We start from the raw sequence: 41,423 nt of genomic DNA, 5'->3' as shown, positions 1-41,423 counted from the left end.
TTTAGTGGCGGTCGGGCAGCCCGTCCAAGAAAAGGCTAGTGGAGATGGTCGCAGCGGGGGCGAGTTTACTCGTCTAGCCACGAATCTGTGAAGCTAGAATCCCCCGACATAATCTTTGATTTGTCGGTGGGAGTGTCAATAATGTTGAGTATTCAAACGAGCTTTATCTGAAAAGCTAATACTTTGAATTTTATTATTCATTAGGGGGGCAATGCCCACCCTAGAAAGTTTATTTGATGCCTTGGAAAAACATGGGAATAAATTTATCCACAAAGTCTTGGGGGTTTCTTTGCCATGCCCTTTGGGCTGCATCAATGCGGGTAAGTTGCAGTTTTGGATCGAATAATGTTTGGGGTAATTTTTCCATCAAATAGGTGGTTTGTTCCCACACTGGCATGGTTTTGCTAATCTCGAGGAGGTTATTGAGACGGCGCAATTCTGCCCCTGCTAAAATGTCCATGCCACATTCATAGGCGGCGTGTTCGATGGCGATATATTTACGTTTAGCTTGTTCTACTTTTGCTCTTTTTTCTGGGCTTTCGGAGGCAATTTTGGCTAACCAACGATTTCCCCATGTGACATGACCTGCTTCTTCAGGAAAAATCTTTTCAATGGTGGTTCTAATTTTGATGTTTTCCTCGGTTTGGGGGGCTTCTTTTAGGGCGTGGATATGGGCGGCAAAAAATTCACAACCTCTTTTTTCGGTGACGTTAATGGCTGCGATCGCATCTATGATACCATCTTCCATGTTGTGGGGTTCATCGATTAAACGTTCAAATTCGTTGATGTAAGACATCCCGGGGGGTGTATCAATATCTGCATCTAATTCTACTAATAAATCCGTTAACCAATAGGCATGACGGGCTTCATCTGCTACATGGTGGGATAAGTCTTGGACTAATGCTTTGGGTTTACCGTTGAGGGTTTCGATGAGGTTGGTTAAGTCTTTACAACTTCTCTGCTCGTTATAGCGGTAACGGTTTAGGGTAATGAGGTGAATTTGGCGATCGCCCACAACTCTTTTGAGAATGTCTCGGGCAGACATTTTATTGTGCAGTTTACGAGGATAAGCAACGGTCATATTTTTTTATAATTTCAGATTGAAGTATGTATATTCTTATTGTATCTTTACAATTTGAAAAATAGGCGGACATTAAGAAACCATTGCCTAACCTCGTGACTCCATTTTTCATCAACTTCTGGTTACTCAAATTGACTCTATGGCTTGTCTTTCTTGGGGGGTTAATTCCCTAGTTTGCCCCACATCTAAGTTATGGATGGTAAGGTTAATTTTCGGAGTAAGGGCGATCGCACTGCGCACTAATCTTAGGGTAGGATGGTTAATGGAGGCTGTCATTCTTCTTACTTGTCGGTTTCTGCCTTCGGTGAGGGTTAATTCTATCCAACCGGTGGGAATGTTTTTACGGTAACGAATGGGGGGATTTCTAGGGGGTAACTCTGGTTCTTTTTCGAGGTGATGGGCGATCGCCTTTTTGGTTTTTTTTCCTTTAATAATTACCCCATTTTCGAGCGTTTTTAAAGAGTCTAAAGACGGAATATTTTCTACCTGCACCCAATAGGTGCGAGGATGGGCAAAAGACGGGTCACACAGGCGATGTTTTACCCTCGGATTATCGGTTAATAATAACAATCCTTCACTATCTAAATCGAGTCTTCCCACGGAATAAATATCGGGTATATTAATGTATTTTTTTAAAGTTTCTCGCTCTTGGGCATGGGGGCTATCATCGGTGAATTGACACAAAACATTATAGGGTTTATAAAATAGAATATAGGTGTATTTTTTCATAATAAATAGCTTATAAAAACTGTTTGATAACCTCTAAAGTTTCTTTTCCTGTTTTATCCCAACTAAATTGTTTTACCCTTTCTAATCCTGCTTTGATAAGGTGCGATCGCACATTATCCTTGACCACTTCAGCCATCGCCCCTGCAATATCATCCACATCATGAGGATTAACCAACAAAGCCCCATCCCCTGCCACTTCAGGTAAAGAAGACACGTTAGAAGTAATTACGGGAGTACCACAAGCCATCGCCTCCAACACAGGGAAACCAAACCCTTCCCAAAGGGTAGGAAAAACCATTGCTTGAGCCTGATTTAATACTTTAACCAATTCTTGGTCATCAAGATAATTTAAAAACTTAACCTGTTCAAAAACTTCCAAATCACGGGCTAATTGTTTAAGTAAAGGAGTATAACGTTCATCTGCTCCTCCCACTAACCATAATTCATAATTTTGATTATTTTTAAACTTAGCAAAAGCAGAGATAATATTAGCTAAATTTTTATGGGGATCATGCCTTCCTAAGTATATAAAATAAGGTACTTTATTGACGCTTTTTAAATTACTAATTACTTTAAACTTAACTGAATTATAACCTAAATGAATAGGAGTGATTTTATTAGCAGAAATATCATAAAAATCTATTAAATCGTTAGCCGTATTTTCTGAATTACAAATAATATGGGTAGCTTGTTTACATACTTGAGGTACATAATGACGAAAATAAGCACTCAAAGCCGATTTTTTTTGAGGAAATCTCAGAGGAATTAAATCATGCACCATCACAACACTTCGACATTGTGAGCTAAATAAAGGTAATTCAGGCACAGGGGAAAATAATAAACGGCCTTCTAACTTTCCATATATTTTAGGTAATTTAAATTGAGTCCATAATAACCGCAAAAAATGTCCTTTACTGCCATAGTCTGGACTAAACCTCTTAGAGATATGAAAATTATTATTAGAGTTAGTTACTAAACTTTGATTAGCGATGGTTACATAGTTCAACTCTTTAAAATAGGGAAAAATATGATTAATATAGTTACTAATACCCGTTGGCTTTTCAATCAACATTGAAAAATTTAAAAGTAATTTTGATTCTTTATGTTTCACCAAATAAATAATATAAAAAATATAATTTGTCGGGCAATATGCCACCCACCATTAACACTATAAACAGTCGCAAAAATTACTGATTATCATATTGAAATAACAATTATCCATTATCCATTTTCAATTATCAATTATTTATTGTACTCCCACAGAACGACCACCAGAACCAAACACAAGGATATTATTTTGGGCAAAAGGCTCCCAACCCACCTGAAAACCATTATTAACAGCCTTTTCCCTCGCTGCTCGAAACGTAGAAAAACTATCTGGACGAACAATAAAAGCCACATATTGCTCGTTGGGATTAAGAGTTTGTAGAATCTGAGCAAATTGGGAATTTTCAGCCCTTAGTTGTTGATTATCCTCCCCTTGGGCGTTGAGGATTGGTTCGTATCGTAGTGAGCCATCGGCGGTAAAATTTACTCTATATTGACCATTATCTATGGAGAAGTTTTGAAGACGACGGGTAATATTTCTAGTGCAGTTATTGTAAAGATTTATTTCGTTGAGGTAGGTTTGATAGGCAAATTGACTACGGCTACGGGGTACTTCGGGAACGGTACAGGTAGGTAAGCTAGAATATATTTGCTCAATTTGTGTCTCAATTACTGGGTCACTAATATAAAATAATTGATTATTTCTTAACTCAAAAAAAACGCCTTCTTTATTGGTTTCTGCCCTTAGGGGTGTAGTAATTATTCTTTCGGCTTCTACGGTTAATAAACTGACAAATAAACCGATGAACATTAATACTCCGACAGTATTAGTTAATATGTCTAAAAAAGAGTCTAAATTTTGACCGGGATGATTTTTTTTACGTATGGCACGTTGTCTAGGCATAATACTTATTTAGGTTAATTTATTCTGCAAATCTTAGGGTTAAACCTTCGTCAATGGGTTCATAACCTATGTCAATATTTCGGGCTTCTATCAAGTCTCTAACTTCATAAAATGTTTCTAATCCTGTGGGTCTTAAAATTACGATAACATATTCATTATTACGGTTATTTTCCACCTCTGTGATGAGTCTTAGTAGGGGAGAATTACTACGACTAAGTTGATTTCTGGGTACAAATTCTCCGCTAGGGTGAAGGATGATGCCATCTTCTCTACATTCTATATAGCGAGGCGTTTTGGTGCTGTTTTGTCCTTCTTCGGTTTGCCCGATAACGGTGACTTCGGAACTACTTTCGATGCTTTCGGTACTAATTACAATAATTAATAATATTAGTGTTCCAATGGTACAGGCTAGGACTGATAAAAAGGGAAATAATTCCATTTCTATTTTACTCGCACGGGATCTTCTACGCATAGTAAATGATTGAATATTTATTGATCAATTTGTTCTATTAAGCGAACAACCCTTGGTTTGCTTAGGTCTTTCATGATGGGTTGCAAGAGACTAATTTGTTCTTTAATCATCGACAAGGAATCTTCCATTTTACTGGCGTTTTCTAGGGCATTTACTATGCCTTTAAAACTGTTTTCTAGGGTGGATAGTTTAGCAATATTTTCGCTAGATTCTTTTAAGGAATCAATTTTTTGATCTAATATTGAGGCTATATTTTCTAGTTTAAGGGCGATCGCACTTACTTGATCATCTAATCCATTTTGCCTAAACTGATTTTGTTCTTTAATCAGTTCAACCATCCCTTTTATATCATTAACTAAATTAGCATTAAAACCATGTTGCTCTTGATAGGATTGGACAATTTTTTCTCTATCAGTCACAATAATGCGATTAACTTCCTTGATAGCTTCTACTAACTCAGATTCTTGGGTTTGAATTTGATTAAATTGATGGAGGAATTCTTTTAGCAAATTTTGAGCCGCTTCCCTTGCATATACTTCTGCGGGTTGTATCAACTCCTCGGCGGTAGGTAAAGACTCCTTGATGGCTTGGTTAATAGTTTTACTAATATCGTTTTTATCTAAAGAAGCAGTAGAAGGCAATTCCTTTTCCGAAAATCGAGGTAAAAGTTTGTCATTGATAAATATATCTATGCGCAACAGTAATTGAGATTCTACCCTTTCCACCAATACCAGAGGAATCATTACCACCACACTTAACAATAACGCTAATAATGTGGTATCAAACGCCACCGCCAAACCCCCTGTCACAGTGCCTATACCTTCCCTTATTTGGTCAACTTCCGAGGCACTATCGAGGAAACCAGAAAATCCATTTACCGCCTGACTAATACCCAACACAGTACCCACAAAACCGAGTAAGGGAATAGCCCAAACCAAAATACGGGGAAAAGTGTAGGAAGACTCTGAAGCACTCAGATAAAAGGAGGAATCATCAAGGGCTAATTCTGCCGATGCCTTTCGGCTTCCTGAGTGAATATAGGCGCTCAAAACCCGTGATAGCCTGTTGTCCACTAAACCTCCTGACTCCGAAAAGTATTCGCACATTTGCCTAACTTTTACTGATTTATAGTTTTCCAGGGGAATATTAAGGGGAATGTCTAACTTTCTTAGGTTTTTTGACTCAGCTTTAATTTTGAAAAATTTATCGAGGGTGCTAGTGATTACGAAACAGGAAAGAAATACCACAATATATTGAGTTATACCTCTATCTATAAATAGTATTCCGAAGTAAGTGTTCCTAAAAGGTAGTAGTAAACTATATATAGCAATAGTCAAAAGACTAGAGAATAAAAGGACTAGGGGTAAATTAATATCTAATTCCTGACGATTGTTATTAATTAAGTTGGGCATTGGATGGGAGATTGATAGTTTGTCAAATTACAGTTTAGCTCATTAACTTTTAAAAGGTATCAGATATTAGATATTCGGTATTCAGAGCTTCAGTGTTACGGTAATTACAGTCGCACTTTTCATGTCGGTAAACCATACCGCTAATCCAGATTTATTCAATGGACTAGAAAATTAATAATGGTTAAAATCAGAAAATAACAAACAATATATATTGTAAATTTAAGTAACTATGTAAACTGAAACAGAAAAATAAACAGACTAATTAGGTGGACTTCAAAAGGGTTAATATGAATAAATTAGCAGACTAAATAAACCTTTAGACAAACGTATTTTTGATATAGAAAGAGAATTAAGTCATTTAAAAAATAAGAAAAGTAAAGAAACTAGCCAGGAGTTAAAAAATATACAAAATAATTTTATTAATTATGAACTTAATCAACCTATAAATCGTGATTCAGTAGAGGGTATAGGTCAAAAATTTTTACAAAGGTTAAACCGTGAAGGTATTATTCGGGTTTCGGATATTACTTATTATCGTGTTAAAAACGTTAAAGGAATAGGAGAAGTAAGGGCTTCTAATTTAGTAAGTTGGCGACAGCAAGTGGAAAAAAAAGCCAAAAATAATATGCCCAAAATTTTGCCAACATATCTTGAGGAAAAAATAGATACAAAATATTTAGATTTATACAATAGATTAAATGAAGAAAAGGTAAAATTAATAGAAAAAATTAGGACAAATCAAGCCAATATTAGTTGTAAATATAAACTAGATCAAGAGTCTATTTTAGAAAAAATAGCGAAAATAAAAGAAGAGGAAAAAAAATTAGAAAATAGTACATATATAGAGCAACAAAAAAATCAATTAACGATCATAGAAGAAGAATTAAATTATCTGACCGAACAATTAGAAGTTTATCATTTGTGGACTTTCTCTCGCTATCTTATTAGTTTTCTTTTATTTCGCTCTGAAATTAATATCAGAAACTGATGGATGGTTGATGAGTCTTGTCATAATTCTATCTAATTTCTATTTTTTTTATTCTGCCAAGGTAGAGTTAAGTAATTTTGACAACTCCTCGCCGTGAACGGCTAGGATTCTTCCTTCACAGAAAGATGCCGAGTAAAAGCAGTGCCTTTAGTTGGTCTTACTCTTTCTCCAGAAGCTGTAGCGATATGCCCTACCGCCAAAAGTCGTAAACCTTCATCTCTGATATTTTTCGCTGCATTTATATCCCTGTCATGTATCGTTCCACATTTAGGACATTGCCACAGCCTCATATCTAAATTTAAACTATCTACTTGATGTAAGCAGTGATTACAGGTTTTAGAACTAGGGAAAAATCTATTTACTTCAATGTAAGTTTTTCCCAGCCATTCTGCTTTATATTTTAACATTGTGCAGAATTGCCCCCAACCACAATCACTAATTGACTTAGCTAACTTGTGATTTCTTACCATGTTTTTCACTGCTAGATTCTCGACACAAATGACTTGGTTTTCGTCCACTAATTTACGACTTAGTTTGTGTAAGAAATCTTCTCTACATCTAGTTATCTTTTCATGTACCTTAGCAACAGCTTTTCTTGCTTTATTACGGTTGTTTGAGCCTTTTTGCTTCTTAGCTAAACGTTTTTGTTTCTTAGCTAATTTTTGTTCATACTTACGGTAATGTTTAGGATTGCCATACTTGCTACCATCACTGGTAATCGCAAAATCCTTGACTCCTAAATCAATGCCCATTGCTTTACCTTCTGATGATTGTTGAGGTAAATCAATACCATCATCATACAGACAAGAAGCAAAATATTTCCCTGATGGTGTCATGGATACCGTTACGGACTTCAATTTACCGAATGGTAAACGAGATACTTTACAGTAAACCTTTTTCAGCTTAGGTAAGGTTAAGTAATCACCGTCAAGTTTAATACCTTGAGGGAATCTCACAGATTGCTTATTTCCTTTCTTCTTGAATTTAGGGAATTTAGCCCGTTTCTCAAAGAAATGAAGAAAAGCACTACTCAAGTCCAATGCCACCTGTTGTAAAGCCTGAGATGGAACTTGTGTTAACCACTCAAATTCTTTCTTTAATTCAGGTAGTTTATTAATTATTTCATTACGACTTAAACCTTTTCCCGTAGCCTTGTAAGTTTCATTAGTTAAATTAAGAGCATAGTTGTAAAACCACCGACAGCAACCGAAAGACTTAGCTAGTAAGACTTTTTGCTCAGTTGTGGGATAGATTCTATATTTGTACGCTTTTAACATTTGACTAATATTGTGCTTATTTCTTTATCTTAACATACTTCTGATGCAATGGTAAAAACTTTGGAAATATAAAGCCGCCCTGAAGTGCGGGGTTTTAAACCCAAAGATTTTGATAAAAAACAATGATTATTGGCAGGAATCAACATGTAGATTATTTTTTATAGTCAATCAAACTTTCTATCTTCAACTATTGCCACTCTCTCTTTTTTCATGGTACGTGAGCTTTATGATGTACAACTTAATAAGTCAACTAATTGGCTAATCTTTAAATTACTATATTTTTTTAACTTTCTAGCTTTAGCAATATCTCGTAATTCCGTTAGAGTTAAATTATTAAGGATATTTTTATCCGTAGTATCCATAGGAATAGACTCAGGAGTAAGATAAAAAACCTGTGCCAATTCATTTAACTTTTTACCTCTATTACCAATACCACATCTTAAATTGCCAATAGGCTTCAAGTTTTTCCAATATTTTCTTATAGGTGAACTACTAATATTATCAATTAATTTTTGTTTATATCTACGAATACTTTTTAACTCAATATTTGGTAATGAAAATAAGTATTCAATGGCTTGACTAATTTCTTCTTTACTGGCCGTAGAAAGATTAATTTTTGGTATTTTTTCCCCCATTAAAATTTGACTAATTTCCGATGTTTCCTGACTCCCATCAGCGATAATACACCAAACTCTTTCTAAATTTGCTTCTTTGGCTACTTGATAAGCAAAAGAATTAGCAATTAATTCATATTGATCTTCTCCAGTTTCTTTAACTATTAAAGGAAGCCAATTTCTGGTTTGATTTTGATGTAATAGTTTCGCTGTTGCTGAAATTAGAAAAAAAGACTTTTCAGTTAAATGTTTAACTTTTATGTCATCTAAATAGAGATACATTAAGTTCCCAATATCATCTAATTTTGCCATTAAATAAAATACTCCTTAATTAATGTTTTGTAATTATCAACTGCTTTTTGATAACGATAAACGGCTGGGACATGATAATTTTCAGCTTTCTCGATAAAAGCACTGTGGGGTAAATGAAATACTTGACGATTTTTATTTAAAGAGTTGTGATGAGGGAAAAAGTAAGGAGTTAAATCAATATCTTTTTGCTTATAATGATTGATATTTATTTCTATTAAATCATAGATCATTTTGATTTGGTTATTTGTGGCATTTCCACCATTAAACATAATTGGCAGTGCGATCGCACCATGATCTTTTTCTACTTTTTTTCTATATTCTGCGACTTCGGGCAAATATTCAGTAATAGTAGTAATGGCATTTTTTATAGATTTTCTCGTATATTGGTTAGGAATTAAAACCACATTGGAGGCATAAATTGAAAGTTGTGATTGATCTCTCCAGTTTGGTGGTGTATCAATTAAAATATAATCATAAATTAGAGTTAATGGTTTTAGTAATTGTTTTAAACGAGTAATTTTGAACAATTGTCTGTTTAATGTTTCTGTATCTTGTACTAATTTTTTATCGGCAGGAATAACATCAAATCCATAAGTACCAAGTTTTTTTAAATCTTTTTTATAGGTAATTATCGCTTCATTTATATTCTTATCTCGACTTGTCAAACATTCATATAATGTAACAGAATTAGGTTTTAATCCTAATGTTGAAGTCAAGTCTTGCTGGTCATAGTCTAAGTCAATAATCAAAACTTTTTTTCTACATGCACTTAACATTCCCGCTAAATTAATTGTGGTGGTAGTTTTTCCTACTCCTCCTTTGTTGTTGTAAATTGCTACAGTTAAAGCTGTGGGGGGATTTTGAATTTGAGTTTTAAGTCTTATTATTTTTTCTTCAAACTCTTCTAAATTATTAGGATTTAATTCTTCTATTATTGAGGCGGGATAAATTACTTTACCATGCTTCCTAAAGAGTTGAATTTGCTTACCATTGCTAATTAATCCCCATTGTACTTTTTTAAATTTAGGGGCTAGTAAATCTTTTTTTAAGTTTGTAACTCTAGCTTGATATTGAGGATTATCATTATCAAACTCTAAATTAATATTCTCAATAGCTAGTAGCAAAAATGGTAAGTTTGTTTGCTGTTCATTGATTTGAAAATCTACTATTTCTTTACCATTACCTGTGGAGACTTTATGTTTAATTTGTTTTTCTCCAAAACCTAATACTCTTAATAGTAAAGGAGCAAAGTTAGTCACTAAATCAGCTTTACTAACTGAGGTAGATAATTTTTCAAGATATTGAGCTAAATCTTTAATCTCTATACTCTTATGGGTTAAATCTATTTCTTGATTGTTAGACATATTAACAGTTGATTTATTTTCTTTTTTAGTTATAGCTGAATTTTGTGTGTCTAATATTTCCGATTTTTCTGTGTCGCTAGAATTGTTTTTATCAATGGTTTTAAGCCCTCTTGCTTCAGAGATAGTGATGGTATTATTACTTTCATAAAAAGCTCGAAAACAATCTACCCATTTTTGGTGCTCAGGTTGTTCAGGTTTGGCTTTAAATACATTTGGGCTACCTACGACAATTCGCTTTACTCTCCCACGAGTAATGGCCACATTTAAACGATTAGGTTGAAAATAAAAATCCGCTTTTTGTGCTGCATGAAAAGGATCGCTAGTGGTTAATGATAATATAATAATATTCCTTTCCTGACCTTGCATGGATTCCACCGTATTGACTAAAATTGAAGTTAAATTAGGTAGATTAAATTCTAAGGCTATTTTTTGTAATTTTTGACGAATTAAACGAGCCTGAGAGCGATATGGCACAACGATCGCAATTTCACCTAAATTAACTCCACATTGGACTGTTTCTGCGACTATTTCGACGATTATCTCGGCTTCTTGAGGAGAATTTAAACCTTGCCCTTGATGATTGACTTCGACAAAAATCGATGATATTTCAGGATTGAGTACATCACCGTAAACTTGAGGTTGAATCGGCAACTCCAACTTTCTGGACATCGCTTCTGGGGAAGGTTGCAGTAATCCTTGATAAAAATATTGACTAGGAAATTGATTAATTTCTTCATTAAGACGATGGGTAATATCTAACATGGTACCGGGAGCATGGTTAAATAAAGTTTCAAAAATGGAATAAGTAACCCATGATTGTCGATGTACTCCTGCGACTACGGGAGACATTTGTTGATGATCTCCGATAAAAATATATTTGTAACCTTCTGTCATACCTTTAATTGCTACGGGTAAAGTTATTTGCCCAGCTTCATCAAAGATGATGGTATCAAATTTTATTCCTTTAAGGCGATTTCCGCCCACGGAGAAACAAGTTGCCCCGATAATTAAACCTTTAGTATCATTTTTGTAAGGACTATGTTTGAGATATTCATAGTTAGCAATTGAGTGATTTTCCCATGTTAGACCGATATTTTTATCTGCTTTTCCTATTTTGATGACTTTCTGATAACCAGTAACTTGAGCTATTTTTTTAAGAGCGTTATTAATGGCGGTATGGGTAAAAGCTGTAATTAAAACAGTTTGCCCCTGTTGGGCTAAAAGATAAGCGATATGGGCTAATAACCATGTTTTTCCTGTGCCGGGCGGCCCTTGAATGAGATAATAATTATTAATAGCTAAGGCATTTATTAATCCTTCTTTTTGTTTTAGGGTTAAGTTTAGTTTTTCAATATAATTTGTATCAAAACCTTTATTTTTTAGTTGCTCCAAGGTTGCTGAATTGACATCTAATTTTGGGGTGATATTTCCTTCAATAATACCAATAATTTTATTCTGTAAACTGTCATCTAATTCAATTTTATTTAAAGTATCTAATAGTAAATGTCGTAAGTCGAATAATTGTAAATCTAAAACCCATTTTCTGTTAAAGTCTTCTGGGGTTAGATCAATCTTTTGCTGGAGTTTTAAAACTAATAAATTATCTTTTTCTTCTTCTAAGGTACATTTATATTTATCCTCTTTATGGAAAGGATTACCAGTATTTAATAAAAGATCGTCTCCGGGGGCAAATTTTGATAAGTTCTCAGAAAATTTTGCTGTTATTTGTGTTCTTGATTGGTTAATAAGTTCTACAGGTGCGATCGCCCTTCCCTGTTCTAATCTTTCCTCAATAGGTGAAGCCCATGTTTCTTTTACATCTCTAACTTGAGTATCATGTTCAACATTAATGAAACTTTTAAGACTATAAATAAAATCTTTTCTTGAGTCAGGTAAATTATGATTGTAAGCAGTATTTAGATAAGAATTTCGATACCTTTCTTTTGCTAAAGATTCAGCCTCTAATTTCGTCCAATGATTAATATTAGGCAACTCAGAAACGTGATTAAATTGCTGTAGTAAAAAATAATTTTCCGTTAAATTAGCAATGACATCAGCTATATATTTACAGCACCTTTCAGGATAACAAACTAATTGTTCTTCCGCAAAACGAATGACGAACCAGCCACCATTAGTAAAAGCTAAATTTCTTTGTTTTTCACTTTCTAATTCTTGATAGTGAGTAGGTTCATTATTACTATATACATAAGGTTCATCACACTCTATATCGATATATATACCTGCTTCTTGATCAACATAAATAAAATCAGGATAATATTCTTGAAAACGATAGTTACGTTTAATATAATCAGGAAAAAATTTGTTTAAATAATACCAATAAAAATAATCTTCTTCTGGATTTTGTTTAACAGGTGCTTCATGTTCATCTAAAGGGTTGATTTCGATTAATTGCTCTGATGTTGGCGGAAAAAGTTGAGGAAAAGTTGACACGCTTTGTTTATTTACTCCTTTAGATTGATTTTCTTGATTTACGACTCTAAAATTTTAGATAATATAATGTTTATAAATTATTCATCAATAATATTATTTAACACATACTCAGTAAAACAAATTTGACTTTTCTCATTGACACATTGTTTAACAGAATTACAAAAATTAATAGTAGTTTGAGGTGTAATCCTTCCTGCATGAATCGTCATAATTCCATGGGCAACTAAATGCCTCATAGCTTGTGCAATGACTAAAATATTGTCATTTTCTTTTTCCTGAAATTCAATGACTTTGTCTTTTAATCGGCTACCATAAAGTTTATCATGGAGAAAAATTAGTAATCGCTTAGATTTTCTCAGTTTATTAGCAATTTTTGGCTCGTTAATACCCCATTCATCAGCGATAAATTTGTTTGGCTTTCCTACTGCTTTATAAAGTTGTTCGAGGGCAGAGTAAGCTAAAAACACCCCAAAAAGACTACCATAAGCCTCTACAGAGAGTTCGGGATAGTCTTTGAGGTTTATCCCTTCATAGGATTGGGCAAGGCGAAAACGGGCGGCAAAACGGTTAATTTCAGAAAGATTAAGGTTTTCTGGCAGAGATACTTCTGGATTTTTTTGCCTCCATTGACAAAATGTATCCCATCCTTCAGGGTAGCTCATGATTTACTCCACATATCCATAAATTTATTGTTGACTATTGGCAGATTCTAAAGTTCATTCTTATGATAGATTCGTCCATTAAGACAAATATAATTCCCCTACTCGCTCAATGCTCATCCTTGATGATACTTCAATGGTAAGGGGCGATCGCCCTTGATTGTCAAAATGTTCCGCCGCCGCACAACCAATCATGGCTGCATTATCGGTGCAATATTTGAGAGGGGGAAAATATACCGTTAAACCATTATCCTCACAAGCAGATTGTAAACTAGCCCGTAAACCACTATTAGCCGCTACACCACCCCCCACGGCAATGGTATCCAATCCCAAATCTAAACAAGCCCTTAGCGCCCTTTTTGTCAATGCTTTCGCCACGGTAACTTGAAAACTAGCACATAAATCAGGGATGGGTAAATTATCCTCTCCCATTTCCTCCTTTAACTTGGTTACTAAACGCAATACTGCCGTTTTTAGCCCACTAAAACTCGAATCGTAGGGATGAAAACCTTGATTATTAGGTAATGAAACTCGCCCTTCTGGTAACTTAAAGGCTTGGGGATTTCCTTCCTTGGCTAATTTATCGATAATCGGACCCCCCGGATAGCCCAAATTTAACAACCTTGCCACCTTATCAAAGGCTTCCCCCGCCGCATCGTCACGGGTTGAGCCGATATTTTCATAGTTACCGCAACCTTTCACATGGATAAGGCTAGTATGTCCCCCCGAAACTAATAGGCACAGAAAAGGCGGTTTTAAATGGGGTTGGGCAAGGTAAGAGGCAAAAACATGACCTTCCAGGTGATGAACCCCCAAAAAGGGCTTATTATGTACCATAGCGAGGGTTTTTCCTGCCATTACCCCCACCATCAAAGAACCCACTAACCCAGGTGTCACCGTAGAGGCGATCGCATCTATTCCATCCCATCCCAAACCCGATTCTTCCAACGCTTTAGCAATACAGGGGTTAACCATTTCCAAATGTTGCCGAGAAGCCAACTCAGGTACTACTCCCCCATAACTTTCGTGTAACTTTATCTGGGATGCCACCACATTACTTAGTACAGTGCGATCGCACACCACCGCCACACTCGTATCATCACAACTGCTTTCAATCGCCAGAATCGTCGCCATTACTTTGTCAATTTGTTAAGAATAATAAACTTTCCTGTTATTACTTTACTGCATTTCCCGAATCGCTGTAAGATCACGTTTGAAGTAAATTTTTTAGCTTCATTTTTTGTAACAATAATTTGTTGTTTCGTAACAAAAGGAAACAATTTTATGGGTAAAATATTCAGTCTCGTATTAGCATTTACACTTTCACTAACACTATGGGGTAACTTTAGCGCCCCCGCTCACGCAGATTTATCTCATCTCACTCCCTGTAGTGAATCTGCCGCTTATCAAGCAAAAGCTAAAAACTTCCGTAATACCACCAACGATCCCCAATCTGGTCAAAAAAGAGCAGAAAAATATGCCGAAGCTCTTTGTGGGCCTGAAGGCTATCCTCGTTTAGTGGTAGATGGCAGATTAGATCACGCTGGTGATTTCATCATCCCCGGCTTACTATTCCTTTATACCGCAGGTTGGATTGGTTGGGTAGGTCGTGCCTATCTTATCGCCATCAGAGGGGATAAAGACGCTGAGATGAAAGAAATCATTATCGATGTACCTTTAGCCATCAACAAAATGCTACTTGGCTTTAGCTGGCCTCTTCAAGCATTAGGTGAACTCAAATCTGGAGCATTAACCGCCAAAGATTCTGAAATTACCGTTTCACCTCGCTAATATTCATTGATTTTTAATTATTTTTTTGGGAGATTTTTTGATGAAAGGTTTACCTACTTTTTTATCTACAGCACCTGTTTTAATTACTGCTTTATTAGTATTTACAGCTGGTCTATTAATTGAATTTAACCGCTTTTTTCCTGATCTTTTATTCCATCCCATGGGATAGTTTTTATAAAAAAAAAGATTAACATCCAAGGGTGTAGCTAGATTTTTTTCTAGGCTATGCCCTTTTTCTTAATCTTCGTGTATTACATTCGACTACATTTTCCTTAACAAAAAAAATCCCAAAATAGGGTTTGAACAATACAGTCTTTACGATATGATTAGGGTCATTACAAAAATTTATTGTACTTAATTAAAATACCAGAGGAAATAAAAACAGTGGTTAGAGTAGCTATTAATGGTTTTGGAAGAATTGGACGCAACTTCTTACGTTGTCTATTAACCAGAGAAAACAGTGGCCTAGAATTAGTAGGTATCAACGACACTTCCGATCCCCATACTAACGCACATCTTCTCAGATATGACTCCATGCTGGGAAAATTAGACGCAGACATCCAAGCAGATGACAACTCCCTAATTGTTAATGGTAAAACTATTAAATGTGTTTCAGACCGCAACCCTTTAAATTTACCTTGGGCTGACTGGGGAGTTGATATGGTTATCGAATCCACTGGGGTATTCGTTACCGATGAAGGTGCTTCCAAACACATTCAAGCAGGAGCAAAAAAAGTATTAATCACCGCCCCCGGAAAAGGTGGCAATATTGGTACCTATGTTGTGGGTGTTAACCATGAAGATTATGACCATGATAAATTTAATATTGTTAGTAACGCCAGTTGTACCACCAACTGTTTAGCTCCTGTAGCTAAAGTATTACACGAAAACTTTGGTATCATCAAAGGTACCATGACCACCACCCACAGTTACACTGGGGATCAACGTTTACTCGATGCTAGTCACAGAGACTTAAGACGGGCGCGTGCGGCAGCTATCAACATAGTACCTACCAGCACTGGGGCAGCTAAAGCGGTAGCCCTTGTATTACCTGAACTTAAAGGTAAGTTAAACGGTATTGCCCTAAGAGTACCCACTCCTAATGTTTCTGTGGTTGATTTGGTAGTACAAGTAGAAAAAAGTACCATCGCCGAGCAAGTTAATGATGTACTAAAAGAGGCTTCTGAAGGCTCTTTGAAAGGAATTTTAGGTTATAACGAATTACCTTTAGTATCCTGTGATTACCGTGGTAGCGACTTCTCTTCTATCGTAGATGCTAGTTTAACCATGGTAATGGCTGGAGATATGGTTAAGGTTGTTGCTTGGTATGACAACGAATGGGGTTATTCTCAAAGGGTTGTGGACTTAGCTGAGTTAGTAGCTAAGAAATGGAAATAAGATATAGGTTTTTATCTTTTTAGTTATGGACTAAATATTTCATAGGGAAGAATGTATTTCGGTATGTTCTTCCTTTTCTTTACTTAATTCTTTATTTTTTGTTAAGAGTCCCAAGACTAAATGAGAAATATTTTAGTTAAAATGATGATGTGTGTAAAAATCTCTAGTAAGGTAATATAGCCATGGTGCAGACTTTAGAGAAGCGAAAAAAACAATGGTTGTCTAAACCTATCGGCGAAAAATTGGAAGAAGCGGGATTAATTTCTAAATATCAAATCGAGGTTGCCCTTATAGATCAAGTATCCTATATTGATAATAAATTTGGAGAAATTTTGGCTCTCAGGGGCTGGTTAAAACAGCATACTATTGATTTTTTTGTCAAAGATTTACCTAATTTGATTAATAGCTCCCACAAAATTCCTATTGGTAATTATTTTAAGGCAGCAGGTTTATTGGACGAGAGGCAGGTAGAGGAAATTTTAAAGGAACAAAATAATTCTGAGATAAAATTTGGTTACATTGCTGTTTTAAAGGGTTATGTGAGACAGGAGACTTTAGATTTTTTCTTAAGACATTTTGTTTATGATGGATTGGAAAGGAAAACGATTCATCAGAGTAAGGATACTTTTATTCAATACGATACAGATGTTGTAGCACCCCAGAGTGATTTTGATTTTGATTCTCTTTGGGATTAATATTGGGAGTTTTTCAACTAATGAATTTAATCTGGTTGCCCCATGGTTTAAAATAACTCTGATACCTTGTAGTAATAAGGAAAGCCATTGTCTAAAGAAAGATTAGATACGTTATTAACCAGTCAAAATTTATGCTCTTCCCGTGCTTTGGCACAAAAGTTAATTCGGGCTGGAAAGGTTCGGGTTAAGGGGCAAATAGTTGATAAACCGGGAACTTTGATAAGTGTTGATAGCCCCATTGAGGTAAAATCTGAGCCTCCTTTTGTGTCTCGGGGGGGGGAAAAGTTGGTTAAGGCATTAGAGTATTTTGCCATTGATGTGGAAAATAGAGTTTGTCTTGATGGGGGCATCTCTACGGGGGGATTCACCGATTGCCTATTTCAACGGGGGGCAAAAAAGGTTTATGGTATTGATGTAGGTTATGGGCAGGTGGCTTGGAAGATAAGGCAGGATGAGCGGTTGGTGTTGAGGGAGAGGACAAATTTTCGTTATCTAACCTATGATGATTTATATCAGGATAGTGAGCCACCTAATTTTGGGGTAATGGATTTATCGTTTATTTCTTTGACGAAGGTTTTACCTACCCTTTGGCAGTTATTGGTAAATCCGAAGGAGGTGGTTTTATTGGTGAAGCCCCAATTTGAGGTGGGTAAGGGTAAGGTTGGAAAAAAGGGGGTAGTGAGAGATTTTCGTTTACAAGCAGAGGCGATCGCCTCTATCCTTAATTGTGCTCAAAGTATAGGATGGAAATATAGGGGGTTAATACCTTCTCCTATTCAAGGGCCCGCAGGAAACGTAGAATATTTATTATGGTTGGCAGACTCTGGGGAGGATTTGATGCCTTCTGAGAAAGATTTAGGAGAAATCACTAAACAAGCAATGAATTAGTAAATTCGGGTATTGCTTATTTTGGCTATGCCACATCATTTAACTACAGCCAATATACAATATTAGAACTGTTATTACTATTACCTATTGCCGAACTAAACTAAAAATTATGTCTTAATCCACCAACACCTATTTTTTTTACACCCCCATCGGAAGAAGTGCTAATTAATAACGGTTTCCTTAGAAATATCTTTGCTACTGATGGGTTTAGCAGAGACATTTTTACCCTGACTACTCCTTGAAGGCTCATCATCGGAACCCAATTTAATTAATATTTTAGGGCCCGAACTAGCTAAACGGATAATCATTCCATCCCTAACTAAAACTTTATTGATTTTTCGCCCGTTTACAAATGTACCATTAGAACCTAAGCTAATTAATGCCCAGTCTTCTTTATGGGGCCGAATTTCTAAATGATGACGGGAAACTACAGCACTATACAATACTACATCGTTATCATTAGCCCTGCCAATTCTGATCACCTTGTGGGGTTCAAAATTCCATTTTTGGACAGGGGTAGATTTGAGGGGGTGCAAAAGAGTTAAGGTAATCACCAACATTCCATCTGGATAGATATTTTGTATAGTTTGTATAGTTATAAATCAATGACAACTATTTTAACAAGTTTATTTTAGCTGAAAAACGGTCTTTTGTCTGAATTTTTCCTAACACTTAACCTTAGTGGTTGATAACTATAGTAATCCTGCGTTGGATAAACCGAGAATAAACCCGGCTCCTAGTATATGTCCTAAACTAGCGGTCGCTAATAATTCGGGTAGTCCAAAATTTTTCCAAATTGCTGGTTTTGCAAGGGGTAAATCGGGGCCGACTCCTGATTTTTGGATGGCAAAACGTCCGATAAAAACAGCCACGAGGTTCGCTGAAATCATGACTAAAGCTACTTGAAAATTCCATTCAACGGTTTGAGGTACTTGGGCTATTAGATGGGAAAAGGTGATTAAATTCATTTTTATGATAAATTTGATTATGTTAACTATTTTGGTTATTTTACTCTTTCTAATAGTTTTTTGCTGATTTACTTAACTTTAATTAATCTTTTTTTATTAACTTTTATTATTTTTATTATTTCCCTGTACCATGCGCATAAAAATCTGTGGTTTAACTAATGTTGAGGAAGCAAAGGCGATCGCATCTATGGGGGTTGATACCATTGGTTTTATCTGTGTAAAGGATTCTCCCCGTTATATCTCTCCTTCTAGTATAAGGGCGATCGTGGAACAACTTCCCCCTCAAGTTAGTACCATTGGTGTATTTGTCAATACCTCTGTGGCAGAAATTGTTGAAATAGTTCACCAAGCCAAGTTAACAGGGGTACAACTCCACGGAGAGGAAGACATCGCTTTTTGTGAACAATTACGATCAAATTTACCCGACATCGAGATAATCAAAGCCATTAGATACAAAAATCCTCAATCACAACAGGAAGCTGAGGAATATATTCCCGTAGTTGACACCCTTTTAATCGATACTTATCAAAAAGGAATCCATGGGGGCACAGGAAAAACTTTTAATTGGCAAGAATTAAGGGATTATCGTCCTTCTCGCCCTTGGTTAGTGGCGGGGGGAGTTAGTCCTGATAATGTGATTACTGCTTTTGATACTCTACAATGTGATGGAATTGATCTTTCTAGTAAGGTGGAAATTAGCCCGGGCAAAAAAGATTTGGACAAAATAAGACAACTAATTACTAGCCTAGAATCTATAAAAAATAGTTTGCCTAATTAGGGTTTAATTTTTCGGTGTTGCTTATTTTTCATCATTAAACTACAGCAAATATATAATACTAGAACTATGATTACCATTGCCCATTCCCCATTGCCGAACTAAACTAAAAGGAATACCTTAATTCACCAACGCCAATTTTTCTTGGTGACAAAAGCCCGAAGATAGTTTTATCTTTACTAGGCTTAAGTCTTTTTTATTCTTTTTCTTTTTTTCCTCAAAAAATTAGGAAAATTTAAGGGTTTAGTTTTGTTTCTATCTCGCTGATGGAGAGGGTTTCTTGTTTTCCTGTGTCGAGATATTTTAGTTGGATGGTGTTGTTTTCTACTTCACTATCTCCCAATACTAGGCATATTTTAGCACCAGTGCGATCGCCCCTTTTAAACTGCTTCCCAAAATTACTACCCGTTAAATCAAGCTCCACTTTATAACCCTTTTGTCTCAAATCTTGGGCGATAATAAGGGCTTTGTTTTCTGCCTTGTCACCCCTCGAAACAAAATAAATATCAGGACTAGAAGCAGAAAGGGGTTGCAATTCCTTGAGTAGGAGAATTAAGCGCTCCATGCCCATGGCCCAACCGATAGCAGGGGTATCTGTACCCCCTAACTGAGACACTAACCCATCATATCTTCCCCCACCGCACACCGTAGCCTGAGCACCTAAATCGGCGGATTGAATTTCAAAGGCGGTATCGGTATAGTAATCAAGCCCCCTCACCAAACGAGGGTTGAGGTGATAAACAATATTTAGATCATTAAGTAGTTGACAAACTTGGTCAAAATGTGCTTTGGATTCTGTGCCTAGATAGTCCAAAATAGAGGGGGCATTCTCGGCAATCTCTTGGGTTTTCTTATCTTTACTGTCTAAAATGCGGAGGGGATTACGTTCAAGGCGATCTTGGGAATCTTGATCTAAATCTTCTTTGTAAGGGGTGAGATAGGCTACTAAAGCATCACGATATTTTTGTCTATCTTCGCCGCTACCCACGGAATTTAGTTGTAAACTGAGGTTTTTTAACCCCAAGGCTTTTAAAATGTCAGTGGCGATCGCAATTACTTCCACATCCGCCCGAGGGGCTTTTACCCCCAACAACTCCAAGCCAATTTGATGGAACTGTCTTTGTCTTCCTGCCTGGGGGCGCTCGTACCTAAACATAGGTCCTGTGTACCATAATCGTTGGATGCCCCCACTAGCCAACTTATTTTGAACATAGGCTCTCACCGCCCCTGCCGTACCTTCTGGACGTAACGTTAAAGTGCGATCGCCCCTATCGGTAAAAGTGTACATCTCCTTACCTACCACATCAGTAGCCTCCCCAATGCCCCGCTCAAATAAAGGGGTTTGCTCAAAAATAGGAGTCCTAATTTCCTGATAACAAGCCCGAGACAAAATATCAAAAACAGTCCTTTCCAAAAACTGCCAATAAACCACCTCATCGGGCAAAATATCCCTAGTACCACGAATCGCTTGAATTTGTTCCATCACAACCTATCCTAAAAAAATAATCACAAAAAAAACTTTAATAATTAAACCGAAAAATTGTCAACAAAGTATCTCACCTCCTTCACAAACTCCTCCGTTGACTCATAGGGCAAAACATTACGCCCACTAATTATTTTCCCTTCCAAATTAGGAATATTTTTACCATACAATTCTATTCTTTGTTCAGGACTTTCCTTAAAGCCATCCTTACTAACACTACTAGCCGTTTTTCCCATCAAAAGTAAAATTTTCTGATCTAACTTCTGCATCAATTTAGTGTAATTTTTACGCCAAAAACCAGCCAAAAAAGAAAACACCGCATAACGATATTTAGGATCCATCGCTCCCTTTTCCAACATCGTCAACCACTCATCATCCACCCCATCAGCCTCTGCAAATAACTGCTTAATAGAAAAAGACTCGATAAACTTCCTCCTCTGAGCATACTTATAAAACAAAGAACCCACAAAAGAATCAAAAAATAAATTCCAGACAATATCACTAATTTTTGAATTGCCCCCATTGGTCATAATATTCCAAGCAGGAGGCCCCGACAAAATTAAACCCTTAATCAAATCACACTTCAAATCCCCCGCTGCCATATAAACAGAAATAGGAAAAGAAGCCCCTTGCACCACCAAAATACAAGGTTTTTTAACCACCGTTTCCAAAAAAACATTTAACTGACTAGCCCAATCTTTTGGATCATAAGCAATACGGGGTAAATCACTCTCACCACACCCGAGCAAATCAGGATTATAAACCTTATAATTACCATCACAATTAGTAATAGCTTTTAAAAAACGGTGCCAAAAGATACCCGACAAACCCACCCCAATCGGATGAATTAGCACCAAAGGTAAAGATGTTGATTCACTATCAGAACCATATTCCGTATAAGCACATTGATATTTTTTCCAAGAATAAAACTTAGTTTCAGGTAAAATAAACATAATCTAAAAAATAATCTTAATAAAATAAATCTGAGTTACAATAGCATTATCAAAATACTAAACATAATCATTAAAGGCTAACCTTTAATCAAACAACAGCTAATCATCATCATTAACTTTTGAGTTATTCATTTTCATTCCCAAAGAGAAAATAATTATTTCCTTGGCTATCATTTACATATGGTTAAAACAAATAGTCATGACTCACCGATGGGTAATTGTAAAAAAAACTCAGCCTTTTGTAGTGTAATGGATAATGAAGCATTAATGGTCAAATAATAGAGGATTGAATGACTTTTGAACGCTCTTAAACAAATATCTTTTGTTGTACCTAGTGACTTGCTCTGTTTGGGGGAAGTGTTAGGAAAATATGAAGAAGTAAAACCAGAATCTATCAATCAAAGAGTTTGGCTAGAATGCCAACTAGCTTTAGCCGAAGGTTTTACCAATGCAGTTCGTCATGCCCATAAAAATTTACCCCCAGAAACCACCATCGAAATAGAGATTATTATTAGCCCTTCAAATTTAGAAATCAAAATTTGGGATCAAGGAAGTCCTTTCAACTTAATCTCACCCCCAGAGTCCAATAAAAAAGATGATAGATTAAAAACAGGGGGCAGGGGCATTGAAATATTGGAAAAAGTAGCCGATGAACTAAAATACGAACACTATCCCGATAGTCGAAATTGTTTAAGTATTAAAAGGAATCTTGAATTGTAGAGATTAGCTTTTGATGGGTGATTGCACATTGTCCGTTGTTTACTTGGTGGTGCGATACAATGAAAAGTATAGATAAGAAAAAACCATAGGAGTAAACGAGTTTTGAATCGTCAATCAACCAATATATCTTCATTAATAGCAGCTATCGTAACCGCTTTTATTGTATTTATTGGACTTAATTCTTTCGTCATTATTAACCCCGGGCAAACAGGTGTGTTGAGTATTTTGGGTAAAGCTCAAGATCAACCACTATTAGAAGGTATTCATTTTAAACCTCCTATTATTTCTGCCGTTGATGTTTATGATGTGACAGTACAAAAATTTGAAGTACCAGCCCAAAGTTCTACTAAAGATTTACAAGATTTAACGGCTAGTTTTGCCATTAACTTCCGTCTTGATCCCATTAAAGTCGTTGAAATTAGAAGAACACAGGGTACTCTACAAAATATTGTAGCCAAAATTATTGCTCCTCAAACCCAGGAATCTTTTAAAATTGCGGCCGCTAGACGCACCGTAGAAGAGGCAATCACTAAACGAAGCGAGTTGAAGGAGGATTTTGATAATGCTCTAACTTTCCGTCTCGATAAATATGGCATTATTGTCCTAGATACCAGTGTAGTAGATCTTGCTTTTTCTCCCGAATTTGCTAGGGCGGTAGAGGAAAAACAAATCGCTGAACAACGCTCTCAAAGGGCTGTTTATGTGGCAAAAGAAGCGGAACAGGAAGCTCAAGCTGATATTAACAGAGCGAAGGGTAGAGCAGAAGCTCAAAGGCTATTAGCTGAAACCCTTAAGGCACAAGGGGGCGAATTGGTACTACAGAAAGAGGCGATCGAAGCATGGCGCAACGGTGGTTCTCAGATGCCCAAAGTTTTGGTTATGGGAGGAGATTCTAAAGGTAGTGTTCCTTTCTTGTTTAACCTCAATGATGTTGCAAACTAATTCTTTACTAATTTAACTATAATTATTAGGGTGGGCTATGTCCACCTTTTTTAATAGCTATATTTGATAATTAACTCATCTTCCAAATCAAATAAAAGTTATCACTAATGGCTAAACAACGATGTGCAAGTGAATAGAAAAGACCGAATGCGCCTCACAGATGCTGATGTCACTAGCTCTGTCTCTAATACCCGTAAGCATACGGGATCTTTGAGAACACTAGGGCAGATGAAGCTTCAAAGCTCCAAACTCAAAGAAGGTAAGGTTTTAAAAAACCCGCACTCCTCAGAGTCGGGGTAGTTCATTAATATTATCGATCTTCAGGTACTAACTCACTATTAAACTGATTAAAAGTTTTTCTTTTTAATTGTACAGATTCAGAACGAGGTAAAAGATTAAATAAATTCCTTAAAATATCGTCCACCTCTTCAAATTCAATGATGCCTTTACCATTATAAATTTCTTTTTCATTCTCATCTAAAATCACCGTCTGGGGAATAATACCTTCATAGTAATATCCCACCTCATCAGGCTTGTAACTATCTTTTACAGGAATAGTATCCACATTTACGGGAATAATACTAGCAGCCCGTCCATAAAATTCTTGGAACCGGGAAACAATAAAAGCGAACTCCTTAGAATCACTATTATCATCCAGATAATAAACTATAATTGCGGGCAACTTACGCTCAAAAGACTGTTTTAAAGTAAGACGGGGAGGTACTAATGAACCATTTCCAGCATATACCACAAAAATATTACCATCATAGCGATCTGTGTCTATGTCAGCCATACTATTTTGGGGATAACTAGCCCATAAACAAAGGCAAGACAGAAAAACTAAAATAACTCTTTTTAACATCAGAATAATCAAAAAATTAACCAATATACTTTTTATTTAACAAAGAATCATCTTATCATGGTGGGCATTGCCCACCCTACACAAGTTATTCCGCTTTGGCAAAAACCAACTCCCCATCTTCATACTTAACCAATACTGTATCCCCTTCTGTGAAAGTGAGATCAAGGATTTTGGTGGCGAGGGGATTTTCTAATTCTTTTTGGATTGCCCGTTTGAGAGGACGAGCGCCATAATTAGGGTCATAACCCACATTTACAATATAGTCCTGTGCCTCTGGGGTTAACTCAATTTTAATTTGTTGCTCACCCAAAAGACTTTGTAAACGAGCTAATTGTAAGGTAACAATATGGCGTAATTCTTCTTTCTTGAGACTGTGGAAGATAATTAAATCATCGATACGGTTTAAAAATTCGGGGCGGAAATGTTTACGCAAGGAAGTCAAAACCTGAGTGCGCATTTGCTCATAATTGGTATCGTTATCTCCTAAATTCAAAATATACTCACTACCGATATTAGAAGTCATCACGATGATGGTATTGCGAAAATCAACTAATCTACCTTGACTGTCAGTAATTCTGCCATCGTCTAATACCTGCAAAAGAATATTAAAAACATCTCGGTGAGCTTTTTCCACCTCATCAAGTAACACCACAGAGTAAGGGCGACGGCGAATGGCCTCGGAAAGTTGTCCTCCTTCCTCATAACCCACATACCCCGGGGGGGCGCCTAACAAACGAGATACGGAATGTTTTTCCATATATTCCGACATATCAATTCTCACCATGGCATCTTCCGAATCAAAAAGAAAAGCTGCCAAAGCCCTTGCTAATTCAGTCTTACCCACCCCTGTGGGCCCCATAAAGAGGAATGAACCGATGGGACGGCTAGGATCTTTCATACCCGCCCTTGCCCTGCGGATGGCCGCAGAAACGATCGCCACGGCTTCCCCTTGCCCCACTACTCTTTCTTGGAGATGGGATTCTAGTTCGAGTAATTTTTGGCGCTCAGTTTCCAACAGACGACTCATGGGAATACCCGTCCAACCAGCCACAATTTCTGCGATGTCGGCATCGGTGACGTTTTCCCGTAACATGGCGTTTTCTTGGGACTGAATTTTCAGTAATTCTGCTTCCTTCGCCTCTATATCATGTTGGAGGGTTTCTAGTTTACCATACTTAATTTGAGCCGCCTTTTCATGATCATAAGCCCTTTCCGCCTTATCCAACTCTAGGCGCACTTGCTCTTCTTCGGTTTTGAGAGCCTTTATTTCATCTAATAATTCTTTTTCTTCTAACCATTGGGAAGATAACTCTTTTTGTTTCTCTTGTAATTCATTAATTTCGGCTTCGATGCGCTCGAGGTTTTCTTGGGCAGATTTATCGTCTTTGCCTTCCCCTTGAAGGGATAGTTGCTCCATTTGGAGTTGTAACAAACGACGATCTAAGGCTTCTAATTCTAAGGGTTTAGAGGTTATTTCCATTTTTAGCCTAGCCGCTGCCTCATCTACTAAATCGATGGCTTTATCGGGCAAGAAACGATCTGTAATATATCTGTGGGATAAAGTAGCCGCTGCAATGAGGGCAGAATCGGTAATTTTTACCCCGTGATGGACTTCGTAACGTTCTTTTAAACCCCTTAAAATGGAGATGGTATCTTCTACGGTGGGTTGTTTGATATATACTTGCTGAAAACGGCGCTCTAGGGCAGGATCTTTTTCGATATGCTTACGGTATTCATCAAGGGTGGTAGCCCCAATACAACGCAATTCTCCCCTAGCTAACATGGGTTTGAGGAGGTTTCCTGCATCCATGGCACCCCCTTCCCGTGAACCTGCCCCGACTACGGTATGGAGTTCATCAATAAAGAGAATTATTTGTCCATCGGATTCGATTACTTCTTTTAATACCGAGCGCAACCTTTCCTCAAATTGTCCTCTATATTTTGCCCCTGCAATGAGGCTTCCCATGTCGAGGGAGATTAATTGTCTATCTTTGAGGGACTCTGGCACATCTCCATTAACAATTCTTTGGGCTAAACCCTCGGCGATCGCAGTTTTGCCTACCCACGGCTCACCGATAAGCACAGGATTATTTTTGGTACGACGGGATAAAACTTGAATTACGCGCCTAATCTCATCATCTCTACCGATGACAGGGTCTAGTTTTCCAGCCTTTGCCTGTTCAGTCAAATCCCGACCATACTTTTCGAGGGGGGCGCTTTCTTTTTCTTCTTCTTCCTGATTTTCTGGGGTTTGGGTTGTGTCCTCTGCCTGCTCGATGCTAGTTTTAAAAGATTTGATTTGTAACTGAAAATCTTGAGCATCAAGGTTAAAGGTGCGTAGGGTACGTTTACCGATGCGCTCATCCTCTGAAAAAGCAGTCAAGATATGGGATACACCGATGATGTCATCCTGCCAACTTTCTTTACAAGCCTCTGCCCTATCTAAAAGTAAGTCTAAACCACGACCCAAATACAGTTGATTAACACTGAACATTTTTGGCTGACGAGTGGCATAGGTGCGTAATTGTTTTTCTAGGGTAGGTAAGTCTATCTTGGCTTGGGTGAATATTTGCCCTGCGATGGTGTTTTCTTCCAACAGTGCCAAAATTAGATGCTCTACTTCTAAATTTTGATTTTTGAAATTACGACATACTTCTTGCGATCGCACTATGGCATCCCAAGCACTCTCAGTAAATTTATTCGGATCAGTTGGCTGCATTATCTATCAGTTATGGGTGACTTGTATTAATTATTAACTTTTTTTAACCAATTGTCACCTGTTATCACACTTCCGAGGCTCGAATCTTTATCAATGGGTTTAATCCCTTGATATTACAAGGGTTTTGGTTTTCAGCGGTTGAATTTCTTTATTCTTCTAAGTTTAAGTTTTTCATGCTGGTTTTAAGCTCTTTCCATAAAACCCTAATTTGTTGATAGGCTTGATTGGAAGTTAATTTTCCGTTGGTTTCCAGATTACAAATATAGCCTACTTTTTGGGCAAACTCTTGTAAGTTGGCATTAAAGACTAAATTTTCTGGAGTAAAATCCCCACGATAAGCACTGCGGGGATAGAGCATATTCTCTTTTTCAGTTTTATTGTTATTTTCCACGACTTAAACTTTTTATTTTAATTAAGACTTATTGAAAGTTTAGCTCAAAAAAAATGTTGTTTATGAATCAAGGTTAACATTCTTTTTAGAAAATAGGTGGACTATGGTTGATTATTGATTACTTAAAACCCAAACTTGGCTATAATAATTTTTGATCAAATCAATTTTCTATGCCTCCTGTAAAAGGGATTCCATAGTCAAAAACATTGTCAGAAAAGCCAAATTCATTACTATAAAAACCTCTTTTTGGTGGTAAATCATACTCGAAAATATCTTTATAAATACCGTTTATGTCAGAACGTTCTCGAAATTCCCCATCAGCGGAATATCGAATCTGATTTCTAATTAGTTCCTGTTCACTTTGTGGTAATTCGGAGAAGTTAAGGGGAATATCATCTATTAAAATTCCACTCTCGGGGGGAGGAGTGTTAGTAAATTGTTGATCATCTTCTGTTTGGGCATTTTCAATTATTCGTAAAAAATCCACGGGAATCTCATCTCTTGATACTTTTTCGTCATTGTTGGTGCTGTTTTTCTGGAGAGATTGATTAAAGTTGCAACCAGTAATTGATATGGCAAATGTAATCAAGAAAACAGTAAACTTTATCATCATATTAAGAAGATTTCATCATTTAAATCTTAACAGCAAAAGTTGACAAGTTATGCTAAAAAATTAGACAATGTAATTAATATTTACCTATGCTCGTTTATGGTTGGTTCTTCCTCTGATTTTTTTCATGTTTCTGTTTTTGCTCAAGAATTAGTGGATGGTATTATACCTAAACCCCATGGACATTACCTTGACGCTACTTTGGGGGGCGGAGGGCATACGGAAATTTTGCTAGGTTATGATGATACTATTACTATGACGGTGATTGATCGAGATCAAAGTGCGATCGCCTCTGTTCGTGATAGACTACCTTCTTCTTATTTAGAAAGAATCACTTTTTTCCATGGCAATTTTGCCGATTTTCAAGGGAAGGAAAATCAATTTGATGGCATTATGGCTGATTTAGGGGTTAGTTCTCCTCAATTTGACCACGCCGAGCGGGGTTTTAGTTTCCGCCATGAAGGGGAGTTGGATATGCGGATGGATCAAAATCAATCCCTCACAGCCCAAAAAATTGTTAACCATTGGCAGGAAAAAGAAATTGCTGATTTGATTTATCAGTATGGAGAGGAAAGGTTATCCCGTCGCATTGCTCGAAAAATACTGGAAAAAAGACCTTTTAACACCACCACCGAGTTAGCCAGTGCGATCGCCCATTGTTACCCCCCCAAAGCCCGTCATGGTAGAATACACCCAGCCACAAGGACGTTTCAAGCCCTACGCATCGCCGTAAATAAAGAATTAGACTCCCTCACCACTTTTCTAACCAATGCTCCACAATGGCTCAAACCAGAGGGCAGAATCGCCATTATTAGTTTTCATAGCCTTGAAGATAGGATTGTAAAATATCAATTTCGAGATAATGATGCCCTCAAAATTATCACCAAAAAACCCCTTACTCCCACAGAAGAAGAGCAAAAGGTTAATGGGCGATCGCGCTCAGCTAAACTCAGAATTGCCGAGAAAAAAAATAAGGATTTGAGATAGCCTTTCCCACCTTAATTCACCAATAGCTGTTATTTATCTTTAGTTTGAATCAATTCCACCTTATAACCCGTAGGATCTTCCACAAAAGCAATAACCGTAGTACCATGTTTCATAGGGCCTGGCTCTCGAATAACCTTACCACCGAGAGATTTAATTTTGTCGCAGGTAGTATAAATATCATCCACCCCCAAGGCAATGTGTCCGTAACCATCTCCCATATCATAACTATCCTTACCCCAGTTGTAGGTTAACTCAATGACAGAATTATCCGACTCATCCCCATAACCCACAAAAGCAAGGGTAAATTCACCCCCTGGATAGTCTTTTTGTCTTAACAACTTCATACCTAAAACATCGCAATAAAATTTGATGGATTCTTCCAGATTGCCAACCCTAAGCATGGTGTGTAAAAGACGCATAAATATTACTCCTAATTAACTTACTAAAATTATTTTGCCACGAAATCTTGATTACTATCTTCTTCCCTTAACGATTGACAAGAAACGATCAAGGGTTAACAATAGATTGATGACTTTTATGATTTTACTGAAAAGCACAAGTGCCTTAATTACCCTTAACCTAATTCAAGCAATGATGAGCCAAGAAAATAAGCGATGTGGTTAAAAGGGTTTAAAATTCTGAGGAGGGGAGGGTTTTTTTGTGTGAATATTATTATGCACTTGGTTTGATTTTCGGTAACTTTATTTTTATTGCTAATTATTTATTTTAAATTCTCAACAAATTTCTATTAGAAATGACTAAATTTGTATTTGTCACGGGCGGGGTTGTATCTAGTATTGGTAAAGGGATTGTAGGGGCAAGTTTAGGGCGTTTGCTCAAGTCTCGTAACTATTCTGTGTCTATCCTTAAACTAGATCCATATATTAACGTAGATCCGGGTACCATGAGTCCTTATCAACATGGGGAGGTATTTGTTACCGATGATGGGGCGGAGACGGATTTGGATTTGGGGCATTATGAAAGGTTTACGGATACTTCTAGTTCGAGGTTAAATAGTGTTACTACGGGTTCTATTTATCAGTCGGTAATTAATAAGGAAAGAAGGGGAGATTATCAAGGGGCAACGGTGCAGGTAATTCCCCATATTACCAATGAGATTAAGGATAGAATCCACCGAGTGGCAAAAAATAATAGTCCTGATGTGGTAATCACGGAAATTGGTGGTACGGTAGGGGATATTGAGTCTTTACCTTTTCTTGAGGCGATTCGTCAATTTAGAAAAGATGTGGGGCGCGATAATGTTTTATATATGCACGTTACCCTCATTCCTTGGATTACCGCCGCAGGGGAGTTGAAAACGAAGCCGACACAACATTCTGTGAAGGAATTACGCTCTTTGGGGATTCAACCCGATGTATTAGTTTGTAGGTGCGATCGCACTATACCTAGTAATATTAAAGATAAAATAGCGGAATTTTGTGACGTTTATCCCGAAGCGGTAATCACCTCTAGTGATGCTAGTAGTATTTATGAAGTGCCTTTGATTCTTGAAAAAGAAGGATTAGCCGAGCAAGTATTACAAAGATTACGCCTAGAAAATCGTACCCCAGACTTAGAAAAATGGGAAAATTTGGTGCAAAAAATGCAGTCTCCCCATCATAAGTTAAAAATTGCGATCGTTGGTAAATATATTCAACTCGGTGACGCTTATTTATCCGTAGTAGAAGCGCTTATCCATGCAGGAATCCATGGGGAAAGTGAAATCGAACTATGTTGGGTAGATGCGGAGGATATAGAAACCAACGGTGCTGATAAATATCTTAACCATGTCCAAGGAATTTTAGTACCGGGAGGGTTTGGTAATCGGGGAGTAGATGGTAAAGTAAAGGCGATCGAATATGCTAGGGAAAATCATGTACCTTTCCTTGGGTTATGTTTAGGAATGCAGTGTAGCGTCATTGAATGGGGTAGAAATGTTGCCCACCTAGAAAATGCCAACAGTGTCGAGTTTGACGATAAAACCCCCAACCCTGTTATTAATCTTTTACCCGAGCAACAAGATGTAATTGATTTAGGGGGTACCATGCGATTAGGATTATATCCTTGCCGTCTTGCCCCCGACACCCTCGCCTACTCCTTATATAAAGAAGAGGTAATCTATGAGCGTCATCGTCACCGTTACGAATTTAATAATGGTTATCGCACCCAATTCCTCGAAACAGGTTACAAAGTTAGTGGCACATCCCCCGATGGGCGTTTAGTAGAAATTGTTGAATTACCAAATCATCCTTTCTTTATCGCCACCCAATTCCACCCCGAATTTAAATCTCGTCCTAATCAACCCCATCCTCTTTTTTCGGGATTTGTACAAGCCTGTATAAATAACATTTAAGGTGCGCTCTCTGGGGTAATGGTGCTAAATCCGATTTATTAGTTTCCAAATCTTATGGTACCTAAATCATAAATTCCTGTTTCCCCCGCAGGAATAGTAAACTCCGTACTTAAACGAGGATTGGTAAATAAATTGATGCGATAAGTGCCAGGAGTCAACCCCATGAGGGCAAAACGTCCTGCCTGATTAGTAAACAAAGTTAAAGGTTCAAAATCAGGATTAGAAAGGGAAACCACTTCCCCCGCTTGAAGGGAAATAGGATTTCCATCCCCATCTTGGAGAGTACCCCGAATAAATACCGTGGCATCCGTACCCACCACAATAAGAGTACCACTTCGGTAGGTAGGGTAAAGGGTAAAAGCCGATTCTCCTAAATCAAAGCCAAGGGGTAAATCGGGGGCATCAATACGAATATTACTAAGGGAATAGGAGCTTAAACTAGGTACTACCGCAGGACCAAAAATTCCAGCCTCCGCAATATGTCCCCTCGTGCTAGGATTAACTACCACAGATTGATCTGCAAAATTATCATTACGGGCAATAATTACAAAACTATCACTAACAGGACGAGTCCAACCAAAACGCCCCCCTGCAAATACAAAGGCTGTATCAAAGTTGACATTGCTTCTTTGTTGGGTTTGGTCATAGTTATGGGCAAAGTTGACACTACCAAAAAAGTTACGATAATCTAAGCCTAAACGAGAACTAAGATTACGAGGTTGAGGATTTTGGGTAAGGGTAAGATTACCATTAATACTATTAAAGGTATTGGGGTTACGGCGATTCCATCTAACTTCTGTGGAGCCTTGCCCTTCGGTGGTTAGGTTATTTCTAGCACTAATAGATTGATTTCTACCACTTTGTAAAAGGTTTACCCTTAGTTGGGTGTCATCCTCCCCCGACTGTTGACGACGATGGCTGAGGTTAACATTTAGTGAAATATTACTACTTAATCTGGTACTAAGCCCGATCGCCCCTCGATAGGCATCAGGATTATCTAAACTTCCCACTTGATAACCGACATTAAAATTCATGCCCAAATTAGGAGCTAATCTTTGTCCATAATTAAAACTAAAATTCCAAGCCACCGTATTAACAGATTCACTAAAAACATTATCAGGATTGCCAATACTCAAATTACCAAAACGCTGGAAAAAAGGCCCCTGATATTCCACATTAAAACCAAAATTTGGAGCCCTACGCCCCCCCGTGGTGAGGGGTAAATATTGATACCTGAGACGAAAACTATGGTCAATGCCCACCGGGTTATTACTCAAAGCCACATCCCAACCAAAATTACCTAAATTAGTTGCCAAAACCCCTTCCGAGCCGAATAGTTGTTGGACATTTGCCCCCTGAAAATAAGCCCCCAGGGTGAGGTTACGGGCAATGCCTTGACGATAAAAACCCGTGGCGATGGGGCGAGATGTATCATAATTTCTAGTGCCTTGCCGACTAAAAGAGGGTACACCCACTCCTACCCCAAATTGACTTAAACCCACTGCCAATAAGTCCGAGGCGAGGGGAGCAGAAAAGGAGAGGTTTCGCACTTGTCCTACATCATCGGTAATTTGCAGGGTAATATTATTCTGTCCTGTACTGAGGGCAAAATTACGAATATCCTGAGTTCCCGCAGGAAGTTGCAGGGTTTGACGTAGTAAGCCGTTGACGAATATTTCTACGGTGGAGGGGCGCTCGAGGAAGAATTCAAATTGTCCTGTGGGTACGGTGACGAGGTATGGTTGTAGGGAAAAGTTACGCACCATGGCAACCCCCCCCATGGGTACAAAACTTTGATAACCCCGTGAGAAACTGAATAAATCCCCCATCACATAGCGAATACCGTTATTAGGGTCATCTCTGACTAGGCGAATATCGGATCTGACAAAAGAAGGGGTAGCACCTTCGCTATAAGTGCCACTGCCTTCCAATACCCACCCTTGATAATTTATTGCTCCATCTATAATACCCAAGCCTAAGTTTTCCCGTCCTAGGTTGCTACTACCGCTACTGCTCCAAAGGAAAGATTGTCTCCCTCTTAGGTTAACAAAACCGCTCAGAGAAGCAGGTCTGATGGCGTTTTGCGCCCCAGGGGGCAAATTTTGGTTTCCTGAACCATAAACGATGGTTTTACGTAAATTGGGGGGGATTTGTAGTCTTAGTTGTAGCTGTTGTCCATCAAAAAATCCGTCAATGCCTGTGGATTGGATACCGTTGAGGGTAAAATTACCCCCATCCCCCACTAGATTTTCAAGGGCTTCTTGTACATCGGGGCGAACAAATTCTCCGATGCGATTTAGTAAAGTGGAGGCGACAATTTCCAGATTATCTTCATCTCCTAGGGCAACAAAAACAACGATTTCTCCTTGGGCTTGATCGTTAATGAATAGGGGTACGATAATCCGTTGTAGTCCTGTGGGGCGAGGTCTATTAAAGATTCTTTCAAATAGTTCGTCGGTGTTTTGGTTAATGTCGTTGGGGCGATCGCCATTAATTTGTGTTTCTTGAACTAGAAAAGTATTTACGGGAGTGGTGGCAATATTATAGGGTAGGTGATTCACAAACATCAATCTTCAAAGACTTGTTTTCGGGCTAGAATTGAGCTATTCCGTTGGTGATAGTTTGGTCATGAAATTACTGTTTAAGTATATTACTTTTTCCATTGGTTCTTTATCGGTTTCTTTGCTTATTCTACTAACTTCTATTAAGCCTTTAGGGGCGGAGCTTGAAATTCAGCCAGAGGTTTTATTTGAGCAGGGGGTAAATTTGGGGGAGTCGGGAAATTATCAGTCTGCCATTGATATTTTTACCCAAGTTATCATTCTTTCTCCTTTTGTGCCAGAGCCTTATTATAATCGTGGTCTATCTTTTGAGCGTCTTAATCAATTTCAAAGGGCGATCGCCGATTATAACCAAACTTTACAATTAGATCCCGAATATATCCCCGCCTACCTCAACCGAGGCAACCTTTACAGCCTCTTGGATGACCATCAACGGGCGATTAATGACTTTACCCGAGCCATTAACCTAGATCCTAATTATTATCGTGCTTATTATAATCGTGGCAATAGTTTCTTTTATATTGGTGAATATCAAAAGGCGATCGCCGACTATAACCAAACCCTCATCCTCAATCCCCATTACTACGATGCCATCTACAATCGAGGACTAACCCACTATCAAATGGGCAACCTAGACTCCGCCAGAAAAGACCTTTTCCACGCCGCCAGAGCATACCTCCACCGCAACGACAAAGACAGCTACCTAGAAGCCCTAGAAAGAATCGAAGAACTAGAACTATCCACCACCACCACAAGCTACATTCCCCCCTTATTAAGGGGGGCTAGGGGGGATCAAACCCTCCACACAATAAAATTCCTCCCCTATGAACCACAACTAGGAAGGATCAAACTCTCACAAACTATCAACAAATACCATATCATCATCATCAAAAAATAAATTCGAGAGAGGATCTAAAAATATCTCCATCTCCCGAAAAATTTCAAGGGGAGGCAAAATTATAATCATGGTATCGGTATTTACCTCTACCACGGGAGGTGTACGCATGGTTTGCGCATAACCTTCGGTGGCATTGGGTTTAAGCACTATGTTCCGTGGCACAGATGACACTGAACTTTCCCCAGCCATCACCCCAGCACAATTGAACACCGTAAACCCAAATATAAACACCCACTTGATTAATAAATTCATCTTTGCTCTCTCCCATTATTCCCTGAGCAATTCACCTTGCCTAATTAGCTTCCAACGTAGCTACCAAATCCCCCGTAGGGACACCATCAGGTAAAGGCAAAATAAACTGACGCTTACTACCAGCCAACACAAACGCACCCTTATCATCCCGAATATCACTGCCCGTAATAGTCACAGTATGATCAGGATTACTCATCGAAGCAACTCGGAGACTAACATCATTAAAAAACCCCCTTCTGTTGCCCTGATTTTCAAAAGTAACCGCCAACTGCTCTTTACCATCAGCACCTCTTTGACGGATAACGTTATCCACCACAATATTAGAAGAAGCACCATTAGGAGTGACATAAATCAAAGGAATGTAGGTGACAGTTACATTAAAATTAACCACAATTCCCGTAGGATTAGGATTTTCTACCTGCCGTAAATTGATAGGTAACTGCTCAAAAACCGCCTTATAAATCAACTCGTGGTCAGGTTCAGGATCCCCTAACCAAGTCACCCTGACTGCCTGCCGTTGTCCGGGGTTGATAATCATTTGAGGGGGATAAACCAAGAAATCTTCTTCTTCCTCCTCCTGAATCTCTGTGCCATCAAGGGCAACACCCCATTTCATCATCCTTACCTGTACCGCCACGGGTTCGGTACCAGTGCTGGTAACATAAAAATTGCTCATGATGCCCCTACCAGAAGGGCGTAGTTCCACTGAGTTGGGGGTAAGTTGAAAGTTTGACCCAGCCCAAGCACGGGGAATATTGACTAGGTTTGCACCCACCATACAGGCTAGTAATATAGCCCATTTATTTTTTATTTTTAGCATTTACTTGCCTCCCTGTATATCTTGTGAGGTAGAAAGCATTTTGTTGATTTATTTCTCTTTCTACCCGAAGACTTATGATTTTATTCAGCTACATCTGTTGTTAGGGTCAAAGTGATAGTATCTCGATAAATTTGATTTGGAACTTTTAGCCCTGATGCGATCTGAACTTGTAGATTTGCACTTGCATCGGTAATTCCCGTCTCACCGGTTGCGTCTGCTATTTCACCCGTTGCAATTTGTCTTGTTTCTGTTAGTGATTGCCATTGTGCGTTACCAGTTCCAGGATTCAAATTACTTCCCCCGTGGCTTGGTACAATTAACTTAACGTTGTAAGGTATTTCAACCCCCCCTGTTGATTTTAATTTTCCTGCATTAGTGCTACTCATGGTAATTTCCCATTTTCCAACAATGTTACGTTGATATGCTACATTTCCTACACTACTTTCTGTTGCTATTGTTCCATCTTTATTGTATAAAATGAGTGTATCGTTTTCTGCCGTGAATGTAAGATTACTAAAGTCATTTACCTTTACCTCAATAGGGTCCGCCAAAACCGCAAGGGGAGTCAGCGCACTTACACCAAGAACAATACCCGAAACCAATGCCCAACGACCTAAATTTTTAATAGTCATAATTCTACCTCCCTCCAATGACTTACTGTGTAGTGTTAGTGCATCGCTCGTCAGTCACTAGAGTTATTTACTTTTTGTTTATACTTCTATAGTACCTATTCCACTAATCAATAACATCCGTTTAAACACCCATTTTTCCTCAAAAATAAATAGGTTTTTCCCTATGTATTTTTTGAGTAGAGATCAGGGTTAATACTTACTCGCTTTTTTTATACATAAAAAACTAGGTAAATATATGGATTTTAATTAGTAACAATAGTTTACATTATTAAGTATTAACAGTTTGTTACATCAACATAGCCCTCTTTTGTCATTTTTTGAGTGTACGGCGAAGCAAATTCCTTTGAGATCCTAACACCACTAAGGGCGATCGGCCTTAAAACTTCAATCATACATTGCATAATAATATTTTTCATAATCTCCGCTGACAATATTTTCCACCCAGTCAAGATTATGTAAATACCAATTAATGGTTTCCTTAATGCCTCCTTCAAAAGTATAACTAGGCTTCCAACCTAACTGAGAGGTTATTTTACTATTATCAATGGCATAACGGCGATCATGCCCCGGTCTATCCTTAACAAATTCAATTAACTTTTCACTCTTATTTAAAACATTAATAATTAAACGAATAATCTCCAAATTTGCTTTCTCATTATTACCTCCAATATTATATATTTCCCCTACTTTACCCCTGTGTAAAACCGTGTTAATAGCAGAACAATGATCTTTTACATGAAGCCAATCTCGAACCTGCATTCCATCCCCATAAACAGGAATAAATTTATTATTTAAACAATTATTAATAGTTAACGGGATTAATTTTTCTGGAAATTGATAAGCACCATAATTGTTGCTACAGCGAGTAATATTAACTGGCAACCCAAAAGTTTCGTGGTAAGCCCTCACAACTAAATCAGCACTAGCCTTTGACGCAGAGTAAGGACTGTTGGGCAACAATGGCATAGTTTCCGTAAACATTCCCGTTTTACCTAATGCCCCATAAACTTCATCCGTTGACACTTGCAAAAATTTGACTCCTTCCCGATATTCCTGAGAGTATTTATCCTCGGGATTTACTTTCCAATGTTTTTTCGCCACATCCAACAAAACCTGGGTACCAATAATGTTAGTGGTTAAAAAAATATCTGGGTCAACAATACTTCTATCAACATGAGACTCGGCGGCAAAATTAATCACAGTATCAATGGAATAGGCTTTAAAAATTTCTTCGATGGTTTTCCTATCTCTAATATCACCTTTTATAAAAGTGTGATGATCATGATTGGTAATATCCTTTAGATTGCCTAAATTTCCTGCATAGGTTAATAAATCAAGGTTAATAATTTGATACTGGGGATAAATTTGGATCATTTCCCTAACAAAATTACTACCGATAAATCCTGCACCGCCCGTTACTAAGATTTTTTTCATCGCTTATTTTTCTTTTATTTCTGTTAAATATCTTTTTAAAGCATTTTTCCAATGGGGAAATTTTTGTAATCCAATATTTTCTATATTTGCTGTGCATAACCTAGAGTTCATTGGTCGTTGAGCTTTGGTTATATAGTCATGGGATGATATCGGTATTATTTCTATGTCTGTTGATAATTGAGTGAAAATTTCTAAGGCAAATTTATACCAACTACAATAACCTTCATTAACTCCATGGTGAGTACCATAATTGTCTGTTTTAATCAAATCACTGATAAATCTTGCTAAATCTTTAGTATATGTTGGAGCTCCAATTTGATCATCTACTACCTGTATTATGTTTTTTGACTTAGCCAAGCGAATCATGGTTTTAACAAAATTATTGCCATTAATTCCATATACCCAAGAAGTTCTGATAACGAAATGCTGTTTGATTAAGTTCCTAACAATTTCTTCTCCCTGAGCTTTTGTTTGACCATAATAATTGAGAGGATTAATTGAATCTGTAATGGAATGAGGGTTATTTCCTGAACCATCGAAAACATAGTCAGTGCTAATGTACACTAATTTAGCGTTTATTTCCTGTGCTACCTGAGTAATATTTTTTGTTCCTTGCACATTCACCGAATAACATGTATCTTTTTCGTCTTCGGCTTGATCAACGGCAGTATAGGCGGCACAATGAATAATAATATCCGGGTTTGTGTCTAAAATAAATTGTCTTGTTTGTGCTGAATTCGTGATGTCTAAATCCTCTTTTGTGGTAGCAATTATTTTTGCTCCTGTTTGGGATAATTCTTTGATCACATCGTACCCTAGTTGTCCATCTTTGCCTGTTATTAATATTGAGATTTGAAAGTTAACATCACTATGTTTTAGGGAAGGGGCGATTAAGTCTTTTTCTGATATTGTAGGCTTCTCTATTCCCCAATTAATGGCTAAATCTGGATCGTTAAATTTTAAAGTGCGATCGCACTTAGGATCATAATATTCATCAACCTTATACTGAACCTCCGTATCATCTGTTAAAGTAAGAAAACCGTGGGCAAAACCTTTAGGTATTAACAACTGCTTTTTATTTTCCGCTGATAACTCCACAGATACCCATTTTTTAAACGTAGGTGAACCCTTGCGTAAATCTACCGCCACATCAAGGATACTTCCCCTTGTGCATCGCACTAATTTCGTTTGTGCCTTCGGTTCAACTTGAAAATGCAAGCCTCTTAGGGTACCTTTTTGTAGAGATAGAGAATGATTATCCTGAACAAACCTGATGTTTAGACCTTCATCTCTTAACCTTTTATCCACATAGGTTTCCATAAACCATCCACGGTTGTCGGAAAATAATCTAGGTTCTAAAATTAAAACTCCATCAATGGCTGTTTTATTAATTTGCACTGAACTACTTACTCCTACTAAAAAATTATTTTACCCTCTGCTACCGTTTGTAAATGTTGACCATAAGGAGATTTACCATACTTCATTGCTGATTTTAACAGTGTATCTTGATCAATCCAATGGTAATAGTACGCAATTTCCTCGGGAGCAGATATTTTAATACTCTGTCTAGTTTCAATCATTTGTACAAAATTTGTAGCTTCCACCAAACTATTCATAGTACCCGTATCAAACCAAGCATAACCTCTTCCTAACAATTCTACGTTTAAACTTCGCTCAGCGAGATAAATATTATTGAGATCAGTAATTTCTAATTCTCCCCTTAGGGAAGGCTTTATTTCCTCAACAAAATTAACTACTCTGTTATCGTAAAAATACAATCCTGTGACGCAATAGTTGGACTTAGGATTTTTAGGTTTTTCCTCAATGGATATAACTTTTGAATTATGGTCAAATTCCACCACTCCAAAACGTTCTGGATCATTAACGTAGTAGCCAAAAATAGTTGCTTGGGCATTTTCTGCGTTTCTTTGGGCTTTTTTTAAAATTTTGGTTAACCCGTTACCATAGTAAATGTTATCCCCTAATATCATCGCAACACTATCTTGTTGAATAAATTTTTTAGCAATAATGAAAGCCTGTGCTAATCCGTCAGGAGAGGGTTGTTCAGCATAGGATAGATTTACGCCAAATTGACTACCATTCCCTAATAATTGTTGAAAATTAGGTAAATCCCTTGGTGTTGAAATGATGAGTATATCCCGAATACCCGCAAGCATTAATACAGATAGAGGATAGTAGATCATGGGTTTATCATATACTGGTAATAATTGCTTACTTGTCACCATGGTTAGGGGGTAAAGTCTTGTACCAGATCCACCAGCTAAAATGATTCCTTTCATGTTAAGGTGATAATAATTTTTAATAAAAAAATTGGGTCTTAAATTCCATGCTTCAGCATGGTTTCTGTTAGTTTTAGGTACTTTTTTTTTAGCTTCTTACCGCAAGCAAGAAGCATCATGGTATATCTTACTTTAAAAACATTCATAAAATCAGCGTGAGATGAATCGCCACAAAGATTTGTTACACAAACCAGAAAACTAAAAATAGCTGTAATCAATACTATGCTTCTATTTTGTATGAAGATGGCAAAGATAAACCCCCATTGTCAGCGGATAGTAAAGCTATAGGGATTGATCTAGGTTTAACTCATTTTGCTATTATCTCCGATGGGAGTAAGTTTAGCTCATCAACGAGAAGCCCCACACTTTGTTTTCGAGAAAAGGATAGTGAAACAAGTGTGGGATGAATCGTTGCCAAGGTATGTTGCACAAACCAAGGAGGTTATGCTACTATAATTCTAGGTAAAATAACTTGTTAGCCTAGTCACAGTGATAAACTTAAATTTCGAGTATCGCATATATCCAGAGCCACTACAGGAACAAACGCTTCTGGAGTGGCTTTTTATATGCAAAAAAGTTTACAATTATTGCTTGGCGGAAAGAAAAGACTGGATGAAATCTAGGAAGTCTTGGGTAGATAGATGTTCACTTGATAGGGAGTATATTATCCCTGCGGACGCT

40 protein-coding genes and 1 pseudogene are annotated in these 41,423 nt (G+C 37.4%); 14 read left to right on the top strand and 27 right to left on the bottom strand.

The window, feature by feature from the left end:
* Nucleotides 1–229: 229 nt before the first annotated feature.
* From ACXITR_RS00205 to ACXITR_RS00180, 6 genes are all read right to left on the bottom strand, one after another.
* Nucleotides 230–1,081 (bottom strand): ferritin-like domain-containing protein, encoded by an 852-nt coding sequence (locus tag ACXITR_RS00205; RefSeq protein WP_457995214.1) that lies wholly within the window; start codon nucleotides 1,079–1,081, stop codon nucleotides 230–232.
* A 126-nt stretch (nucleotides 1,082–1,207) separates the two neighbouring features.
* Entirely contained in the window at nucleotides 1,208–1,810 is a 603-nt protein-coding gene (locus ACXITR_RS00200; protein ID WP_457995213.1) for a pseudouridine synthase, read from the bottom strand.
* A 10-nt stretch (nucleotides 1,811–1,820) separates the two neighbouring features.
* Nucleotides 1,821–2,882, bottom strand: a complete 1,062-nt coding sequence (locus ACXITR_RS00195; protein WP_457995212.1) for a glycosyltransferase family 4 protein — start codon at nucleotides 2,880–2,882, stop codon at nucleotides 1,821–1,823.
* 174 nt (nucleotides 2,883–3,056) lie between these two features.
* Complete coding sequence (locus ACXITR_RS00190; RefSeq protein ID WP_457995211.1) at nucleotides 3,057–3,761, bottom strand: hypothetical protein; 705 nt, start codon at nucleotides 3,759–3,761, stop codon at nucleotides 3,057–3,059.
* Between the two features lie 19 nt (nucleotides 3,762–3,780).
* Entirely contained in the window at nucleotides 3,781–4,233 is a 453-nt protein-coding gene (locus tag ACXITR_RS00185; RefSeq protein ID WP_457995210.1) for a hypothetical protein, read from the bottom strand.
* Between the two features lie 17 nt (nucleotides 4,234–4,250).
* Entirely contained in the window at nucleotides 4,251–5,645 is a 1,395-nt protein-coding gene (locus ACXITR_RS00180; RefSeq protein WP_457995209.1) for a MotA/TolQ/ExbB proton channel family protein, read from the bottom strand.
* Nucleotides 5,646–6,246: 601 nt separating this feature from the next.
* Here ACXITR_RS00180 and ACXITR_RS00175 point away from each other — a divergent pair.
* Nucleotides 6,247–6,633: a hypothetical protein gene (locus tag ACXITR_RS00175; RefSeq protein ID WP_457995208.1), complete on the top strand. Its 387-nt coding sequence runs from the start codon at nucleotides 6,247–6,249 to the stop codon at nucleotides 6,631–6,633.
* A 101-nt stretch (nucleotides 6,634–6,734) separates the two neighbouring features.
* Here ACXITR_RS00175 and tnpB read toward each other — a convergent pair whose 3' ends face one another.
* From tnpB to tsaD, 5 genes are all read right to left on the bottom strand, one after another.
* Entirely contained in the window at nucleotides 6,735–7,910 is a 1,176-nt protein-coding gene (gene tnpB, locus ACXITR_RS00170; RefSeq protein WP_457995207.1) for an IS200/IS605 family element RNA-guided endonuclease TnpB, read from the bottom strand.
* A gap of 224 nt (nucleotides 7,911–8,134) precedes the next feature.
* Nucleotides 8,135–8,836, bottom strand: a complete 702-nt coding sequence (locus tag ACXITR_RS00165; RefSeq protein ID WP_457995206.1) for a Rho termination factor — start codon at nucleotides 8,834–8,836, stop codon at nucleotides 8,135–8,137.
* Entirely contained in the window at nucleotides 8,836–12,651 is a 3,816-nt protein-coding gene (locus tag ACXITR_RS00160) for an AAA domain-containing protein (protein WP_457995205.1), read from the bottom strand. The genes ACXITR_RS00165 and ACXITR_RS00160 overlap by 1 nt, the downstream gene beginning before the upstream one ends.
* A 77-nt stretch (nucleotides 12,652–12,728) precedes the next feature.
* Complete coding sequence (locus ACXITR_RS00155; RefSeq protein ID WP_457995204.1) at nucleotides 12,729–13,313, bottom strand: hypothetical protein; 585 nt, start codon at nucleotides 13,311–13,313, stop codon at nucleotides 12,729–12,731.
* A gap of 78 nt (nucleotides 13,314–13,391) precedes the next feature.
* Nucleotides 13,392–14,444, bottom strand: a complete 1,053-nt coding sequence (gene tsaD, locus ACXITR_RS00150) for a tRNA (adenosine(37)-N6)-threonylcarbamoyltransferase complex transferase subunit TsaD (protein ID WP_457995203.1) — start codon at nucleotides 14,442–14,444, stop codon at nucleotides 13,392–13,394.
* Between the two features lie 150 nt (nucleotides 14,445–14,594).
* Here tsaD and ACXITR_RS00145 point away from each other — a divergent pair, with 150 nt between their 5' ends.
* The 5 genes from ACXITR_RS00145 (at nucleotide 14,595) to ACXITR_RS00125 (ending at nucleotide 18,082) form a co-directional block, all read left to right on the top strand.
* Nucleotides 14,595–15,101, top strand: a complete 507-nt coding sequence (locus ACXITR_RS00145; RefSeq protein WP_457995202.1) for a Photosystem I reaction center subunit III — start codon at nucleotides 14,595–14,597, stop codon at nucleotides 15,099–15,101.
* A gap of 40 nt (nucleotides 15,102–15,141) precedes the next feature.
* Nucleotides 15,142–15,270 (top strand): photosystem I reaction center subunit IX, encoded by a 129-nt coding sequence (gene psaJ / locus ACXITR_RS00140; RefSeq protein WP_069790752.1) that lies wholly within the window; start codon nucleotides 15,142–15,144, stop codon nucleotides 15,268–15,270.
* A 215-nt stretch (nucleotides 15,271–15,485) separates the two neighbouring features.
* On the top strand, nucleotides 15,486–16,499 hold the full coding sequence (locus ACXITR_RS00135) for a type I glyceraldehyde-3-phosphate dehydrogenase (RefSeq protein ID WP_457995201.1): 1,014 nt from the start codon (nucleotides 15,486–15,488) through the stop codon (nucleotides 16,497–16,499).
* A 182-nt stretch (nucleotides 16,500–16,681) separates the two neighbouring features.
* Nucleotides 16,682–17,194, top strand: coding sequence for a hypothetical protein (locus ACXITR_RS00130; protein ID WP_457995200.1), 513 nt, complete (start codon nucleotides 16,682–16,684; stop codon nucleotides 17,192–17,194).
* A gap of 87 nt (nucleotides 17,195–17,281) precedes the next feature.
* Nucleotides 17,282–18,082, top strand: a complete 801-nt coding sequence (locus ACXITR_RS00125; protein ID WP_457995199.1) for a TlyA family RNA methyltransferase — start codon at nucleotides 17,282–17,284, stop codon at nucleotides 18,080–18,082.
* Between the two features lie 161 nt (nucleotides 18,083–18,243).
* Here the strand turns inward: ACXITR_RS00125 and ACXITR_RS00120 are convergent, their stop codons facing one another.
* Complete coding sequence (locus ACXITR_RS00120; protein ID WP_457995198.1) at nucleotides 18,244–18,642, bottom strand: FHA domain-containing protein; 399 nt, start codon at nucleotides 18,640–18,642, stop codon at nucleotides 18,244–18,246.
* 132 nt (nucleotides 18,643–18,774) lie between these two features.
* Complete coding sequence (gene psaK / locus ACXITR_RS00115; RefSeq protein ID WP_457995197.1) at nucleotides 18,775–19,050, bottom strand: photosystem I reaction center subunit PsaK; 276 nt, start codon at nucleotides 19,048–19,050, stop codon at nucleotides 18,775–18,777.
* 130 nt (nucleotides 19,051–19,180) lie between these two features.
* Here psaK and ACXITR_RS00110 point away from each other — a divergent pair, with 130 nt between their 5' ends.
* Complete coding sequence (locus ACXITR_RS00110) at nucleotides 19,181–19,828, top strand: phosphoribosylanthranilate isomerase (protein WP_457995196.1); 648 nt, start codon at nucleotides 19,181–19,183, stop codon at nucleotides 19,826–19,828.
* Nucleotides 19,829–20,060: 232 nt separating this feature from the next.
* Here ACXITR_RS00110 and hisS read toward each other — a convergent pair whose 3' ends face one another.
* Nucleotides 20,061–21,308: a histidine--tRNA ligase gene (gene hisS, locus ACXITR_RS00105; RefSeq protein WP_457995195.1), complete on the bottom strand. Its 1,248-nt coding sequence runs from the start codon at nucleotides 21,306–21,308 to the stop codon at nucleotides 20,061–20,063.
* Between the two features lie 44 nt (nucleotides 21,309–21,352).
* Nucleotides 21,353–22,261 (bottom strand): alpha/beta fold hydrolase, encoded by a 909-nt coding sequence (locus ACXITR_RS00100; protein WP_457995194.1) that lies wholly within the window; start codon nucleotides 22,259–22,261, stop codon nucleotides 21,353–21,355.
* A 297-nt stretch (nucleotides 22,262–22,558) separates the two neighbouring features.
* On the opposite strand from ACXITR_RS00100, the gene ACXITR_RS00095 reads away from it, so the two are divergent.
* Nucleotides 22,559–22,981 carry an ATP-binding protein gene (locus ACXITR_RS00095; RefSeq protein ID WP_457995193.1) on the top strand — a complete coding sequence of 141 codons (423 nt, stop codon included), beginning with the start codon at nucleotides 22,559–22,561 and terminating at the stop codon, nucleotides 22,979–22,981.
* A 102-nt stretch (nucleotides 22,982–23,083) separates the two neighbouring features.
* The gene (locus ACXITR_RS00090) at nucleotides 23,084–23,923 is read left to right on the top strand and encodes a prohibitin family protein (RefSeq protein ID WP_457995192.1); all 840 of its coding nucleotides are present in this window, start codon (nucleotides 23,084–23,086) and stop codon (nucleotides 23,921–23,923) included.
* Nucleotides 23,924–24,233: 310 nt separating this feature from the next.
* Here the strand turns inward: ACXITR_RS00090 and ACXITR_RS00085 are convergent, their stop codons facing one another.
* The 4 genes from ACXITR_RS00085 to ACXITR_RS00070 form a co-directional block, all read right to left on the bottom strand.
* The gene (locus ACXITR_RS00085; RefSeq protein ID WP_457995191.1) at nucleotides 24,234–24,785 is read right to left on the bottom strand and encodes a thylakoid membrane photosystem I accumulation factor; all 552 of its coding nucleotides are present in this window, start codon (nucleotides 24,783–24,785) and stop codon (nucleotides 24,234–24,236) included.
* Nucleotides 24,786–24,870: 85 nt separating this feature from the next.
* Entirely contained in the window at nucleotides 24,871–27,504 is a 2,634-nt protein-coding gene (clpB, locus tag ACXITR_RS00080; RefSeq protein ID WP_457995190.1) for an ATP-dependent chaperone ClpB, read from the bottom strand.
* Between the two features lie 148 nt (nucleotides 27,505–27,652).
* Nucleotides 27,653–27,862, bottom strand: a complete 210-nt coding sequence (locus ACXITR_RS00075) for a DUF7219 family protein (protein WP_457995215.1) — start codon at nucleotides 27,860–27,862, stop codon at nucleotides 27,653–27,655.
* Nucleotides 27,863–28,055: 193 nt separating this feature from the next.
* A complete protein-coding gene (locus ACXITR_RS00070) occupies nucleotides 28,056–28,508 on the bottom strand; it encodes a hypothetical protein (protein WP_457995189.1) in 453 nt (150 codons plus the stop codon).
* Between the two features lie 96 nt (nucleotides 28,509–28,604).
* Between ACXITR_RS00070 and rsmH the strand changes: the two genes are divergently transcribed.
* Nucleotides 28,605–29,492: a 16S rRNA (cytosine(1402)-N(4))-methyltransferase RsmH gene (gene rsmH, locus ACXITR_RS00065; protein ID WP_457995188.1), complete on the top strand. Its 888-nt coding sequence runs from the start codon at nucleotides 28,605–28,607 to the stop codon at nucleotides 29,490–29,492.
* 29 nt (nucleotides 29,493–29,521) lie between these two features.
* On the opposite strand, the gene gloA is transcribed toward rsmH, so the two are convergent.
* On the bottom strand, nucleotides 29,522–29,911 hold the full coding sequence (gloA, locus tag ACXITR_RS00060; RefSeq protein WP_457995187.1) for a lactoylglutathione lyase: 390 nt from the start codon (nucleotides 29,909–29,911) through the stop codon (nucleotides 29,522–29,524).
* A 335-nt stretch (nucleotides 29,912–30,246) separates the two neighbouring features.
* On the opposite strand from gloA, the gene ACXITR_RS00055 reads away from it, so the two are divergent.
* Nucleotides 30,247–31,845 (top strand): CTP synthase, encoded by a 1,599-nt coding sequence (locus tag ACXITR_RS00055; RefSeq protein WP_457995186.1) that lies wholly within the window; start codon nucleotides 30,247–30,249, stop codon nucleotides 31,843–31,845.
* Between the two features lie 38 nt (nucleotides 31,846–31,883).
* Here the strand turns inward: ACXITR_RS00055 and ACXITR_RS00050 are convergent, their stop codons facing one another.
* Nucleotides 31,884–34,412: a fimbria/pilus outer membrane usher protein gene (locus tag ACXITR_RS00050; RefSeq protein WP_457995185.1), complete on the bottom strand. Its 2,529-nt coding sequence runs from the start codon at nucleotides 34,410–34,412 to the stop codon at nucleotides 31,884–31,886.
* Nucleotides 34,413–34,473: 61 nt separating this feature from the next.
* Here ACXITR_RS00050 and ACXITR_RS00045 point away from each other — a divergent pair, with 61 nt between their 5' ends.
* Complete coding sequence (locus tag ACXITR_RS00045; protein WP_457995184.1) at nucleotides 34,474–35,304, top strand: tetratricopeptide repeat protein; 831 nt, start codon at nucleotides 34,474–34,476, stop codon at nucleotides 35,302–35,304.
* On the opposite strand, the gene ACXITR_RS00040 is transcribed toward ACXITR_RS00045, so the two are convergent.
* The 6 genes from ACXITR_RS00040 to rfbA form a co-directional block, all read right to left on the bottom strand.
* Complete coding sequence (locus tag ACXITR_RS00040; protein WP_457995183.1) at nucleotides 35,260–35,556, bottom strand: hypothetical protein; 297 nt, start codon at nucleotides 35,554–35,556, stop codon at nucleotides 35,260–35,262. The two genes, ACXITR_RS00045 and ACXITR_RS00040, sit on opposite strands and share 45 nt — an antisense overlap.
* A 40-nt stretch (nucleotides 35,557–35,596) precedes the next feature.
* Nucleotides 35,597–36,376 (bottom strand): fimbrial biogenesis chaperone, encoded by a 780-nt coding sequence (locus ACXITR_RS00035; RefSeq protein ID WP_457995182.1) that lies wholly within the window; start codon nucleotides 36,374–36,376, stop codon nucleotides 35,597–35,599.
* Between the two features lie 80 nt (nucleotides 36,377–36,456).
* Entirely contained in the window at nucleotides 36,457–37,008 is a 552-nt protein-coding gene (locus ACXITR_RS00030) for a hypothetical protein (protein WP_457995181.1), read from the bottom strand.
* A gap of 384 nt (nucleotides 37,009–37,392) precedes the next feature.
* Nucleotides 37,393–38,442: a dTDP-glucose 4,6-dehydratase gene (gene rfbB, locus ACXITR_RS00025; protein ID WP_457995180.1), complete on the bottom strand. Its 1,050-nt coding sequence runs from the start codon at nucleotides 38,440–38,442 to the stop codon at nucleotides 37,393–37,395.
* 3 nt (nucleotides 38,443–38,445) lie between these two features.
* Nucleotides 38,446–39,840 carry a dTDP-4-dehydrorhamnose reductase gene (rfbD, locus tag ACXITR_RS00020; protein ID WP_457995179.1) on the bottom strand — a complete coding sequence of 465 codons (1,395 nt, stop codon included), beginning with the start codon at nucleotides 39,838–39,840 and terminating at the stop codon, nucleotides 38,446–38,448.
* 17 nt (nucleotides 39,841–39,857) lie between these two features.
* Nucleotides 39,858–40,742 carry a glucose-1-phosphate thymidylyltransferase RfbA gene (rfbA, locus tag ACXITR_RS00015; RefSeq protein WP_457995178.1) on the bottom strand — a complete coding sequence of 295 codons (885 nt, stop codon included), beginning with the start codon at nucleotides 40,740–40,742 and terminating at the stop codon, nucleotides 39,858–39,860.
* Nucleotides 40,743–40,939: 197 nt separating this feature from the next.
* On the opposite strand from rfbA, the pseudogene ACXITR_RS00010 reads away from it, so the two are divergent.
* Both ACXITR_RS00010 and ACXITR_RS00005 read left to right on the top strand, forming a co-directional pair.
* Nucleotides 40,940–41,089 (top strand): annotated as a pseudogene (locus ACXITR_RS00010) (RNA-guided endonuclease TnpB family protein); the annotation flags it as partial.
* Between the two features lie 142 nt (nucleotides 41,090–41,231).
* A partial coding sequence (locus ACXITR_RS00005; RefSeq protein WP_457995177.1) for a helix-turn-helix domain-containing protein occupies nucleotides 41,232–41,423 on the top strand: 192 nt, incomplete at its 3' end.

The organism is Cyanobacterium sp., assembly GCF_054166785.1.
Note: the sequence above shows the minus strand (reverse complement) of the source record. Positions and strands in the feature narration are given on the sequence as shown.

What these genes read in the sequence shown, in the direction of transcription:
- ACXITR_RS00205 (WP_457995214.1), bottom strand. Translation starts at nt 1,081, where the DNA reads ATGACCGTTGCTTATCCTCGTAAACTGCACAATAAAATGTCTGCCCGA.
- ACXITR_RS00200 (WP_457995213.1), bottom strand. Translation starts at nt 1,810, where the DNA reads ATGAAAAAATACACCTATATTCTATTTTATAAACCCTATAATGTTTTG.
- ACXITR_RS00195 (WP_457995212.1), bottom strand. Translation starts at nt 2,882, where the DNA reads ATGTTGATTGAAAAGCCAACGGGTATTAGTAACTATATTAATCATATT.
- ACXITR_RS00190 (WP_457995211.1), bottom strand. Translation starts at nt 3,761, where the DNA reads ATGCCTAGACAACGTGCCATACGTAAAAAAAATCATCCCGGTCAAAAT.
- ACXITR_RS00185 (WP_457995210.1), bottom strand. Translation starts at nt 4,233, where the DNA reads ATGCGTAGAAGATCCCGTGCGAGTAAAATAGAAATGGAATTATTTCCC.
- ACXITR_RS00180 (WP_457995209.1), bottom strand. Translation starts at nt 5,645, where the DNA reads ATGCCCAACTTAATTAATAACAATCGTCAGGAATTAGATATTAATTTA.
- tnpB (WP_457995207.1), bottom strand. Translation starts at nt 7,910, where the DNA reads ATGTTAAAAGCGTACAAATATAGAATCTATCCCACAACTGAGCAAAAA.
- ACXITR_RS00165 (WP_457995206.1), bottom strand. Translation starts at nt 8,836, where the DNA reads ATGGCAAAATTAGATGATATTGGGAACTTAATGTATCTCTATTTAGAT.
- ACXITR_RS00155 (WP_457995204.1), bottom strand. Translation starts at nt 13,313, where the DNA reads ATGAGCTACCCTGAAGGATGGGATACATTTTGTCAATGGAGGCAAAAA.
- tsaD (WP_457995203.1), bottom strand. Translation starts at nt 14,444, where the DNA reads ATGGCGACGATTCTGGCGATTGAAAGCAGTTGTGATGATACGAGTGTG.
- ACXITR_RS00145 (WP_457995202.1), top strand. Translation starts at nt 14,595, where the DNA reads ATGGGTAAAATATTCAGTCTCGTATTAGCATTTACACTTTCACTAACA.
- psaJ (WP_069790752.1), top strand. Translation starts at nt 15,142, where the DNA reads ATGAAAGGTTTACCTACTTTTTTATCTACAGCACCTGTTTTAATTACT.
- ACXITR_RS00130 (WP_457995200.1), top strand. Translation starts at nt 16,682, where the DNA reads ATGGTGCAGACTTTAGAGAAGCGAAAAAAACAATGGTTGTCTAAACCT.
- ACXITR_RS00120 (WP_457995198.1), bottom strand. Translation starts at nt 18,642, where the DNA reads ATGTTGGTGATTACCTTAACTCTTTTGCACCCCCTCAAATCTACCCCT.
- psaK (WP_457995197.1), bottom strand. Translation starts at nt 19,050, where the DNA reads ATGAATTTAATCACCTTTTCCCATCTAATAGCCCAAGTACCTCAAACC.
- ACXITR_RS00110 (WP_457995196.1), top strand. Translation starts at nt 19,181, where the DNA reads ATGCGCATAAAAATCTGTGGTTTAACTAATGTTGAGGAAGCAAAGGCG.
- hisS (WP_457995195.1), bottom strand. Translation starts at nt 21,308, where the DNA reads ATGGAACAAATTCAAGCGATTCGTGGTACTAGGGATATTTTGCCCGAT.
- ACXITR_RS00100 (WP_457995194.1), bottom strand. Translation starts at nt 22,261, where the DNA reads ATGTTTATTTTACCTGAAACTAAGTTTTATTCTTGGAAAAAATATCAA.
- ACXITR_RS00085 (WP_457995191.1), bottom strand. Translation starts at nt 24,785, where the DNA reads ATGTTAAAAAGAGTTATTTTAGTTTTTCTGTCTTGCCTTTGTTTATGG.
- clpB (WP_457995190.1), bottom strand. Translation starts at nt 27,504, where the DNA reads ATGCAGCCAACTGATCCGAATAAATTTACTGAGAGTGCTTGGGATGCC.
- ACXITR_RS00075 (WP_457995215.1), bottom strand. Translation starts at nt 27,862, where the DNA reads ATGCTCTATCCCCGCAGTGCTTATCGTGGGGATTTTACTCCAGAAAAT.
- ACXITR_RS00070 (WP_457995189.1), bottom strand. Translation starts at nt 28,508, where the DNA reads ATGATGATAAAGTTTACTGTTTTCTTGATTACATTTGCCATATCAATT.
- rsmH (WP_457995188.1), top strand. Translation starts at nt 28,605, where the DNA reads ATGGTTGGTTCTTCCTCTGATTTTTTTCATGTTTCTGTTTTTGCTCAA.
- gloA (WP_457995187.1), bottom strand. Translation starts at nt 29,911, where the DNA reads ATGCGTCTTTTACACACCATGCTTAGGGTTGGCAATCTGGAAGAATCC.
- ACXITR_RS00055 (WP_457995186.1), top strand. Translation starts at nt 30,247, where the DNA reads ATGACTAAATTTGTATTTGTCACGGGCGGGGTTGTATCTAGTATTGGT.
- ACXITR_RS00050 (WP_457995185.1), bottom strand. Translation starts at nt 34,412, where the DNA reads ATGTTTGTGAATCACCTACCCTATAATATTGCCACCACTCCCGTAAAT.
- ACXITR_RS00045 (WP_457995184.1), top strand. Translation starts at nt 34,474, where the DNA reads ATGAAATTACTGTTTAAGTATATTACTTTTTCCATTGGTTCTTTATCG.
- ACXITR_RS00040 (WP_457995183.1), bottom strand. Translation starts at nt 35,556, where the DNA reads ATGAATTTATTAATCAAGTGGGTGTTTATATTTGGGTTTACGGTGTTC.
- ACXITR_RS00035 (WP_457995182.1), bottom strand. Translation starts at nt 36,376, where the DNA reads ATGCTAAAAATAAAAAATAAATGGGCTATATTACTAGCCTGTATGGTG.
- ACXITR_RS00030 (WP_457995181.1), bottom strand. Translation starts at nt 37,008, where the DNA reads ATGACTATTAAAAATTTAGGTCGTTGGGCATTGGTTTCGGGTATTGTT.
- rfbB (WP_457995180.1), bottom strand. Translation starts at nt 38,442, where the DNA reads ATGAAAAAAATCTTAGTAACGGGCGGTGCAGGATTTATCGGTAGTAAT.
- rfbA (WP_457995178.1), bottom strand. Translation starts at nt 40,742, where the DNA reads ATGAAAGGAATCATTTTAGCTGGTGGATCTGGTACAAGACTTTACCCC.